The organism is Micromonospora sp. LZ37 (genome assembly GCF_059359015.1).
In genome coordinates, this window is record NZ_JCADBL010000001.1 from 1 (window position 1) to 56638 (window position 56638).

Consider the following 56638-nt stretch of genomic DNA (forward strand, 5'->3'; position numbering starts at 1 on the left):
GTCTCGTCGTCGGCGACCCGGACCAGTTCGGCCTCGGCGACCCGGGCGACCCGGTCGGCCGAGCGGGTGAGCCGGGTAAGCGGCCGGGCCACCGTACGGGCCACCGCGAAGCTGAGCAGCAGCACGGTCAGCAGGATCAGGGCGGCCGCCCCGCCGACCAGCCAGGCCGTGGTGAGCGCCCACCGCTTGTTGGCGCTGGTCTCCGCGATGACGTCCGCGACGACCTTCTTCTCCACGAACTGGCCGAGCGTGATCATCGAGCGGACCGAGGGGAAGAGCACGTCCAGCGGGACGTTCGCGATGGCGGCGACCGGATCCTTGACGCTGTCGATGAGGAACGTCGGGCTGGTCCGGGCGGCCACCGCCGCGTCGTCCAGCAGGGCCAGCTGGTACTGCTCGGGGGTGGCCAGGCTGCGGAACCGGATGTTGTCCACCTGGAGCGCGGCCATGCAGGCGATGTAGGCGGCGGAGGCCCTCGGGTCGCTGGTCGCCTTCACCAGGACGATCAGGGTGGCGCAGGCGCCCAGCCCCTCGTCGGCCCGCATCACCGCGTCCAGCGCCAGCACCTGGCGTCCGGCGGAGGTGCTGGTGTCCACCTCGAACGGCAGCCGCAGCGCGTCGATCAGGGCCATGTCGATCGGGCCGTACAGGTCCATGACCTGGGACGGGGTGGCCGCCCGGGCGAGCACCAGGGTGCGCAGGTCGGTGAGCTTGCCGACCCCGTCGAGGGCGGTCGCGACGCGGGGCGGCAGGTCGGCGCCGAACTCGGCCCGCAGGTCGGCGATCCGGTCGTCCACCGCCGTCGACTTCTGGATCAGCTCGGTGGGCTCGACCCGGCCGAGCAGCAGACCCACCGAGAGGACGCGCTCCTGCTGGAGGTCCTGGACGAGGCTGCCGATCCGGCTGGCGAGCCGGACCGTCTCGGCGGTGTCGCCCGCCCGCTGGGCGGCGGCGACCCGGTCGAGCACCACCGGCACGGCCAGCCCGACCATGCTGAGCAACGGGATGACCACCAGCAGGGCGAGCTTGCCCCGGATCCGGAGCCTACCGAGCAGCATCGAACGGCCCCCAGCGTTCACTGCCGGCGTCCCGACCCGTGCCGACCGGCTGGGGCAGCCGGTGGTCCTCGGGGGACATGCCCCGCTCCGCCGGCCGGGGCGGTTGCCAGCCGCTCGACCCGGGCAGCGCGCCGGAGTCCGGATCGGCGGCGCGTGCGGCCTCGGCGGCGCGCCGCTGGGCCCGCCGGAACGCGGCCACCAGCACGCCGATCAGGATCAGGACGAGCAGCACCGCGGTCGCGGCGGCGCCGGCTGCCAGCCGGCGGTCGCGGTCGTAGGAGTCGATCCGTTCGGTCAGCAGCGAGTCGAGCTGGTCGAGGATGACCGGCTGGAGCAGCTTGGCCGCGGACTGCGCGTTGAGCCGGGCGCCGGCGACCTGCGCGGGGTCGCTGAGCCCGGTCTTCGCCGCGGCGGCCGGCGCCGAGTAGGCGGCGAGCGCCTCGACGGCGCGCTGATAGGTGTCGAGCGGGGTGAGCACGTTCGGGCCGAGTTCGGTGCTCTCCGAGCTGTCCACCGCCGCGCGCAGGTCGGCCACCAGGTCGCCGGCCGAGGCGAGCGCGGCGACCCGCAGCTCGGCCAGTTCGCCCTGGGTGCGGGCCCGCTCGCTGGCCGGGCGGCCGGCGCCGAGCGCGGACAGGTCGGCGAGCCGGCCGGCGGCCACCATGGCGGTCGGCAGGTCCCGGCCGATGCCGTCCTGGAGGAAGAAGGAGTCCTGCTGGGGGTCGCGGACCAGCCCGGAGGCCTCCCGCACCTTGCGGTGCAGGGCCAGCAGCAGGTCGGTGACCTCCCCGTACGCGGTGTAGGCGGCCTCCGGGTCGTTGAGCGTCCGGTTGGGCAGCGCCTCCAGCTTGGCGCGCAGCCCGGCCCACCGTTCGCGGCTGCGCAGCTGGTCGCCGATCCGGGCGTCCACCCGGGCGGCGTCCTGCACCGCCCGGTCGAGCGCCTCGCGCGACGGGGCCCGGCCGATGACGGCGGCGGACTGGGCGTCGACCAGGGCCTCCGTGACCGGGCCGAGGACCCGCAGGTACTCGACGCCGAGCCGCTCGCGCACCGCCAAGTCCCGGTCGTCGCCGGTGAGCCGGTGGGTCTGCGCGAACAGGAACCCCACCGGCGCGAGCAGCGCCACGACGAGCAGCAGCGGCAGCACGCGGCCCGATGCGGAGGGCCGTCGACGGACCCGCTGCGCGGGGACTGCCATGGTCTTTCTCCTCCGGCGACGGCGGGGGAAGTGTCCGGTGTCGGGGGTCGCCTGTGGAGTCCCGTACACCGGACCGGAAAACTAGCTGACCTGCATGGGGGTGGAGCCGCCATTGTCGGGTGAGTTTCGCGTCTTTGCCAGCCATGTCACGCCGCGTTGACCTCGTCGACACACAAAGTGCCGCAGGCTGCGCGTGATGGAGGGATCGGAGGCGATATTGGCCGAAGATCGGAATTCACGTGATGCGAAGTCGTTTCGTCGCCGATGGCCTGGACGAACTGCGGTCGACGGCCACGGCGCACCGATCGGACCGACCGGACGGACGTACGGAGGATCCCAGGCAACACACAGGATCCACGCCGTACCGTGACCCGCATGAGATCGCCGTCGTCGGCCGCCGTCCGGCGCCTCCTGGCCGGCCCGCGCCGGATCGTGACCGCGTCGCTGGTCGCCGTCCTGCTGGTCGCCGCCGTCATCTGGGCGGCCCGGCCCGACCAGCCGGGCTTCCGGACCGAGTCCGCGATGGTCACCGTCCGATCCGGACCGACCGGCGACCAACCGGTCGACCTGGACACCACGCTCTGGCTGCCCGAGGACGCCTCGGCCGACCGGAAGGTGCCGGCGGTGCTGCTGGCGCACGGCTTCGGCGGCACCAAGGACTCGGTCCGCTCCGACGCAGAGGACCTGGTGAGCCGCGGCTACGCGGTGCTGGCCTGGACGGCCCGCGGCTTCGGCCGCAGCGGCGGCCAGATCCACCTCGACGACCCGGACCACGAGGTCCGGGACGCGCAACGCCTGCTGGACCGGCTCGCCGCCCGGCCGGAGATCCGCACCGACGCCGCCGGTGACCCCCGGGTCGGCGTGGTCGGCGGCTCCTACGGCGGTGGCCTGGCCCTGCTGCTGGCCGCGCAGGACCAGCGGGTCGACGCGATCGTCCCGATGATCACCTGGAACGACCTGGCCCGCTCCTTCCTGCCGGAGAGCACCGGACGACCGGCCACCGAGGGCGTGTTCAAGAAGGGCTGGGCCGGCATCTTCTTCGGCGGGGGCGGCAACGCCGGCTCCGGCCCGGCCGGCATCTCCGGCGTCCCGTCCGCCCAGCCGCAGGGGGCGCCCGCGTCGGCCGGCCCGGCCAGCCCGGCGCCGGGTGCCGGGCCGGGCACCGGCCCCGGGTACGCGCCCGCCGGGGCCGCGGACCCGTCCTGCGGCCGGTTCGCCGCCGACGTCTGCGCCGCGTACCTGCGGATCGCCAGCACCGGCCGGGCCGACCAGGCCGCCGTGGACCGGCTGCGCCGCTCCAGCCCGGCCGGCGTCCTCGACCGGATCAAGGCGCCGACCCTGCTGGTGCAGGGGGAGGCGGACAGCCTCTTCCCGCTCACCGAGGCCGACGCCAACGCGCGGGGCATCGCCGCCGCCGGCACGCCGGTGCGGGTCGCCTGGTTCACCGGAGGCCACGACGGCGGCGCCGGGCCGCAGAGCGACTCGGACCGCGTCGACTTCCTCACCGCGCAGTGGCTCGACCACTACGTCAAGGGCGGGGGCGAGGCGCCGGGCGACGACTTCACCTTCTCCCGGATCGCCGGTTTCGACGCCCTCGACCGGGGCCTGGTCGCCACCGGCTACCGCACCACCGACTACACCGGCGTGGCCGGGGACGCCCGCCGCGAGGTCCGGGTGACCGGCCCGGCCCAGCCGGTAGCCAACCCGCCCGCCGGCAACCCGGCCCCGATCTCGTCGGTGCCGTTCGCCGGCGCGCTCGGGTCGCTGCTCGACAGCGTGGCCGGGGACATCCCCGGCCAGCACGCCCGCTTCGAGTCGGCGCCGCTGGCCGAGGCGGTGGACGTGGTGGGCGCGCCGACCGTACCGATCCGGGCCGCGTCGCCGACCGGTGAGGCGGTGCTCTTCGTCAAGCTCTACGACGTCGACCCGACCGGCGCCGCGACGCTCCCCGACGGCCTGGTCGCCCCGGTCCGGCTCACCGGCCTGCCGGCGACCATCGACGCGGCCCGACCGGTGACCGTCACCCTGCCGGCGATCGTCCGCCGGATCGAGGCCGGGCACCGGCTGCGGGTCGTGGTGGCCACCTCCGACCAGGCGTACGCCACGCCGGCCGAGCCGGCCGTGCACGTCGTCGCCGCCGGCGACGGCCCGGTGAGCCTGCCGACGGTCGACGCCGAGCCGATCCCGACCACCGCCACCGCGTGGCGCTGGATCCTGGTCGGGCTGCTCGCCGCCATCGCGGTCGGGCTCGTCGTGGTCGTCGCCGTCGCCCGCCGCCGCCACCGCCGCCAGGACAGCTCCGTCCACCCGGAGTACGCGGGCATCCCGCTCGCCGTCCGCCGGCTCCGCAAGGAGTACGCCGACGGCTTCGTCGCCGTGTCCCAGGTGGACTTCGAGGTGCATCCCGGTCAGGTGGTCGGCCTGCTCGGCCCGAACGGGGCCGGCAAGACCACCACCCTGCGGGTGCTGATGGGGCTGACCCAACCGACCGCCGGTGAGATCTACGTCTTCGGACACCGGCTGGTGCCCGGTTCCCCGGTGCTGTCCCGGATCGGCGCGCTGGTCGAGGGGCCGGGCTTCCTGCCGCACCTCTCCGGCCTGGAGAACCTGAAGGCGTACTGGCGGGCGACCGGCCGGCCGGAGGCCGACGCGCACTTCGCCGAGGCGCTGGAGATCGCCGGCCTGGGCGACTCGGTGCACCGGCGGATCAGGAACTACAGCCACGGCATGAAGCAGCGGCTCGCGATCGCCCAGGCGATGCTCGGCCTGCCCGAGCTGCTGGTGCTCGACGAGCCGACCGACGGGCTGGACCCGCCGCAGATCGCCGAGATGCGCCGGGTGCTCCAGCGCTACGCCACCGACGGGCGGGCGGTGCTGGTCTCCAGCCACCTGCTCGCCGAGGTGGAGCAGACCTGCACCCACGCGGTGGTGGTCAACAAGGGCCGGATCGTCGCGTCCGGCCCGGTCGAGGAGATCGTCGGCGAGTCGCCGAGCGTGCTCTTCGACGTGACCGACCCGGAGGCGGCGCGCGCCGTGCTCGGCCGGCTCGACGGGGTGCGGGTGCTGCCCGACGACGACGGCCAGCTGGTGGTGGACACCAACGGCACCGCGCGCAGCGAGGTGGTGGCGGAGCTGGTCCGGGCCGGCATCGGGGTGGACCGGGTGGTGCCGCGGCGCCGCCTGGAGGACGCGTTCCTCGCCCTGGTGGGCGAGAACTCTCGGGGAAGCGGGGACCGGTGATGACGGGCTCTTCGGTGGGTTCACCCGGGGGTGGCACGGGCGCCTCGGAAGCGGGCGGGACGTCGACCGCCGCCGGGACCGCGGTCGGCCCGGGTGGGGCGGCGGCGGGCTACCGCCCGTCGGCCACCCTGCCGTTCGCCGCGGAGTTCCGCCGGCAGGCGTCGCGGCGGCGTACCCAGTTGGCGCTCGGCTTCATGGTGCTGCTGCCGCTGATCATCCTGATCGCGTTCCAGTTCGACTCGGGTGACGACGACGACAACGGGCGCAACGAGTTCGGCAGCCTGGTCGAGCTGGCCACCTCGGGCGGGCTCAACTTCGCGCTCTTCTCGATCTTCGTGTCGGCGTCGTTCCTGCTGGTCGTGGTCGTCGCGTTGTTCTGCGGGGACACGGTGGCCAGCGAGGCGAGCTGGGGCAGCCTGCGTTACCTGCTGGCCGTGCCGGTGCCCCGGGCCCGGCTGCTCACGGTGAAGCTGCTGGTCGCGCTCGCGTACTCGGCGCTGGCCCTGCTGCTGCTGGCCGGCACCGCCCTGCTCGCCGGCACCCTCCGGTACGGCTGGGAGCCGCTGCGCAGCCAGGTCGCCGCCGAGCTGGCGCCGACCGACGGGCTGCTGCGGCTGCTGGCGGTGCTCGGCTACCTGGCGGTCGTACTCCTGGTGGTGGCCGGGCTGGCGTTCCTGCTGTCGGTGACGACGGACGCCGCGCTCGGCGCGGTCGGTGGCGCGGTGCTGCTCTGGATCCTCTCCAGCATCCTGGACCAGATCACCGCGCTCGGCGCGCTGCGCGACTTCCTGCCCACCCACTACAGCACGGCCTGGCTGGGGCTGCTCTCCACGCCGGTGCAGACCGACGACGTGGTCCGCGGGGCGATCTCGGCGGTCAGCTACGCCACGCTCTTCTGGGGGCTGGCCTTCTGGCGCTTCACCCGCAAGGACGTCACCAGCTGACCGCAGGACTTCCGGGAATTCGTGCGGATTTCGGCCGGGCGGAGGGCGTTCACAGCGTGGGACAGGCGGGTGGCGGCGCCCGCGTCGGGTCGTAGAATCGGCGGCACAACTGCATACCTCATCCAGAGGGGCTGAGGGATACGGCCCGACGACGCCCCGGCAACCACCCCGCGCGCTCATCGCTGAGCCACCGGCGGGGCAGGTGCCAATTCCGTCCCCGCCGCACCCTGCGATGTGGGGAAAGATGAGAGGACTCCTCGACATGACGTCGACGCTCGCCGCTCCCGGCATCGACACCGTCGCCGGCCCCGCCCGCGCCCTGGTCTGCCGCGCCTGTTCGGCCCGCTACCCGCTCGCCGCCCAGCACGCCTGTCACGAGTGTTTCGGGCCGCTCGAGGTCGACTACGACACCGCCGCGCTGGCCGCCGTCACCCGCGAGCAGATCGAGGCCGGCCCGCAGAACATCTGGCGGTACGCCGCCCTGCTCCCCGCCGGCCAGGACCCGGCCACCCGGGTCACCCTCGATCCCGGGCTGACCCCGCTGGTCGCCGCCCCGCACCTCGCCGCCGAACTGGGCATCACCGCGCCGCTCTGGGTCAAGGACGACAGCGCCAACCCGACCCACTCGTTCAAGGACCGGGTGGTCTCGGTCGCGCTGACCGCCGCCCGGGCGCTCGGCTTCACCCGCTTCGCCTGCGCCTCCACCGGCAACCTGGCCAACTCGGTCGCCGCGCACGCGGCCCGGGCCGGGGTGCCCTCGGTGGTCTTCATCCCCGGTGACCTGGAGCAGGGCAAGGTGGTCACCACCGCCGTCTACGGCGGCGAGCTGGTCGCCATCGACGGCTCGTACGACGACGTGAACCGGCTCTGCGGGGAACTGGTCGAGACCGACGAGTTCGAGGACACCGCGTTCGTCAACGTGAACGTCCGGCCGTACTACGCCGAGGGATCGAAGACCCTGGGCTACGAGGTCGCCGAGCAGCTCGGCTGGCGCATCCCGGCCCAGGTGGTGGTCCCGATGGCCTCCGGCGAGCTGCTCACCAAGATCGACAAGGCGTTCTCCGAGCTGGTCGAGATCGGCCTGGTCGAGGCGCCGGCCGGCGGCTGGAAGGTCTTCGGCGCGCAGTCCGCCGGCTGCAACCCGATCGCCACCGCCCTGCACGCCGAGAGCGACGTCATCACCCCCGTCAAGCCGACCGGCATCGCCAAGTCGCTCAACATCGGCGACCCGGCGGCCGGCCTCTACGCCCTCGAGGCGGTGCGTCGGACCGGCGGCTGGATGGAGTACGTCACCGACGACGAGATCCGCGACGGCATCCGGCTGCTCGCCCGTACCACCGGGGTCTTCGCCGAGACGGCCGGCGGGGTGACCGTGGCGGTGCTGCGCAAGCTGGTCGAGGCGGGGCGACTCGACCCCGCCGCCGAGACCGTCGTGTTCAACACCGGCGAGGGCCTGAAGACCATCGACGCGGTGGCCGGCCAGGTCGGCCCGACCCACCGGATCAAGCCCTCCCTGCGCGCCGCCCGCGACGCCGGTCTCCTGTCCTGACTCCCTGCCCCGCCGCCCTCCGGCAGCCCGTCGGGTCGGCCGTCGGCCCGCTTGATCGACCCCGTTTGCGGCGTGTCGCGGCCACCCGCCGCCCGGACACCCCGACACGCCGCAAACGGCGAGCGGAGGGCGCCGCAGTGCTCGGACGGATCGCCCGGACGGGGGATCGGGGCGATCCGCCGGGTAACTGGCTTTTCGCTGTGAGTGCGGAAAACCCGCCGACAAGGACTTGACGCCAGTAACCGGACGGCGCAAGATGCTCCGTGCGGGAGGGCATTTCGCCGGAGACTCTTGAAGTTCTTGCGACCCAACGCCGGAGGCGTTGTGCGAGTGACCCTCCCGACCACGTCCGATCGGGCCGGCGAACAATTCGCTGGCCCGATCGCCATTTCGGCGGGCATCCTCGGCGGATGAGCATCACCATCGCGTCGTTCGACGGCGCCGACCGGGTTGCGGTCGACGAGGCGTACCGGATCGGCGCGGCGGTCGGCGCCGCCGACGTGCCGGACTATCCGCCCTTCTGCCGGCGGCGCTTCGACGCGCTCTTCCACACGCCGATGCCCGGCACCGTCACCCGCTGGGCGCTGGCCCGGCTGGACGGCGTGCCCGCCGGCTACCTGGCCGTGGACCTGCCGCAGTTGGACAACACCGACAACGCCACGGCCGACCTGGTGGTCCATCCGGAGCTGCGGCGCCGGGGCGTCGGCCGGGCGCTGCACGAGTACGGGGTCCGGCTGCTGCGGGAGCACGGCCGCAAGCGGGTGCTCGCGATGGCGGTCGCCGCGCTGCCCGGCGGGCCGGCCCGGTCGGCGGCGGGCGGCGCGTTCGCCGCCGCGGTCGGTGCCCAACCGGCGCTGGCGGAGGTGCGCCGCCGGCTCGACGTCGCCGGCGTGGACCACGACGCGCTGGCGGCGGTGCTGGCCGAGGCCCGGAGCCGGGCGGAGGGCTACCGGTCGGTCCGCTGGCAGGGCGCGACCCCGCCGGAGTACGTCGCGGACGTCGCCTACCTGGACGGCCGGCTGATGACCGACGCCCCCCTCGGCGACGTGGAGTGGGAGCCGGAGCGGGTGGACGCCGAACGGGTCCGGGGCACCGAGCGGGCGCTGGACGCCCGCGGCCGGCGCCGCTACCACCTGGGGGTGCGCCACGAGGCGTCCGGCCGGCTGGTCGCCTGGACCCTGCTGGACGTGGGCCCCTCCGCCGACTGGCACGCGTTCCAGCAGATCACCATCGTCGACCCGGCCCACCGGGGCCACCGGCTCGGCCTGCTCGCCAAGATCGAGAACCTGTCCCACCTGATCGCCCACGAGCCGGCGGTCCGCGTGGTGGACACCTTCAACGCGGCGGCCAACAGCCACATGATCGCGATCAACGAGCGGCTCGGCTTCCGCCCGGTGGACGCTTGGACCGACTGGCAGCTCACCCTCTGACCGCGGTCACCCGTCCGGCTCGTCGAACCGGCGGACCAGCTCCCGGACTGCGGCGTGAATGTCCTCGTCCGGGGTGAACCGGTGCCCCTGCACCGGCGGCGGCACGGTGTCGGTGGGCGCGATGAGCAGGCTCTTCGGGTCGCGTACCCAGCGGTCCACCCGGGCCGCCGGGTCGTCGGGGCCGTCGAACTCGTCCGGGAGGAAGATCCGCCCGCCGACCGGGTCGGTGTACCGCCAGAGGTTGATCCACCGCCAGGACAGCCCGTCACCCAGCTGGCGCAGCAGCGCGCCGTCGACGTATCCGGGGAAGACCGCGCGGTACCGGTTGCCCAGCGGTGCGGCGTAGGTGAGCAGCGCGACCCGCCGCCGGCAGCGATCCGGCAGTTGCAGCACCGTCACCGCGAGCAGCACGCTGCCGTGGCTCTGCCCGGAGAGCACCACGGTGTTCCCGTCTGCCGTGAGCTGTCCGATCCGGCGGGTGAGTTCCGGCACCGCCCGCTCCGAGTAGCAGGGTGGGGCGAGGGGGTGCGCGGCGCGCGGCCAGAAGGTGGCCAGTTCCCACAGCACGCCGACCAGCCGCATCACGCCGGACCGGTAGGCGACCAGCCCCGCCCCGGCCAGGCCGAGGACGAACAGGCCGATCAGCAGGGCGCCCAGGTCGGTCACGAAGACCACCGGCCGGGCCAGCGGCAGCCCACCCAACAGGAGGGCGACGGACCCCGGACCCAGGTCGACGATCGACAGCCCGGCCGCGGTCAGGGTGAGCGCCGCCAGCACCGCGTACGCGGCGGGCAGCAGGGGCCCGACCCGGTTGGTCAGCTGGGCCAGGACGATCGCGTCGCGGACGGCCCGGACCCGCTCCGGCGGCACCCGGGACGCCTCCGGGAAGTCCCGGCGGACCAGCTTCTCGGCGGCCCGACGGCGGTGGGCCCGGCGGACCCAGGTGCCGAGCAGCGCGGTCACGATTACCGTGATCACCGCCAGGGTGAAGCCGAGGGTGGCCCAGCGGTAGGCGATCGGCGGCGCCAGCGGTGGCGCGCCGGGCGGCAGCGCCCGCGCCGGCGTCGGGCTGTGGCCCCGGTCCAGGTACTCGGCGAGGCCGTAGGTCAACGCGGACGAGTAGGCCACCGCCAGCCCGATCGCCACCGACGTCAGTACCGGGGCCGCCACTCCGGTCAGCAGGGTGCGCGGGCGCGGCAGGCCGCGGCGCTGCGCCAGGGCCACGAGCCCCAGCACCGCGAGCAGCACCAACTGCCCGACGAAGAGCCCGGACACCAGCTCGCCGTATCCGGGCAGGGCGCCCTCGGCCGACCAGGGCGGCCGGGGCGCCGCCGCGTACCCCAGGGTCAGCACGGTGAGCGCGGCGGCCGTCCACCGCAGTCCCGCGGTGGCGATCCGGCCCCGCCGCTCCTCGCTGTGCCGCTCGATCGCCGGCCGGCAGAGCAGCGCGAGCGCGCCGACGAGCAGGAGCGCGTCCGCGGCGAGCAGCAGCCAGCCGACCGGGGCGGCGTCGCGCCGCGCGAGGACCAGCAGCAGCGCGGCGTCGAGGGTGGCCAACGCCACCGCCACGTGCACCGAGCGCAGCCGGCGCAGCAGCGCCCGGGTGTCCCAGAAGTCCGGTGTGTCGAGCCGGTCCGCGCCCGTCCCGGGCGTGCCGACGCCGTCCTCCGGCAGTTGCAGGCTCCGCGCGCCGAGCCGCCAGATCATCGCGACCGCGATGAGCGGCAGCACGGCCAGCACGGCGAGGCGCTGACCCGGCGGGACGCCGCCCAGCCAGGAGATCTCCCGACGCCCCTCCATGCACCTCGGGTACGCCGCGCACTGCCAGGCGATCAGGTCCAGGCACAGCCCGACCGTGGAGAGGACGTACATCGCGGTCATCGTCGCGGCCAGCAGGCGGCAGAGCGCCCGCGCCGCGGCGCCGCCCCGGCCGGGCACCGGCAACGTCCAGACCGCGATGTTGCTCAGCATGAACGGCAGGAGCAGGACCAGGGAGAAGGTCCGGCGCGCGGTGCCGCCGGTCAGCCCGCTCCACCGGTACGCCTCCAGCGTCGTGCCGTCGGGGCCCGCCGGGTCGCCGAAGCCGGGGCGGGACCGGTAGAAGCCGGCGTCGTCGTCCCCGGCGACCCGCGTCACCACCGGCCGGTCGAGGATCGCCTCCGGCCCCTTCTCGGCGACCCCGTGCACCCGGATCTCGGTGGTTCCCACCCGCCGTCCTCTCCTGGCCGGAGCCCGGCGGTTACCCACCGCTGCGGGGACCAATCCCGGCCGGTCCCCGTCGGGCACCGGACAGCCCGGCGGGGGCCGCCCCGGGTCGCGGCCCTTACCGGCCCGGCCGGTGCTGCGGCATGATGGCGGGCATGACGGAGACCCCGCATCCCCTGTACGACAGGCACGCCGACACCCTCAACCGTGCGCTGACCGCGATCACGGAGCGCGGGTACTGGTCCGCCTATCCCGAGTCACCCAGCCCCCGGGTGTACGGCGAGACCGCCGCCGCCGACGGGAAGGCCGCCTTCGAGGCGTACCTGAACGGCGACTTCCCCCTCGACCAGCCGGGCGCCGACCGGGTCGCCACCGAAACCAGCCCGTTCGGGCTGGAGCTGAACGTGCGCTACCCGCACGCCGGCGCCGACGAGCTGGTGGCCGCCGCCTCCGCCGCCCTGCCCGCCTGGCGCGACGCCGGGCCGCAGGTCCGGGTGGGCGTCTGCCTGGAGATCCTCGACCGGCTGCACAAGCACATCTTCGAGCTGGCCAACGCGGTGCAGTTCACCAGCGGCCAGGCGTTCGTGATGGCCTTCCAGGCCGGTGGCGCGCACGCGCTGGACCGCGCGCTGGAGGCGCTCGCCTACGCGTACGCGGAGATGACCCGGCACCCGCGGACGGCCGGCTGGGAGAAGGCCGCCGGCAAGGGCGACCCGCTGCGGATGACCAAGACGTTCCACGTGGTGCCGCGCGGTGTGGCCCTGGTGATCGGCTGCAACACCTTCCCGACCTGGAACTCGTACCCGGGGCTCTTCGCCTCGCTGGTCACCGGCAACCCGGTGGTGGTCAAGCCGCACCCCCGCGCGGTGCTGCCGCTGGCGATCACCGTGCGGTACGCCCGGGAGGTGCTCGCCGAAGCCGGCTTCGACCCGAACCTGATGCTGCTCGCCCCCGAGGCCCCCGGTGAGAAGCTCGCCTCGACGTTGGCCCTGCACCCGGCCGTCAAGATCGTCGACTTCACCGGCTCCACCGAGTACGGCGACTGGCTGGAGGCGAACGCCCGGCAGGCGGCCGTCTACACCGAGAAGGCCGGCCTGAACACCGTCGTCGTCGACTCCACCGACGACTTCGCCGGGATGTGCCGCAACCTCGGCTTCACGCTGACCCTCTACAGCGGCCAGATGTGCACCACCTCGCAGAACATCCTCATCCCGGCGGGCGGCATCGAGACCGACCAGGGGCACAAGAGCTTCGACGAGGTGGCCGGCGGGATCGCCGCCGCGGTGGGCAAGCTCACCGCCGACCCGGCCCGCGGGGTCGAGCTGACCGGCGCGATCGTCAACGACGGGGTGCTGGAGCGGCTCGACGAGGTGACCAAGGTCGGCGAGCCGGTGCTGGAGTCCCGTACCGTCGAGCACCCGGCGCTGCCCGGCGCGGTGGTGCGGACGCCGACCATCGTCAAGCTGGCCGCCGACGACACCGCGACCTACGGCAGGGAGTGGTTCGGGCCGATCTCGTTCGCCATCGCCACCGACTCCACCGCCCACAGCCTGGAGATCATGCGGACGACGGTGGGGGAGAAGGGTGCGCTGACCGCAGCCGTCTACTCGACCGACGAGGCGGTCCTGGACGCCGCCGAGGCCGCCGCGGTCGACGTCGGGGTGCACCTGTCCTGCAACCTGACCGGCGGGGTCTTCGTGAACCAGTCGGCCGCGTTCTCGGACTTCCACGGCAGCGGCGCCAACCCGGCCGCGAACGCCGCCCTCACCGACGGCGCGTACGTGGCGAACCGGTTCCGCGTCGTCCAGAGCCGCCGCCACGTCTGAGGACGGCGGAGGGCCGGCGTCGAAAGGCGGATCTCTGACGAAGCGTGACACCTCAGGGGCATCGACGTGCCGCTGAGGTGTCACGCTCGCTCAGGCGGGCCGGCGCATCTGGAGTTCGCGGAGCGCCGGGACGGTGGGGTGCGGGACGCGTACCCCGGTGTCGGTGAAACCGAGCCGCTGGTACGCCCGGTAGGCCCGGTCGTTGCCGACCACCACCTCCAGCATCAGCTCGGGCCGGCCGCACTCCCGCGACCAGGCCGCCACCCCGTCGATCAGGGCGCGGAGCAGGCCGCTGCCGCGCCAGGCCGGCGTCACGTAGACGGCGTAGACCACGGTCAGGCCGGGCTCGTCCGGGGCGGCGATCCCACCCGCGGACCCGGCCAGCCGGCCGCCCGGGTCCGCGATGAACTGGGCGTTCCGGCAGCCGGTCGAGACCTGGGCGACCCGGGCCGCGTAGTCGGCGTGCGGCAGCGCGGCCGCCTGCGCCACCGTCTCCAGGAAGGCCAGCGGGGCGTCCGCCAGCATCTCCAGCCGGAGGGCCCGCATCCGGGCCGCGTCCTGGCGGCGGACCCGACGGACGGTGGCCGTTCGGGCGTCCGGTGGGGCCGGGGCAGAGTTCATGACCGCATGCATACCGCAGTGACGCCGGGCGATGGGTGCAGCTCCGCCGGAGCGTCGGAATATGCCCGATTTGTGGTCGTGCGCCGTCGTCACGCCTCGTGTAGCGTGCGATTTCGGTCACTGATTCAGCGGTCGGCACCGATCGCCGGACGGTGGTCCTCCGGGTGCCGGCCTGCGGCCGGCTCCGGGGTCGTGGAACGCCGCGCAGAGTGAGGAAGTGCACCGTGGCACAGGGCACCGTGAAGTGGTTCAACTCCGAAAAGGGCTACGGCTTCATCGCCGTCGACGGCGGCCAGGACGTCTTCGTCCACTTCTCCGCCATCGAGATGGACGGCTACAAGGCGCTCGACGACGGGCAGCGGGTGGAGTTCGAGATCGCCCAGGGCCAGAAGGGTCCGCAGGCCGAGCGGGTCCGCGTCATCGCCTGACCCGCCCCCGCCCGGGTGGGGCTGCGGGGCGACTGGACAACAGGGAAGATCATGGGCCGTCCCAGGCGTCACTGAGGAGGGTTCATGTCCGACCGGTCCCCATCGGAGCCGTTCGACCCCGCATCGTCGGGTCCGCCCGCGTCGAGCGGCTCGCCGGAGCCCGCCGCGCCGGCCGATCCGCCCGTCCCGGGTCAGGCCGTGCCGGGCGCGCCCGGTTGGCCGGGCCAGCCCACGCCGCCCGGCGCCTGGGACCCGGCCGGCGGGCAACCACAGGGCTGGGCCCAGCCGCCGACGACCAGCTTCCCGCCCACCGCCGGCTTCCCGCCCGGTTCGGACCCGTCGGCGGGTTTCCCGCCCGGCTACCCGCCGTACGGGGGCTACCCGCCGCCCTCCGGGGCGCAGCTGCCGTACGGCTGGCAGGCCGGCGGTGACTCCGACGATCCGCTGGTCAATCCGCCGTACGCCGGTGTCGAGGGCTGGTTCCGGCGCTGCACCGGTGCGCTGCGCCGGGGCTGGCGGGTCCTGCTGCCGCTGATGCTGCTCACCCAGACCGTGCCCGCCGCGGTGCTGTCGTTGCTCGGCCTCGGGCTCGGCCCGGCGCAGGAGGAGCTGCCCGCCGACGGTTCGCTGCCCGACGGCTTCCTGGGTGACCTGGTGACCTTCGGGGTCGCCGTGCTGGTCGCCGGTCTGTTCATCGGCCTCGCGCAGAGCGTGGGCTGGGCCGGCGGCACCTGGGTGGTGGCCCGGCAGGCGGCCGGCGAGCCGGCCGACCTGGGCGGCGCCCTTAAGTACGGCCTGCGCCGGGCCCTCGGGCTGTGGGGCTGGACCCTGCTGATCACCCTGATCGTGACCGTCGGCGTCTGCTTCTGCGTGCTGCCCGGCATCTACCTCGCCTTCGCGCTCGCCCTCGCCGGGCCGGTCTACCTCTTCGAGCGGCAGAACCCGATCGGCCGCTCGTTCCGCTTCTTCCACGACCGGCTCGGCATGGTGCTCGGCCGGGTGGCGCTGGTCGCGGTGGCGGTCGTGGTCGGCAGCCTCGTCGGAGGAGTGGTGGAGACCGTCGGCACCCTGCCGTTCGGCGTCGACCCGTACTCCTCGCCGGGCACGGCGGTGGGCGCGTCCCTGGTGGTGGTGCTGAGCGCGGTCCTGGTCGTCCCCGTTCACCTGGTGCAGCTCGTCGGGCTGGTGGTGTCGTACGCCGAGCAGCGGGCGCACGAAGGGCCGGTGAACGCGGCCCGGCTGGCGGCGGAACTCGGCTGACCGGGCCGACCGTGCTTGCACTCGGCAGGGGAGAGTGCTAAACAAGTCATTGGCACTCGCATACCGTGAGTGCCAATGGTCGGGACGGTGGGGCCAAGGTTCCAGCGGCGTTGGAGACGCCGGTGGGACACATGGCCGGTCGTCGCGGGCTATCCGGCCCGGCCGAAGGACGTCGTCGTCGCCAGGTGGCGACGTCCCAAGGTGCGTACACCAGGCGGCCCATCCGGGACACACACTCGGGTGGCCCGTGAGTGTCCAGGAGGACAACGCCGTATGGCCAAGATGATCGCGTTCGACGAAGAGGCGCGCCGCGGCCTCGAGCGGGGCATGAACCAGCTCGCCGACGCCGTGAAGGTGACCCTCGGCCCCAAGGGCCGCAACGTCGTGCTCGAGAAGAAGTGGGGTGCCCCCACCATCACCAACGATGGTGTGAGCATCGCCAAGGAGATCGAGCTCGAGGACCCCTACGAGAAGATCGGCGCCGAGCTGGTCAAGGAGGTCGCCAAGAAGACCGACGACGTCGCCGGTGACGGCACGACGACGGCGACCGTGCTGGCCCAGGCCCTGGTCCGTGAGGGCCTGCGCAACGTGGCCGCCGGCGCCAACCCGATGGCCCTGAAGCGGGGCATCGAGGCCGCCGTGGCCAGCGTCTCGGAGGAGCTGTCCAAGCTCGCCAAGGACGTCGAGACCAAGGAGCAGATCGCCTCCACCGCCTCCATCTCCGCCGGTGACAACACCGTCGGCGAGATCATCGCCGAGGCGATGGACAAGGTCGGCAAGGAAGGCGTCATCACCGTCGAGGAGAGCAACACCTTCGGGCTGGAGCTGGAGCTCACCGAGGGTATGCGCTTCGACAAGGGCTACATCTCGGCGTACTTCATGACCGACCCGGAGCGTATGGAGGCCGTCTTCGACGACCCGTACATCCTGATCGTCAACAGCAAGATCTCGTCGGTGAAGGACCTGCTCCCGATCCTGGAGAAGGTCATGCAGGGCGGCAAGCCGCTGCTGATCATCGCCGAGGACCTCGAGGGCGAGGCCCTGGCCACCCTGGTGGTCAACAAGGTCCGGGGCACCTTCAAGTCGGTCGCCGTCAAGGCGCCGGGCTTCGGTGACCGCCGCAAGGCCATGCTGACCGACATCGCCATCCTCACCGGTGGCCAGGTCATCAGCGAGGAGGTCGGCCTCAAGCTCGACGCCGTCGGCGTCGACATGCTGGGCCGCGCCCGCAAGGTCGTGGTCACCAAGGACGAGACCACCATCGTCGACGGTGCCGGCGACGCCGACCAGATCCAGGGCCGGGTCAACCAGATCCGGGCCGAGATCGAGAAGAGCGACTCCGACTACGACCGGGAGAAGCTGCAGGAGCGGCTGGCCAAGCTGGCCGGCGGCGTTGCGGTGATCAAGGTCGGCGCGGCCACCGAGGTCGAGCTCAAGGAGCGCAAGCACCGCATCGAGGACGCCGTCCGCAACGCGAAGGCCGCCGTCGAGGAGGGCATCGTCCCGGGTGGTGGCGTCGCGCTGGTGCAGGCCGGCAAGACCGCCTTCGACAAGCTGGACCTGGTCGGCGACGAGGCGACCGGCGCGCAGATCGTCAAGATCGCGCTGGACGCCCCGCTGCGGCAGATCGCCGTCAACGCCGGCCTGGAGGGTGGCGTCGTCGTCGAGCGGGTTCGCAACCTCGACGCCGGTCACGGCCTGAACGCCGCCACCGGTGAGTACGTGGACCTGCTGGCCGCGGGCATCATCGACCCGGCCAAGGTGACCCGGTCGGCGCTGCAGAACGCCTCGTCGATCGCGGCGCTCTTCCTCACCACCGAGGCCGTCGTGGCGGACAAGCCGGAGAAGACCCCGGCCGCCCCGGCTGGTCCGGGTGGCGGGGACATGGACTTCTGAGTCCAGCTCCAACACCGGACGGGGCGGGCCGCGCGAGCGGTCCGCCCCGTTCCGTCTATCGGGGCAGGGGGCGCTGGTTGCGCCTCTTCTGCGCGCGGTCGTACGGGGGCAGGACCGCCACCGGCTCGTCCACCACCACCCGCGGTTCGTCGGCGTCCGGGTCGTCGAGCCCGGCCATCTCGGCCAACTGCTCGGCGTCGCCGTAGTCCCGCCGGTCGAACGGCAGCGGGGTGGGCGGATCGCCGACCGGCGTCCACCTGGCCGGTGGCACGTCGTCGGTCTGTTCGTCGTCCGTGGTCATGGCCCCTCCTCTACCGAAACGGTAGGGGGCGTCGATCATCCACGGGGGCGAAAGACGTTATCGGGGTCTATATCCTATTCGCCCTGTTGTCGATCGCTCACAGCGTCCGACGGTAGAGGAAGAACACCCGCTCGATGCGCGCACCCGCACTCCCGGAGTAGAACGGCACCGGCCCCACCCAGCCGATCTGCGCGGCGTCCACGCCGGCCGCCCGCTGGTCGCGCAGGCAGCGACGCAGCAGCACCCCACCGATCCCGCTACCCTCCGCCGCCGGGGCGGTGCCCATCGGCCCGAACCAGCTCGGCCGGGACGACCCCCAGGCGGCGAACCCGAGGATCTCCCCGTCCCGCTCCGCGAGGTGGCAGCCGGCGCCGTCGCGGCCGACCGAGCCGGCCAGCTCGCCGTCCCAGGCGCCGCCGAAGGTGGACCGGGCGAACGCCGCCAGCGCGGGCAGATCCGCCGGCTCCGCCGCGCGCACCACCACCCCCTGGCCGGCCAGCCGCCGCTCCGCCGGCTCCGTCGTGCGCAGCGCCGGCGATCCGTCGTACGACAGGTCGGCGGTCATGTTCCACGCCGTCCGGTCCTGCCGGTAGCCGAGCGCCAGCGCGAGACAGACCGCCGGGGTGTAGCGCACGTCGATGCCGGGCCAGGCGTACCAGGGCGGGTTGCCGGCGAGCAGCACCTCGGCCGCGCCGAGCCCGGCCAGCCGCCGCTCGGCCTCGGCCACCAGGGCCCGCCCGGCGCCGCGGCGGCGTCGGTTCGGCTCGACCGCCAACAGGTCCACGTGCCCGAGGCGCGGGTCCTGGGCCGAGATCGACCCGATCAGCACCCCGACCAGTTCGTCGCCGACGTACGACCCCAGCGCCACCACGGTCCGGCCCGCGCCGGCCCGGATCCAGAGGGCGTCCACCAGGGCGTCCGCCTCGGCGGCGTCCTCGGGAAGGTCCAGCGCGCGCCGGCACAGTGCGACGGCGTCCGGCGCCCGGTCCAGGGTGAGCTCGGTGATCTTCGCGTCCATGGTCGCGACCCTAGGGCATCGGTCCCGCTCCCGGCACCCACCGGCCCCGGCGTACCCCGGGCCCCCTCCGCCGGAGGTGTCAGGACGGGGTCGCTGCTCGCGCCGCCCGCACGGCCGCGTACGCGTCGACCAGGCCGGCGCCGGTGATCGCCGGGTCCCCGCCGCAGGTGTCGGCCGGGTCGTCCGAGCGGTGGCTCGGCTGCACCGGCCGCGCCGTCTCCCGCAGGATGCGCCGGGTCCGCTCCAGGTCGCCCACCAGTGCCGGGTTCGCCGACCACATCAGCGCCACCACGCCCGCCACCTGCGGCGTCGCCATCGACGTGCCGTCCAGCGTGGCGTAGCCGCCGCCCGGCATCGCCGAGAGCACCCCGGCGCCCGGGGCGACCACGTCCGGTTTGGCCGCGCCGCCGGCCGCCGGGCCCCGGCTGGAGAAGAGCGCCACCCGCCGGTTCCGGTCCACCGCGCCGACGGTCAGCACGTCGGGGTACGGCGCCGGCGGGTCGGCGATCGAACCGCAGTGCGGGCCGGTGTTGCCGGCGGCGGCGACCACCAGGATGCCGGCGGCGTCCAGCGCGGCGGTCGCCGGGCGCAGCGCCCCGGGGTCGCACCCCTCGACGGCCGGGCAGCCCCAGGAGTTGGTCAGGACGTCCGGCGCGCGGGCGGGCCGGCCGTCGGTGAACGGGTCGCCGCCGGCCGGGAACGGCGCCAGCATGAACTGGAGGCAGTCCAGGTAGTGCGCCGGGTTGCCCAGGTTCCGGTCCAGGTTGACGCAGCCCACCCAGCGGGCGCCGGGGGCCACGCCGATGCCGTCGCGCCCCACCGCGCTGCCCACCGTGTGGGTGCCGTGCCCGCCGGTGTCGTTCGGTGCGCGGGTCCGGTCCCACGGGTCGTACCAGGAGTCGTCGCCGCCCCGGAAGCCGCCGGTGAGGGCCGGGTGGCCCCCGTCCACCCCGGAGTCGGAGCTGCCCACCACCACGCCCTCGCCGGTGACCCCCAGTTCGGACCAGACCCGGTCCGCGCCGAGCAGCCGGATGTTCCAGGCCGGGCCGGCGGGCCCCGCCACGTCGCCGGTGCTGCGCGGCGCCGGGGCGGGCAGCGGGCGGGCCCGCTGGCTGACCAGGACCCGGGACACCTCGGGGCGGGCGGAGAGCCAGGCGCGCACCGCCGGGCCGCCGTCGGTCTCGATCGCGTTGACCAGGTAGTAGGGGGTCGGTTCCAGGCCCAGCCGGCCCAGGTCCCGGCGCAGGTCGCGCTGGGTCCGCTCGGCGGTGGCGACCAGCCGCCGGTACACCTCGGCGGCCCGGGCGTCCCGGCCGGCCCGGCCCGGTGCCCCGGTGGCGATGCCGGAGAGGTCGGCCTGCTCGTTGAGCACCACCAGCAGCCGCTCCCCGTGCAGCCCGGGCTGTCCCGGGCCGACGGCGACCACCCCGACCGTGACCAGCAGCGCGGCGGCGACCGGGGCGGCGACCCGCCGGCTGGGCGGGCCACCGCGCGGGCGGGCGAGCAGGACGCCGTACGCGACGGCGAGCAGGACCGCGACCGCGAGCCCGGCGCCGGCGGCGACCGCCACCCAGAACGGCACGTCGCGGGTGTTCGCCAGCAGGACCGAGATCTCCTCCGGGTCGGCGAAGGCCAGCGGCCCGAGCACGCCGAGCCCGACCAGCCAACGGGTACCCGCCTGCCCGGTCGACGCGCCGGACCGGAGGAGGACCGGGTCGCCGACGTCCGCGGGGCGGTCCGGGGCGGTCGCCCGGGCCGGCCGCGCGGCTGCCGCGTGCAGGGCCGCGAGCGCGAAGCCCGTGGGAGGCAGGGTCAGCAGCAGGGGCAGCTGCGCGCCGGACTGCCCGACGCCGGCGCCGAGCAGCAGCAGCGCGACCCCGGCCACCAGCCCGCCGACCAGCACCAGGCGGGCCGGCCGGAGCCGTCCGCCGACGGTGAAGGCCGACCAGAACGCCCCGTCGAGCAGCGCCCCGGCCAGCCCGCCGAGCGCGGCGGCCGCCAGCGCCGCGAGGAGCGTCTCCAGCAGCCCGCCGAGCGCCCCGAGCCAGGCCCAGGGCAGCAGCAGGGCCAGCCCGGCGGCCACACCGAGCAGGGTGACCGGGCCGGGCCGACGGGCCGCCCACCGACCGCCGGCCCGGTCGGGCGCGGCCGGGACCGGGCCGGCGGCGGGGTCGGGCCCGGCGGGGACCGGGCCGGCGGCGGGGTCGGGTTCGGCCGGGACCGGGCCGGCGGCGGAGGCGGTGGCCACCGTGCGGCGGTGGCCGAAACGGGTCACCAGGAGCGCGGCGAGCGCGGCGGTGATGGCGAGCGCACAGAGGTACGCCTCGTGGTGCACCAGCGGGATCGCCCGGAGCAGCCCCAGCGCGCCGAGCAGCAGCGCTCCCGTCAGCCAGGCCCGGCCGGTGGCCCGGACCGCCGTCGAGCGGGGCAGCAGGGCCAGCGCCAGGGCGGGCGCCCCGACCAGCAGGACGGCCGACAGGCCGACCACCGGCCAGAGCCGGACCTCCCGATCCAGCCCGGACGCGAGCAGGACCTGGTCGGCCACCCAGCCACCGAGCTGGCCCACCACGACGACCCCGATGGTCCACAGCCCGGCCAGCACGGCCGCCACCACGGGCCAGGGCCCGGACGGGTGCTGGACGGGTGGCTCGGGACCGATGTTCTGATCCGGGCGCTCGGCCTGCATCCCAGCACTCTCCCATGCCGGTGCGGGACGCGGCCGACGACGGATCCGGCCGGTTCGCGACGAAGGGTGCGGCCACGGCTTTTCCGCCCGCTTTCGGCCGCCCCGGGCGCCGATTGCCCGGTCGTCGTCGACTGCCCGTTGTCGCGGAGTTGACCGAGAGTGGTCGGCCGGGTGCCGGCGGCGCGGTGGCGGGAGCGGGCCTGCTGCCGGAGGCCGGGGGCGGTTACGGTGGACGGGTGCGTGATCCCAACCTGACCCGATCCGCCGCCGGTCAGCTCTCCCCGCAGCGGCGCGCCGCGGACCTGCGCCGCCTCCGGACCGAGCAGTTCGACGTGCTGGTCATCGGTGGTGGCGTGACCGGGGCGGGTGCCGCGCTGGACGCCGCCTCCCGGGGGCTCAAGGTCGCCCTGGTCGAGGCCCGTGACTACGCCGCCGGCACGTCCAGCCGGTCCAGCAAGCTGATCCACGGCGGTCTGCGCTACCTGGAGCAGTTGGAGTTCCACCTGGTCCACGAGGCGCTGACCGAGCGGGGCCTGCTCGCCACCCGGCTCGCCCCGCACCTGGTCCGGCCGGTGCCGTTCCTGGTCCCGCTCCCCGCCGGCAAGGGGCTGCGCGACCTGCCGGCCCGGCTCTTCCGCCGCTCCTACTACGGCGCCGGGGTGGCCGCGTACGACGCCTTCGCCGGTCTCTTCGGCGGCGGTCGCGGCATGCCGCTGCACCGGCACCTGACCCGGGAGGGCGCCCGCCGGGTCTTCCCCAGCCTGCGCGCCGAGGGGCTGGCCGGCGCCATCCGCTACTACGACGGCCAGGTCGACGACGCCCGGCTCGTGGTGACGCTGGCCCGCACCGCGGCCAGCCTCGGTGCGACCGTGGTGAGCAGCGCCCGCGCCGTCGGGCTGATCCGGCAGGCCCGCGAGGTCACCGGGGTGCGGGTCCGCGACCTGGAGGCGCCGACCGACTCACCGGACGCCGAGTTCGAGGTACGCGCGCGCACCGTGATCGGCGCCACCGGGGTGTGGAGCGACGACATGTCGCGGATGCTCAACGACGTCGGGCTGCGCCCCGGCATCCGGGTGCGGGCCTCGAAGGGCGTGCACCTCGTCGTCCCCCGCTCGGCGATCACCGGCGAGACCGGGCTGATCCTGCGGACCGCGACCAGTGTGCTCTTCGTCATCCCCTGGGGCGGGCACTGGATCATCGGCACCACGGACACCGACTGGCGGCTGGACCGCTCCCACCCCTCCGCCTCCGCCCGCGACATCCAGTACCTGCTCGACCAGGTCAACACGGTGCTCGACCGGCCGCTGTCCACCGCGGACATCGAGGGCGTCTACGCCGGGCTGCGTCCGCTGCTGGCCGGTGAGGCTGACTCCACCTCCAAGCTCTCCCGCGAGCACGCGGTCTTCGAGCCGATGCTCGGGCTGCTCCTGGTCGCCGGCGGCAAGTACACGACCTACCGGGTGATGGCCGCCGACGTGGTGGACCGGGCCGCCTACCGGCTGGGTGGCGCCCGCCCCTCGCGCACCGCCGACCTGCCGCTGCTCGGCGCCGACGGTTACGCGGCCATGTGGCGGGACCGGGCCGACCTGGCCCGCCGGCACCGGGTGCCGGTCGGGGTGGTCGAGCACCTGCTGGAGCGCTACGGCACGCTCACCCTCGAGCTGCTGGCGTTGATCGACGCCGACCCGTTGCTCGCCTCGCCGCTGGCCGGTGCCCCCGAGTACCTGGCCGCCGAGGTGACGTACGCGGCCCGGGCCGAGGGGGCGCTGCACCTGGAGGACGTGCTGACTCGGCGTACCCGGATCTCCTTCGAGACGATCCACCGGGGCCTGGAGTCGGCCGGGCACACGGCGGAGCTGATGGGCGCGGTCCTGGGCTGGGACGCGGCGACCCGGGAGCGTGAGGTCGCCCACTACCGGGCGCGGGTGGAAGCGGAGCGGGAGTCGCAGCTGATGCCGGACGACGCGACCGCCGACGCGGCCCGGCTCGGGGCGCCCGACGTGCGGGGCTTCGCCGCGGACCGCGGAGTCGACGGCGACAGTGTCGAACTTCCCACCTCGTCCCGCTGACCGATCCCTCGCACAGTTCGATCCATCGATGGCCGTCCGGTTGGCGGGTTACGGGCGCTACCTACGGTGGGGTAGGTTCCGGCGCGTGGTTCCCCCTCAATGGTCGCGCGTGCTGACGATTACCGCCGCTGCCGTCCTGACGATCGGCCTCGGTGGCTGCTCGATGTTCGACTCGGACCGGAGCGGGTCCACACCGGACCCGAAGGGCGCGGGCGTGACCGCCCCGGCGGGCGGTGCGGCCGGTGCCGGCGCGGGCCGGGTCAGCCTGGTCCAGAAGCTCGGCCAGGACGGTCCGCTCCGGTCGCTGAACGTGGCGCCGGACGGCCGGTGGGAGTGCGCCGACTGCGCGGGTGACGGGGTGACCTCGACCGGCGCCCTGGGTCCCGAGCAGGTGCAGCGGTTGCAGGCGCTGCTGGCCGACCCCCGGCTGGCGCAGGAGACCGACCAGGCCCGCCAGTACCGGGTCAGCTGCATCGACGCGTTGACGTCGAGCCTGGTCACCGCCGCCGGTCTGATCACCTCGCAGGACTGCCCGGGCGAGGAGCGGCCGCCGGTGGCGCACGAGATCCTGCTGCTGCTCACCCAGGCCACCCCGGCCGAGCCGACCGCCTGACCGGCCGCACCCGCCGGCCGGTCAGAGCACCTTGCCGGGGTTGAGCAACCCGTCCGGGTCCAGCGCCGCCTTGATCGCCTGGTGCACCCGGACACCCACCGGCCCGATCTCCCGCGCCAGCCAGTCCCGCTTGAGCAGCCCCACCCCGTGCTCGCCGGTGCAGGTCCCGCCGAGCTCCAGACCCAGTCGCATGATCGCGTCGAAGGCTCGCCGCCCCCGTTCCAGGCTGGCCGGGTCGGCCCGGTCCACCACGATGTTGGGGTGCATGTTGCCGTCCCCGGCGTGCCCGACCACGCCGATCGGCACGTCGCACTCCTCGGCGATCCGGGCCACCCCGTCGAGCAGCGCGGCGAGCGAGCCGCGCGGCACCGCCACGTCGTCGATCACCAACCCGCCGTTGCCGTCCGGGAAGGCGTCCGCGGCGAACTTCTCCATCGCCGGGTGCGCCAGCCGGCGGGCCTGGAGCAGCGCCGCCGCCTCGACCGCGTCGGTGGCCGCGTACACCTCCTCGGCGCCGGCGGCCTCGCAGACCTCGGCCAGCCGGGCCAGGTCGTCGGCCGCCCGGGCGCCGGTGTCCGCGGCGGCCAGCAGCAGGGCCTGCGCGTCGGTGCGCAGCCCCATCGGCCGGTACGCCTCGATGGCCCGCAGGTGGGTCCGGTCGAGCAGCTCCAGCAGGCTGGGGCTGAGCCCCTTCGCCGCGATGTCGGCCACCGCCGTGCCCGCCTCGGTGGTCGACCCGAAGACCGCCACCATGGTCAGCGACTCCTCCGGCGCCGGGCGCAGCGACACGGTGACCTCGGTGATCACCCCGAGGGTGCCCTCCGAGCCGACGAAGAGCCGGGTCAGGTCGTAGCCGGCGACGCCCTTTGCGGTGCGCCGGCCGGTGCGCAGCACCTCGCCGGAGGCGAGCACCACCTCCAGGCCGAGCACGTACTCCGTGGTCACGCCGTACTTCACGCAGCACATGCCGCCGGCGTTGGTGGAGACGTTGCCGCCGATGGTGGAGGACTCCCAGGAGCCCGGGTCCGGCGGGTAGTACAGGCCCTGCTTCGCCACCGCCGCGGCCAGCGTCGCGTTGACCACGCCGGGCTGCACCACGGCGATCCGGCTCACCGGGTCGATCTCCCGGATCGCGTCCATGGCCACCGTGCTGAGCACCACCGCGCCGTCGACCGCGTTCGCGGCGCCGGCCAGCCCGGTCCGCGCGCCCTGCGGCACCACCGGTACGCCGTGCCGGGCGGCCGCCCGGATCACCGCGACCACCTCGTCGGTGCTGCGCGGGCGGGTCACCACCAGCGGGGTGCCGGCCGCGCAGAGATCCGCCTCGTCGCGGCGGTGCATCTGGAGCAGATCCGGGTCGGTGAGGACGGCGCCGTCGCCGAGCGCCGCGCGTAGGTCGTCGAGGAGGGGGGATCCGGCCATGCGGGAGAGGCTATCCGGCGGCTAGATTGGCCGCCATGCTGTACCTGGACCGTCCCGCCTGGCCGTGGCGAGGGCGGCTCTGGTCCCATCTGATCAGTGACGTCTCCCACGCCGAGCTGCACGCCTTCGCCGAGGCGCTCGGCGCGCCCCGCCGCGGCTTCGACCGGGATCACTACGACATCCCGGCCGAGCGGTTCGCCATGGCGGTCTGGCTCGGCGCCCGGGTGGTGCCCAGCCGCGAGCTGGTCCGCCTGCTCCGCGACGCCGGCCTCCGCCGCCCCAAACACCTCGTCCCTACCGCCGGGGCGCGCTGACCCGCCCCGCCGGGTGGTCAGCGGCGCAGGGTGGCCAGCTCGCGGGTGAGGTTGGCGCGGGCCGGCGCCGTCCAGCGCCCGGCCAGCGGGGGCAGGCGGTACAGGGCGGGCAGGGCGAGCAGGCTCTCCAGCACCCGGGCCCGGCCGACCCGGAAGTCCGGTTCGCTCACGTGGGCGTACTCCCGGCGGATCGCGGCGGCGTACGTGTCGTACTCCGCCGGCGGCGCGGCGAGGACCGCGAGGTCCGCGTCGCAGAGCAGGGCGCCGTTGCGGTCGTCGGCCGCCACCGCGTGCCCGGCGGTGAGCAGCACCAGCCGGCGCACCTCGGCCACCGCGGCGGCCGGCAGCCCCAGCCCGGCGAGGAGCGTGCCGGCCAGCGCGGCGCTCTCCCGCTCGTTGGTGTCCCCGCCGGCCCTCGGGTCGTAGACCGCGTCGTGGCACCAGGCGGCGAGCCGGACCAGGTCCGGCCGCTCCGCCAGCGGCGCGTACGCGTTGACCACGTCCAGCACCGCGCGGAGGTGGGCGGGGGCGTGGTGGTGCCGGTGCGGTTCCCGCCAGCGGGTGAGCAGCCCCTCGCCGGCCTCGGTCAGCGCCGGGGTGTCGGTGGCTCCCGCCCGCCGGGCCGCCGTCCGCCACCGCTCGATCAGCTCCGTCACCCCGCCGAGTCTGCCGCAGACGACGAGGATTCACCCTGCCCGGGACGGGTAGTCCCCGCCATGGCCGTGGCCCGGGACCGACGACCGTCGCTGGCGCAGCGTGCCGGTCTTCGCGACGGCGCGGTGGACGTCGACGCGCCCCGGATCGCCCAGGCGATGCGGGAGCTGCGCCATCGGAGCCGGGCCACCCTGCACGACCGGCTGCACCGGGTCCGGATGGCCGTGGGCCTGGCCCTCCAGGCGGGGCTCGCCGCCACGCTGGCCTGGGTGGTGTCGCACGAGCTGCTGAACAATCCGCAGCCGGTCTTCGCGCCGATCTCCGCGGTCGGCACCCTGGCGGCCTCGGTCGGGCAGCGGCTGCGCCGCACGGTCGAGCTGATCGTCGGGGTGGCGATCGGGGTGCTCCTCGGCGACATCCTGATCTACTTCCTCGGCGCCGGGGGATGGCAGCTCGGGCTGGTGGTGACCTCGGCCATCCTGCTGACCATCTTCTCCGGCGCGAGCGTGGCCATCGTGATCCAGGCGGCGGCCACCGCGGTGCTGATCGTCACGCTCAGCCCGTCCACCCAGAACCTGGAGATACCCCGCTTCGTCGACGCCTTCATCGGCGGTGGGATCGCGCTGCTGGTGACCGCGATCCTGCTGCCGCTCAACCCGCTGCGGGTGATCAACCGGGCCGCCCGCCCGGCGCTCAACCTGCTCTCCGACCAGCTCGACATCTGCGCCGAGGCGCTGCGCAACCGGGACCGGGGCAGCGCCCAGCGGGCCCTGGAACGGCTGCGGGAGAACAAGGAGGAACTGGCCGTCTTCCAGGAGGCGATCGAGGGCGCGAAGGAGACCAGCACGCTCTCGCCGGCCCGCTGGCACCGGCGCAGTGAACTCACCCACTACGCGGAGGCGGCCGACCCGATCGACCGCGCTATGCGTAACAGCGGCACCCTCATCCGGCGGTCGGTGACCCTGATCGAGGACGAGGAGCCGATCCCGGAGCCGATGCCCGACGCGGTGTCCCACCTCGCCGAGTCGGTCCGTCTGCTCCGGCACGAGTTCGCCATGGGGGAGGAGCCGGAGCAGGCCCGCGAGCGGTCGCTGCGCGCGGTCAGCGAGGCCGGTCGGGCGTACGCCCAGGGGGTCGGCTTCTCCGGCAGCGTGGTGATCGCCCAGGTGCGCACCACCGCCAGTGACCTCCTGGTCGCCTCCGGCATCGAACAGGAGGACGCGAACCGGCTGATCCGTCAGTCCTTCGGCGAGCTGGAGAGGCCGAAGGGGGAGCCGGCCCAGCAGGGAGCCACCGCGAGGCCTCCCACCGCCCCACCCCTGGGTTGAGCAGCCGGGGCGGGGCGCTGTCCCCCGCCCGTGGGCGCCCGGTTCAGCACAGGGCGGCGAGGGCGGCCAGCAGCCGGTCGACGTCGGCCACCGTGCTGCCCAGGCCGATGCTGGCCCGCAGCGCGGTCGGCGGGAGGTCGTCCCGTCCGCTGCGCGCGGCGGCCTCGGCGAGCAGCCGCCGGGCCAGCGGGTGGGCGCAGAAGAGCCCGTCGCGCACCCCGATGTCGTGCTCCCGGGCCAGGTATCCGGCCACCTCGCCGGAGTCCCGCCCGGCCAGCACGAACGAGACGATGCCGACCCGGGGCGCGTCGGGAGCGAAGGAGCGCAGCTCGACCGCGTCCGGCAGGGCGGCCAGCCCGTCCCGGAGCCGGGCGAGCAGCCGCTGCTCGTGGGCGTGCAGCGCGGCCCGGTCCGCCCCGGCCAGCGCCGCGCAGACGGCGGCCAGCGCGACCGCGCCGAGCAGGTTCGGGGTGCCGCCCTCGTGCCGGGCCGGGCCGGTGGCCCAGCGGACGTCGTGGGTGGCCGCCCCGACGTGGCTGGTGGCGCCCCCGCCGGGCAGGTACGGCGGGGCGGCGTCCAGCCAGTCGGCCCGCCCGAGCAGCACCCCGGCACCGAACGGGGCGTACAGCTTGTGCCCGGAGACGGCCAGGTAGTCCACGTCCAGCGCGGCGACGTCCACCGGCGCGTGCGGGGCGAGCTGGGCGGCGTCGACGACGGTCCGGGCGGCGTGCCGGCGGGCCACCCCGGCCAGCTCGGCGACCGGCCAGCGCTCCCCGGTCACGTTGCTGGCCCCGGTCACCGCGACCAGCACCGGTGGGCCCGCGTTCCCGCCGCGGCGCAGCTCGGTCAGCGCGGCGTCGAGGGCCCGCACGGCCCCGGCGGGGCTCTCCGGCACCGGCAGCCGGACCGAGCCGCGTGGCCAGGGCAGCAGGTTGGCGTGGTGCTCCCCGGCGAAGGTGACCACCGTGGTGCCGGCCGGCAGCGCCCGGGCCAGCAGGTTCAGCGCGTCGGTGGTGTTCCGGGTGAAGACCACGTGGTCTCCGGCGCGGGCGCCGAAGGCGTCGCCGACCGTCTGCCGGGCCCGCTCGTAGGCGAGGGTGCAGCGCCGCGACAGCGCCCCGGCGCCGCGGTGCACGCTGGCGTACCAGGGGAGCAGCTCGGCCACCGCGTCGGCGGCGGCCCGCGCGCACGGCGCGCTGGCGGCGTGGTCCAGGTTGACCTGCCCGGGTACGCCGAGCACGGCGAGCGGGTCCGGCCCGCCCGACACCGTGGGGGCGGGCGGGGCGAGGGCGACGGTCATGGCGGAGCCTCCGGGGTCCGGGGACCCCGGGGTGTGGGCACACCGGGACGGGGTCCGCGCTTGCCCAGCACACGGATCGGGCCGGGCCCGGTCATCACCCGGGGCACCCCACCGCGAACGTACGAGGGTTGCCGGCCAGCAAGCCGGGGCTTGATGCTGGCGCTCGTGACCTGTCGCCGAGCATAACCAGCGTGGGAGCAGCCGACCCAGGGGGCCGGAGGTGGCTACGCTGACCGCATGGCCGACACCCCGCCCGGCGGTCCCCCGCCGCCGCCGACCGTGCCCGCCGTCCACTCGCCGGGCGCCGGGGCGCCTCCCATGCCGCGGCGCCGACCCGGTTGGCGACGGATCCTGGTGCTGGTGGGGTTGGGGCTGCTGATCGCGGCCTGCGCGTTCTACATGCTCATCCGGCTCGGTTCGAGCCTCGGCCCGGAGGCGCTGCTGATCGGCATGGCCGCCGCGGTCCTGCCGGTGCCGGTCCTGGTCGCCTGCTTCCTCTGGCTCGACCGGTACGAGCCCGAGCCGCTGAAGTACCTGGTCTTCTGCTTCGCCTGGGGCGCGTTCGTCTCCACCGCGGCCTCGCTGACGGTCAACGAGAACGCCGCCAAGCTCTTCGAGGGCTGGGGGTTGCCGTCGGCGCTGACCGCGGTGCTCGTGGCCCCGTTCATCGAGGAGCTGACGAAGGCGCTCGGCCCGATCCTGCTGCTGGTCTTCCGCCGCCGGGAGTGGTCCGGCATCACCGACGGCCTGGTCTACTGCGGGCTCTCCGCGGTCGGCTTCGCGATGGTGGAGAACATCCTCTACCTGGGCGGGTACGGCTACGCCTCGGGCGCCGACCAGTGGGGCCCGGCGACGGGCTTCCGGCAGGTCATCGCCATCTTCATCACCCGCATCCTGCTCTTCGGCTTCGCCCACCCGCTCTTCACCGCGATGACCGGGGTGGGGCTCGGCATCGCCGCCCGTAGCGCCGACCGGCGGGTGCGGGTGCTCGCCCCGGTCGCCGGCCTGCTGCTGGCGATGATGCTGCACGGCACCTGGAACCTGATCCCGACGCTGGTGCAGGCCACCGGCGAGTTGGTGATCTTCCTGTACGGCATGGTGGGCCTGATGGTGCCGATCTTCTTCGGCATGGTCGGCTTCGCGGTCTGGCTGCGGGCCTGGGAGGGGCGGCTCACCGAGCGCACCCTGCCGGACTACGTACGGGCCGGTTGGCTCACCCCGCCCGAGGTGGCGGCGCTGGGCAGCCTGGGCCGCCGGCACGCGGCCCGCAGCTGGGCCCGCCGGGTGGGCGGTGACCCGGGGCTGCGGGCGATGCGCGGCTACCAGTTCGCGGCGACCCGCCTGGCGTTGCTGCGCGACGGCATGCGCCGGGGGCTGGACCGCAAGCCGGCCGACCGGGAGCGGACCGCCCGGGACGAGAAGGCGCTGCTGGAGGCGATCGCGGCGTACCGGGCGTACTTCGTCGGGCGGGACCCGCAGGCGCCGGTCGGGGTCTGGGACGGGCAGCGTTACCACCTGCGCTTCCCGGACGGGTCGCAGCGCGTGGTGGAGGCGCCGGACTCGCCGGTGGTCCCCATCCCGGTGGTGCTCGGCCCACCGCCACCGCCGGTCTCCCCGGCCGGCTACGGCCCGCCGGGTTGGTACGGTCCGCGCCCGGCCGCCCCGTGGCCGCCGCCCGGCCAGGGCTGAGCCGGCGCCCGTCAGGGCGCGGTCAGGGCCGCGCCAAGGGCCGTGCGGCGGTGCGGTCAGGTCATCAGGCTGGTGAGGAAGTCCCCGAGGCCCTGGGCCAGCGCCATCAGGCCCGCCCCGATCGCCTTGAACATCTCGGCGGCGCCGTCGGGCCGGAACGCCATGAAGTAGATCAGGAAGAAGGCGCCGAGCCAGAGCAGGAGCTTCTTCACGAGTACCGGCATCGTCCCTCCCCAGGGCGCTGGACGTCGCTGGCTTCCCGGAGGAGAGCGACACAAACGACGGCGCCGCCGGGGCGGGGCGGGGGACTACAGGTAGAGGCCGGTGTTCCCGGTGGGCTCGCGCTCCACCCGCTCGGCGGCGACGGCGTGCACATCGCGCTCCCGCAGCAGGACGTAGCCCCGGCCGTGCAGCTCGACCTCGGAGCGGTCGTCCGGGTCGAAGAGCACCCGGTCGCCGGAGACGATCGCCCGGACGTTCGGGCCGACGCCCACGGCGGTGGCCCAGGCCAGCCGCTTGCCCATGGTGGCGGTGGCGGGAATGACGATGCCGGCGGTGGAGCGGCGCTCACCCTCGCCGCCCTCCAGGCGCACCAGCACGCGGTCGTGCAGCAGGCGGATGGGCAGGCCGGAGTCGATGTTCTGGTCGGCGGTCACGGAGAGAGACGCTACCGGGTGGCCGGTGGGTGACCTGCCGGTGGTTGGCCGGTGACGGGCCGGGGCAATGTGTGGCGGAACTGCCCTACCGTGGCGCTGTCGGACGTACCCTGTCCGGACGTCGTCGTGGACGGCCCGGTCTGTTCCTGAGGAGGTGCGCTTGAGCCGTTTCGAGCGGGTACGCGGAAGGCTCCGCCGCGCGTACGAGTCCGGCCGCCAGTCGGTGCGCGCCGAGGGCGGCGACCGGGAGGACGTACGCGAGGAGGCCGGGCTGGCGTCCCCCGCCTCGCCCGGGCCGGTGGCGCCCCCGTCGGCGGCGGTGGTGGGCGCGGGCCCGCCGACCGCGACGCACCAGTCCACCTCCAGCCGGGACGACGAGGACGTGCCGCACGCCCTGCGGATCGCCGCCGCCTGGTCGTGGCGGTTGATCGTGATCGGCGTGGTCACCTGGGCGCTGCTGAAGATCGTCGGGACGATCAGCATCGTGATCATCCCGCTGGCCATCGCGCTGCTGCTCTCCGCGCTGCTGGCGCCGGCCGTGGGCTGGCTGCTCCGGGCCCGGCTGCCGAGGTCGCTGGCGACGGCGGTGGTGCTGGTCGGCGGCCTGGCCGGGGTGATCGGCACGCTGACCCTGGTGGTCAACGAGTTCATCCAGGGCGTGCCGGAGCTGAGCGAGAAGTCCTCGCAGGGCGTACGGCAGATCCAGAACTGGCTGAAGACCGGCCCGCTGCACCTCTCCGACAAGCAGCTCGACCGCTACATCGAAGAGGCGCAGGGCTGGATCAACGGCAACACCGAGCGGTTCACCAGCGGGGCGCTCTCCACCGCCTCCACCCTGGCCGAGGTGCTGACCGGCACCGTCCTGGTGCTCTTCGCGACCTTCTTCTTCCTGCGCGACGGCAACCGGATCTGGCGGTTCCTGGTCCGGCTGCTGCCGGTGGCGGCCCGGTGGAAGGTCGACGACGCCGGCCGGGCCTCCTGGTCGACGCTCGGCGCGTACGTCCGGGCCACCGTGCTGGTGGCCTTCATCGACGCGGTGGGCATCGGCATCTTCCTGGTGATCTTCGACGTGCCGTTCGCGTTCCCGCTGGCCGCGCTGGTCTTCCTGGGCGCGTTCATCCCGATCGTCGGCGCCGCGCTCTCCGGCGGCGTGGCGGTGCTGGTGGCGCTGGTCGACAGTGGCCCGGTGACCGCGCTGATCATCCTCGGCGTGGTGATCGGCGTGCAGCAGTTCGAGGGGCACGTGCTCCAGCCGCTGATCATGGGTCGCGCGGTGGCCATCCACCCGCTCGCCGTGATCATCAGCATCGCCGCCGGGGTGGTCCTGGCCGGCATCACCGGCGCGCTGGTCGCGGTGCCGTTGATCGCGGTCGTCAACACCGCGGTCCGCCGGCTCGCCGCCCGCTCGGTGCCGGACACCCCGCCGGACGCCGTGGTCGTCGCCTCGCACGCCCCCTGACCCACGCTCGGCAAGGTCCGCGCGCCGTCGGCGGGGACGCCGCCTCCCGAGCCGGGAGGCGGCACCTCGCCGGCTCGCGCGGACCCGGCGCGTTCGGCGGCGGGAGGTCAGGCCTTGCCGAGGCGCTCCAGCGCGCCGCGGGCCACCTCGGGGCGGGTGGTGTACCAGAACGGGGGGAGCGAGCGGCGCAGGAACGGGCCGTAGCCACGGGCCGTCTCCAGCCGTGAGTCGAGGACCGCGACCACACCCCGGTCGCCGGTCGCCCGGATCAGCCGGCCGACCCCCTGGGCCAGCCGTACCGCGGCGATCGGCACGCTGACCGCGGCGAAGCCGGAACCGCCGGTGGCGTCCACCGCGGCGGCCCGGGCCGCGGCGAGCGGCTCGTCGGGGCGGGGGAACGGCAGCCGGTCGATCACCACCAGCTGGCAGGAGTCGCCCGGCACGTCCACCCCCTGCCACAGCGACATCACCCCGAACAGGCAGCTCGACCGCTCCTCGCGGAACCGGCGGACCAGCAGCGGCAGCGCCTCCTCGCCCTGGAGCAGCACCGGCAGGTCGGTCCGCGCGCGGAGCAGCTCCGCGGCCTGCTGCGCGGCCCGCCGCGAGGAGAAGAGCCCGAGGGTACGACCACCCAGCGCGCCGACCAGCCCGAGCAGCTCCTCCCCGGCCGCCTCGGGCAGCCCGGAGACGCTGGGGCGGGGCAGGTGCGCGGCGACGTAGAGGATGCCCTGCCGCGCGTAGTCGAAGGGCGAGCCGACGTCGAGGGAGGACCAGCCGGGGCCCGAGGTGGCCGGGACGGTGCCGGTGGCGGGGCGGCTGCCGGGCGTCGTCGCCACCCCACCGGCGGGCGCCGGGAGCGCCGCGTCCCCGGCCGACCGGCCGGCGGAGGCGGCGGCCAGCGCGGCGGCGGCCGGCGACGGCGGGGCGGGCGGCGGCGCGTCCAGCCCGAGCGCCCGGGCCACCGTGTCGAACCGGCCGCCCAGCGCCAGCGTGGCCGAGGTGGCCACGACGGTGCGTTCGTCGTAGAGGTGGGCGCTGAGGGTGCCGGCCACCGAGAGCGGCGCGACCACCAGCGCCCGGCGGCTGCCGTTCTCGGGCTTCTCCACCCAGGCCACATCGTGGTCGGCCTCCTCCAGCAGCCGCTGGGCGGTGGTGGAGAGCTCGTCGAGCGCCGCCTTGGCCTGCTGCTTGCGGACCGGGTCCGGGTCGTCGGCCTTGACGTCGCCGATGGCGTCGAGCGCGGCCCGGGTGGCCGCGTCGAGCAGCGTGCACGCCTCGCGCAGCGGGGCCGGCAGCCCGCTCGTGATCCGCCCGGCCGGCGCCTCGGCCAGCCCGACGGCGAGCGCGTCGCCGGCCTCGGTGAGCCGCTCGGCGACGTCCGGCCGGAGCAGTGGCCGGGCCCGCCGGGCGGACCGGTCGATCAGCTCGGGCACCAGCTCGGCCTGCGCCGCCGAGGAGACCCGGTCGGCCAGCTCGTGGGCCTCGTCGACGATCAGCAGCTTGTGCGGCGGCACGATGTGCCGGTCGGCCAGCATGTCCACCGCGAGCAGGCTGTGGTTGGTGACCACGATGTCGGCCTCCCGGGCGCGGGCCCGGGACGCCTCGGCGAAGCACTCCGCGCCGAACGGGCAGCGGGCCGCGCCCACGCACTCCCGGGCCGGCATCGACACCAGCCGCCAGGCCTGGTCGTCCACCCCCGGGTCCAGCTCGTCCCGGTCGCCGGTGGCGGTCTCCTCGGCCCAGTCACGCAGCCGCTGGACCTGCTTGCCGAGCCGGCCCGCCTCGCCGAGCCACTTCGTCGCCCCGCCGGGGCGGGCGGCGGGGGCATCGAAGAGGGTGTCCTCCGGCTCCTCCTCGGTGGAGTTGTCCAGCCGGGCCAGGCAGAGGTAGTGGTGGCGCCCCTTCAGCACGGCGAAGGTGGGCCGCCGGCCGAGCAGCGGCTCGACCGCGTCGGCGAGCCGCGGCAGGTCGTGGTCGACCAGTTGGGACTGGAGGGCCAGGGTGGCGGTGGAGACCACCACCGGGCCGTCCACCGTCAGCGCCGGGGCGAGGTACGCCAGGGACTTGCCGGTGCCGGTGCCGGCCTGGACCAGCAGGTGCTCGCCGGTGGTGACGCTCCGCTCGATCGCCTCGGTCATCTGCTGCTGGCCGGGTCGGGCCGCGCCGCCGGGCACCGCGCCGACCGCCGCGGCGAGCAGTTCGCTCCCGCTCGGCCGGGCACCCCGGCGCCGGCCGGTACGGGCCGACGGGGTGGCGGAACCGGTGGCGGTGCGGGGCGGAGTCACCGTGCGACGGTACCCGCCGACCCCGACACGGGCCGCGCCGCTGCCCCGGCGCGGCGGTCACCGTGCGGATTGCCGTGGACCGTGTCCGGTTACTTCCGCGCAGCGACGGCTGGGCGGAATCGGTTAGGGTGCGACTCATGCCGAGCGACGTGGTCCGCGTGATCTACCGCAAGTACGACGGCAGCGCCCACCGCGACTACCCGGCCCGCCGGCTCGCCGAGGACGACCTCGGCGTCTGGCTCGGCGTGCCGGCCGGCACCGAGTCGGTCTACCACGGCCGCCCCTCGGTCGAGCAGATCCCGTTCGTCCTCCTGGTGCCGCACCAGGCCTGGTGGACCGGGATGTTCAACCCGCCCCCGCGGACCAGCGAGGTCTACTGCGACATCGCCACCCCGGCGCGGTGGGAGGGCGACGACACGGTCCACCTGGTCGACCTCGACCTGGACGTGGTGCGCCGGCGCACCACCGGCCTGGTCGAGCTGCGCGACGAGGACGAGTTCGCCGAGCACCGGGAGCGCTTCGGCTACCCCGACGACGTGGTGACGGAGGCCGAGGCGGCCGCCCGCTGGCTCTTCGCCGCGCTGGGTGACGGCACCGAGCCGTTCGCCACGTCGTACCGGAAGTGGCTCGCCCTGGTGCTCTGAGCCGGCCTGATCAGCGCGGTGGGCCGTCCCCGATCTCCGCCAGTCGGGTCAGCTTCTCCGGGTTGAGCTGGTTGAAGATGCCGGTGATCCGGCCGCCGTCCACGGCGAACGCGCTGACCAGTCGCAGGATCCGCCCGTCGTGCAGGACGATCTCGAACCACAGCCCGAGCGCGCCGTCCACCAGCACCCACCGGTACCGCGCCCGGTCGTCGTAGCGGCCGGCCCGCCCGAAGAGGCCGAGGGTGAACCGGGCCACCTTGTCGGCGCCGGTGACCGGCCGGCGGGCCGTCGGGAAGTGGCCGCCGCTGTCGCCGATCAGCACCACGTCCGGCGCCAGCACCCGAATCAGCGCCGCCAGGTCGCCCGACTCGGTGGCGGCCACGAACGCGGTCACCACCCGCCGCTGCTCGGCGGGGTCGGCGGTGTGCCGGGGGGCGTCCGGGGCCCGCACCGCCCGGCGGGCCCGGGAGGCGAGCTGGCGGGCCGCCTCCGGGGTGGTCTCCAGCGCCTCGGCGATCCGGGCGAACGGCACCGCGAAGACGTCGTGCAGGACGAAGGCGACCCGTTGTTCCGGGGTGAGCCGTTCCAGCACCACCAGCAGCGCGGTGCCGACCTGGTCCCGGCGGACCGCCCGCTCGGCCGGGTCGGGGGCGAAACCGTCGGTGGCCGGGCCGCCGCCGGGCACCGTCACCAGCGGCTCCGGCAACCACTGCCCGGGGTACGTCTCGCGGCGCACCCGGGCGGAGCGGAGCACGTCCAGGCAGATCCGGGCGCAGGTGGTGGTGAGCCAGCCGGTCAGGTGCCGTACCTCCGCGCGGGCGGCCGGTTCGCCGAGCGTCGCCGCGTAGCGCAGCCAGGTCTCCTGGACGGCGTCCTCGGCCTCGCTCCGGCTGCCCAGCATCCGGTACGCCACCGCCATCAGCCGGCCCCGCTCGGTCTCGAACTCCGCCACCGTCTCCACCGTCACCCCGCGCCTCCCGCCGCCGCCCACATTCTCCCCACCCACCGGACGTGTCGTCGCCCCGGAACGTGACGCCCCGTTCCGGGCTTGGAGTGGCGGACACCACTGTCGGCGCAGCGGACAGGTTCTGCGGCGCGGGCGCACGAGCGGGCGCGGGGCGCAGACCGCTCGGGAGGCGCCCGGCGGCGGGGTGGGTGAGGATCGGGGGATGGGCGCAGTCGATGAATCGGAGATCGTGGCACCCGAGGGTGGCGCGATGCGGGAGTTGTTGCGGGCCGTCCCGGACGGCGACGCGGTCGACCTGGGGGCGATCGATCCCCGCTCCACCCCGGGGGTGCCGGGCGTGGCCGGCTCGGGCCGGGCGCGCAAGGAGTGGACGCGGGCGCAGGTCGAGCTGATCGGCGCCGGGCTGGGCCGGCGGCAGGAGATGCTCTTCGCCACCGCCAAGGCGGCCGGCGAGCCGGAGGAGGCCGCGTCGGCCCCCACCCGCGGCGGGCCGGAGCTGGGCGCCGGTCGCCCGGGGCGGGTGCTGCTGGTGCTCCAGGCGATGGACTGCGGCGGCAAGGACGGCACGGTCAAGCGGGTGGCGGGCGCGATGAACCCGCTCGGCCTGCACATCCGCTCGTTCGGGCCGCCGACGGAGGAGGAGCTGCGGCACGACTTCCTCTGGCGGATCCGGCGGGCCCTGCCGCCGCCCGGGTACGTCGGCGTCTTCAACCGCTCGCACTACGAGGACGTGCTGGTGGCCCGGGTCGACGAGTTGGTCGCGGAGGCCACCTGGCGGGCCCGGTACGACGAGATCAACGCCTTCGAGCGGGAGCTGGCCGAGGGCGGGGTGACCCTGGTCAAGGTGATGCTGCACATCTCCCGCGAGGAGCAGGCGGAGCGGCTGTCGGAGCGGCTGACCGACCCGACGAAGTACTGGAAGTACAACCCGGGCGACCTGGACACCCGGGCGCGCTGGGACGATTACCAGGCCGCGTACGTCGAGGCGCTGGCCCGTTGCGACGCGGACGCCGCGCCCTGGTTCGTGGTCCCCGCGGACCGTAAGTGGTACCGCGACTGGGCGGTGGCCCACCTGCTGCGGGAGACGTTCGACGGGCTCGATCTGGGGTATCCGCCTGCCGGTTTCGACGTCGAGCGGGAGCGCGAGCGGTTGCGGAGCGGGACGACCGGGCAAAGGTGAACGGCAGGTGAACGACCGGTGAATCGGGCCTGACCAGGGGTGGGCCGGGCGATGCCCCATTCGGCGGTGTACCTAGCATGCCCTTCAGTGGACGCCCCGAAGGCGTCGGCCACCCTTCCACCGACACGACGAGGTCCGTGCTGTGAAGTTTTCCTTCCGCCCGAACGAGGGCGCTTTCTACGAGCTCTTCACCAGGGCCGCGCAGAACCTGGTGAAGGGCACCGAGCTGCTGAACGAGCTGGCCCTGCCCGACGTCGAGGTGCAGTCGGTGAGCGAGCGGCTGACCGAGGTGGAGCACGACAGCGACAAGATCACCCATGAGCTCTACAAGAAGATCAACTCGACCTTCATCACCCCCTTCGACCGGGAGGACATCTACCGTCTGGGCTCGCTGCTCGACGACGTGATGGACCACCTGGAGGCGGTCGGCAACCTGCTCTACCTGTACGGCCTGACCAAGCTCCCCTCGCTGCCCCGCGAGATGCACGAGATGGTCAACGTCCTCGACCAGCAGGCCAAGCTGACCGCCGACGCGATGCCCCGGCTGAAGTCGATGAAGGATCTCGAGGACTACTGGATCGAGTGCAACCGCCTGGAGAACGACGGCGACCAGGCCTACCGGATGCTGCTGGTCCGCCTCTTCTCCGGCGAGTACGACGCGTTGACCGTGCTGAAGATGAAGGAGGTGGCCGACGAGCTGGAGGCCGCCTGCGACGCCTTCGAGCACGTGGCCAACACCGTCGAGACCATCGCGGTCAAGGAGTCCTGATCCTGTGAGTCCCGAACTCATCGCCGTGCTGGCGGTGATCGCGGTGGCCCTGGTGTTCGACTACACCAACGGCTTCCACGACGCCGCCAACGCGATCGCGACCAGCATCTCCACCCGGGCGCTGACACCCCGGGTGGCCCTGGCCATGGCGGCGGTCGGCAACTTCATCGGCGCGCACTTCGGCGCCGAGGTGGCCAAGACCGTCGGCAGCGGGCTGGTGAGCCTGCCGACCGGCCGGGCCAGCCTGGGCATCGTCTTCGCCGGCGTGATCGGCGCGATCGTCTGGAACCTGATCACCTGGTACTTCGGCCTGCCGTCGTCCTCCTCGCACGCGCTCATCGGCGGCCTGGTCGGCTCGACCATCGCCGCCTCCGGCACCGTGCTCTGGAAGGGCATCGGGCAGAGCGTCATCATCCCGATGGTGCTCTCGCCGATGGTCGGCTTCCTGCTCGGTTACATCGTGATGATCGCCGTGCAGTGGATCTTCCGGAAGGGGCACCCGGGCAAGCTGAACCGGGGCTTCCGCTGGGCGCAGACCGTCTCCGCCGCCGCCATGTCGATCGGCCACGGCCTCCAGGACGCCGCCAAGACCATCGGCATCGTGGTGCTCGCGCTCTACGTCGGCGGTTACCAGGACGACCCGACCTTCATCCCGGAGTGGGCGTTCTGGACCTCCGCCGCGGTGCTCGCCGCCGGCACGTACGCCGGTGGTTGGCGGATCATCCGGACCCTGGGTCGGAAGATCATCGACCTGCGGCCGCCGGAGGGCTTCGCCGCCGAGACCGTGGCCAGTTCGGTGCTGTACTTCAACGCCCTGGTCCTCGGCGCCCCGATCTCGACCACCCACACGATCACCTCGGCGATCATGGGTGTCGGCGCCACCAAGCGGCTCTCCGCCGTCCGGTGGGGCGTGGCCGGCAACATCGTCGGCGCGTGGGTGCTGACCTTCCCGGCCGCCGGCTCGATCGGTGCCCTGATGTACTTCCTGGCCCGTCCGCTCTTCAGCTGACCGGCCACCGCGAAGGCCCCCGCCGTCGGCGGGGGCCTTCCGCGTTCAGGCGTAGTCGACCCCGATCCGCTCCCGGATGCCGTCGAGCAGCCCCATCACCTCCAGCGTGGTGGAGTGCGGCACCAGTGGGCTCTCGGTCAGCCCCGCCGCGAGGCAGCGCTGCACCTCGGCGGCCTCGTGCTGGTAGCCGCCGCCGACCAGCTCGGCGGTGAGGGTCTCCGGCTCGGCGCCCGCCCGGTGCAGGACCGCCGCCCCCGGCCGGTAGAACGGCTCGGGCAGGTCGATGCGGCCGGTCGTGCCGGTGATCGAGGCGGTGATCGCGGTCGCCCCGATCATCCCGCAGCTCAGCGTGGCCACCGCGCCGGAGTCGTAACCGAGGACGATGCCGGTGTTCTCGTCCACCCCCTCAGGGCCCAGCTTGGCCCAGGCGCGCACGTGCTGGGGCACGCCGAGCAGCAGATGGGCCAGGCTCACCGGGTAGACGCCCAGGTCCAGCAGCGCGCCGCCGCCGAGGGTGCGGGCCCGCATCCGGTGCTCGGGCGGGAACGGCCCGGCGGCGCCGAAGTCCGCCCGTACGCTCGTCAGCTCGCCGATCGCCCCGTCGGCGACCAGCTCGACCACCCGCAGGATCAGCGGGTTGGTCCGCATCCACATGGCCTCCATCAGGAAGATCCCCCGGGCGCGGGCCGCCTCGACCAGCTCGGTGGTGCTGGCCAGGTCGAGGGTGAACGGCTTCTCCACCAGCACCGCCCGGCCGGCGTCCAGGCACACCCGGGTCGCCTCGTGGTGGGCGGCGTGCGGAGTCGCCACGTAGATCACGTCCAGCCCGTCGTCGGCGGCCAGCTCCGCCCAGGAGCCGTACGCCCGCTCGGCGCCGTGCCGGGCGGCGAACCGCTCGGCGGCCTCCGGGGTGCGGGAACCGACCGCGGCCAGCTCGGCCCCCGGCACCAGCCGGAGGTCCTCGGCGAAACGGCCGGCGATGTGTCCGGTGGCGAGAATGCCCCAACGCGTCATGGCGGCCACGCTAGCGAAGATCCGCCGACGGGCGGACGGGCGACCCGGCCCGCGGGAACTAGGCTCGCGGAATGACGATCGACAGTGACGGCTTCGCCGCGCCGGCCGCCCTGGTCGAGCACGCCCGCCGGTTCCGCGCCGAGGGCGGCACCCCGGCGGTGCCGCGGGTCGCCGCCACGGTGCTCCTGCTCCGGCCGTCCGGCGCCGACTTCGAGGTGTACGTCATCCGCCGGGTCGCCGCGATGACCTTCGGCGGGATGTACGCCTTCCCCGGCGGCGGGGTGGACCGCTCCGACTCGCAGGCCCACCTCGACTGGGCGGGCCCGGAGCCGGCCGAGTGGGGCACCCGGCTGGGCCTGGCCCCCGACGCCGCCCAGTCGGTGGTCTGCGCCGCCGCCCGGGAGGTCTTCGAGGAGGCCGGGGTGCTGCTGGCCGGTCCCGACGCGGCGACCGTGGTGGGGGACGTGAGCGGTGACGACTGGGAGGCCGCCCGCCAGGACCTGGAGGGGCGCCGGGTCGGCTTCGCCGACCTGCTCGCCGGTCGCCGGCTGACGCTCCGGTCGGACCTGCTGCTGCCATGGAGCCGGTGGATCACCCCGGAGTTCGAGCCGCGCCGCTTCGACACGTACTTCTTTCTGGCCCTGCTGCCGGCGGGGCAGCGGACCCGGGACGTCTCCGGCGAGGCCGACCACACCATGTGGATCCGCCCGGCGGACGCCCTGGCCCGGGCCCGGGCCGGCGAGCTGACCATGCTCCCGCCCACCCTGGTCACCCTCGCCCAGGTCGCCGCCGCCGGTGACCTGGCCGGCGTGGTCCGGGCGGCGGCCGACCGGGACGCCGCCACCCCGGTCACCCCCCGCCTCGACCTCACCGGCAACGGCGAGGCCCGCTTCGTCCTGTCCTGACCTCACCCTCCACCCGCCGCCGCCCCGCCCCCCCACCCGCCGCCGGGCCCCTCCGCCGCCGCCCCGGTGGCCCGCCTTCGCCCCGCCGGCCTCCGGCGTGCTCGCCCCGGTTTGCGGCGTGTCGGGGTGTCCGGCCGGCGGGATACCCCGACACGCCGCAAACGGTGGGCGGGCCACCGCCTGCCGCTGACGGCGTCCGCTGGCGGTGTGTTGCTGACGGTCGATCTCCCCGCTGCCGCTGCCGCTGCCGCTGCCGCTGCCGCTGCCGCTGCCGCTGCCGCTGCCGCTGCCGCTGCCGCTGCCGCGGCCTCTGCCCCCGGTTTGCGGCGTGTCGGGGTGTCCGGCGGCGGGGACACCCCGACACGCCGCAAACCGGGCGTGGGGGCTCGGCGCTCGCCGGCGCGGGGACGGTGTCCGGCGGTGGGGCGGTGGGGCGGCGGCCGGAAAGACGCCGAGGGGCGTCGGTCGATTCGACCGACGCCCCTCGCGGACCGGGAACCAGCGGCTCAGCCGAAGCGGCCGGTGATGTAATCCTCGGTCTTCTTCACGCTCGGGTTGCTGAAGATCTTCTGGGTGTTGTCGTACTCGATCAGCCGGCCCGGGTCGCCGGTCTTCTCGATGGAGAAGAAGGCGGTCCGGTCCGACACCCGCGCGGCCTGCTGCATGTTGTGGGTGACGATGATGATGGTGAACTTGTCCTTGAGCTGGAACATCAGGTCCTCGATGGCCAGCGTCGAGATCGGGTCCAGCGCCGAGCAGGGCTCGTCCATCAGCACCACCTGCGGCTCGACCGCGATGGTGCGGGCGATGCAGAGCCGCTGCTGCTGGCCGCCGGAGAGACCGGCGCCCGGCTTGCCCAGCCGGTCCTTGACCTCGTCCCAGAGGTTCGCCGAGCGCAGCGCCCTCTCGGCGGCCTCGTCCAGGATCGACTTCTTCCGTACGCCGTTGAGCCGCAGCCCGGCCACCACGTTCTCGAAGATGCTCATGGTGGGGAACGGGTTGGGCCGCTGGAAGACCATGCCGATCATCCGGCGGACCGCGGTCACGTCCACGTCCCGGTCGTAGATGTCCTGACCGTCCATGGTCAGGCTGCCCTCGACCCGGGCGCCGGGGAGCACCTCGTGCATCCGGTTGATGGACCGCAGGAAGGTCGACTTGCCGCAACCGGACGGTCCGATCAGGGCGGTGACGGTCTTCGGCTCGACGGTCAGGTTGATGTTCTCGATCGCCTTGAACCCGCCGTAGTAGGCGGTCACGTTGGTGGCTTCGATGCGCTTGGCCATGGTGGTGGTACCTCCGGGGTTCATCGGCCGAGCCGGTTGCGACGGGCCAGCAACTTCGCCGCGATGGTCAGGACGAGTACGAGGGCGACCAGGGTCAGCGCCGCGGTCCACGCCCGAGCCGGCGCGTATCTCGACGCGTCACCGGCCTGCTGGTAGACGAAGAGGGCCAGCGACGACTGGTTGTTCTCGAACGGGTTGAAGTTGATCGCCGCGCCGCCGCCGGCGACGAGCAGCACCGGGGCCGTCTCGCCGGCGGCCCGCGCGATGGCGAGCATGACGCCGGTGACGATGCCCGGCAGCGCGGTCGGCAGCACGACCCGCAGGATGGTCTTCCACTTCGGTACGCCGAGGGCGTACGCGCCCTCGCGCAGCGGCGCCGGGACGAGACGCAGCATCTCCTCGGTGGAGCGGACCACGGTCGGCAGCATCAGCACGCTCAGCGCCAGCGCGGCGGCGAAGCCGGAGAATCCCGGGCGTCCGTCGTTGAACCACGGCGACACGACCAGCACCCAGAACGCCAGGATGAACAGACCGGAGACGATCGACGGGATGCCGGTCATCACGTCGACGAAGAACCGGATCGCGAAGGCGAACTTCCCGCGCCCGTACTCGACGATGTAGATGGCGCAGAGGATGCCGAGCGGGACGGTGATCAGCGTGGCGATCCCGACCTGCTCCAGGGTGCCGACGATGGCGTGGTACGCGCCGCCGTTCGGGTCCCGCGCCCCGATGTTGTTCATCGAGGTGAGGAAGAAGTCGGAGTCCAGTCGCTCGGCGCCCTTGCTGACCAGCGTCCAGACCACCGAGGCCAGCGGCAGTACGGCCAGCACGAAGGCGGAGTGGATCAGCGCGCTCCAGGTGCGGTTGCGCGCCGATCGCCGTCCCTCCACCGCGTTCGCGGCGGCGAAGAGGCCGGCCAGGTGGAGCAGCGCGCCGACGACCACGACGAGCACCGGACCCCCGATGCCCGCGCCGTAGACGATCGCGGCGGCGACGAGCAGGGCGGCCAGGGCGATGGCCGGGGCGGCGTACTTCGGCAGCCGGCGGGCCCGCAGCGTCTCGGGTCGAGCCTCCGGGCGGGGACGGTGGGAGGTGAGGGTGGTGGTCATGCGGCCGACTCCGTGAACTCCCGGCGGCGGTAGATGATCGCCCGCGCCGTGATGTTGACGATCAGCGTGATGGTGAAGAGCACCAGACCGGAGGCGATCAGCGCGCCCCGGCCCGTGTCGTTCGCCTCGCCGAACGCGTTGGCGATGTTGGCGGCGATGGTGTTGCCGCCGTTCTCGATCAGGTTGAACGAGATGCCGAACGTGATGCCGAGAGTCAGCGCCAGCGCGATGGTCTCGCCGAGCGCCCGACCCAGGCCGAGCATGACCGCGGCGATGATGCCCGGGCGCCCGTAGGGCAGCACCGCGGTGCGGATCATCTCCCAGCGGGTCGCGCCCAGCGCGAGGGCGGCCTCCTCGTTCGCGGTCGGGGTCTGGAGGAACACCTCGCGGGAGAGCGAGGTGATGATCGGTAGCACCATGATCGCCAGTACCAGCGAGCCCAGCATGATCGATGCTCCGAACGGGCCTTCGCCGCCGAAGAGCGGGATCCAGCCGAAGTACGTGTTCAGCCAGACCGAGAAGTCCCGGACCGGGCCGGAGAAGTAGTCACGGCCCCAGAGCCCGAAGACCACGCTGGGCACGGCGGCCAGCAGGTCGATCAGGAAGCCGAGCGCGGTGCCGAGCCGGCGCGGGGCGTAGTGGGACAGGTAGAGCGCGATGCCCAGCGCGACCGGGACGGCCAGGAGCAGGGCGATGACCGAGCTGAGCACGGTGCCGAAGGCGAGCGTGCCGATGCCGAACTTCGGCTGGGCCTCGTTGGGCGACCAGCCCTCGTAGGTCCAGAAGTTCTCGGTGTTCGCGCGCAGCGCCGGGACCGCCTTGGCGATCAGGAAGATCGCGATCGCCGCGATGACGACCAGGACGGCGGTGCCGGCGGCCAGGGTGAGCCCACGGAAGGCCCGTTCCGCGCCGAAGGCCCGGGCCCGCGGCAGCGCGCCGCCGCCGCCCATTCCGTTCCCACCCGGGTCACGGGTGCTGACAGAGGTCTCGGACACAAGCGCCGAGGCACCGGCGGGCCACTCGCGACCTGAGGTCACGGGGTGCCCGCCGGTGCCGGCGTGCGCCGAGCGGGGAGGGGTTTCACCCATCTGCTCGCTCGCTTCGAATTGAGGGAGTGGTGGTGTCGGTGACGCCGGTCAGGAGAGGTTCTTGACGGCGGCCTCGACCTTGGTGCGGACCGAGTCGGGCAGCGGGGCATAGCCCAGCTCGGTCAGCTCGGCCTGGCCCTCGCTGCTGGCGGCGTGGCCCAGCAGGCCCTTGACCAGCGGCAGCTTGTCGGCCGGGATGCCCTTGCCGCAGGCGATCTCGTAGGTCACCAGGACGATCGGGTAGGCCCCGGCCGCCTTGGTGTTGTAGTCGACCTTCATCTTCAGGTCGTCGCCCTGGCCCTCGATGGCGGCCCCGGCGATGGTCTTGCCCGCGTTCTCGGCGGTCAGCTCGGCGAACTCGCCGGCGCCGTTCTTGATCTTCGTGATCTTCAGGCCGGCGTTCTCGGCGAAGGACCACTCCATGTAGCCGATGGCGCCGTCCGCGCCCTTGACCCGGCTGGCCACGCCGTCCGAGCCCTTGGCGCCGGTGCCGCCCGGTGCCTTCCACGCCTTGGCCTTACCGAAGGTCCAGTCGGCCTCGGCGGTCTTGGAGAGGTAGTTGGTGAAGTTGTCGGTGGTGCCGGACTCGTCCGAGCGGTGCACGGTCTGGATCGTGGTCGCCGGCAGCTTGGCGTCCGGGTTCTCGGCCTTGATCGCCGCGTCGTCCCACTTGGTCACCTTGCCGCCGAAGATCTTCGCCAGGGTGGCCGGGCTGAGCTGGAGGTTGTCCACGCCGCTGACGTTGTAGGCGACGGCGACCGGGCCGATCACCATCGGCAGGTGGATCGCCTTGCCGCCGGGGCCGCACTTGGCGTCGGCCTGCGGCTGCTCCTCCTCCTTCAGCGCCGAGTCGGAGCCGGCGAAGTCGGCGGTGCCGGCGATGAAGGCCTGGATGCCGGCGCCCGAGCCGGAGGGCTCGTAGTTGATCGTCGAACCGGCGCACTTCTGCTGGTACGACTTGATCCATTCGGCCATGGCGTTCTTCTGGGCGGACGAGCCCTGTGCGTTCAGCGTCCCCGTGGCGCAGTCGGCCGCGCTGGCCGAACCCGAGGCCGAGGTGCTCGCCGGCTCGTTGTTGTCCGAGCCGCAAGCGCTGAGACCGAGCATCGCGGAAAGAGCGAGGCAGGCGATGGCGCCGTGCCGCTGGAGCTTCACCTGAGGGGTTTCCCTTCACGTCCGGGGAGTCGACCGGTTGGTCGTTCCTGCGCCGGCGCTGACCGGCTGACACGAAAGCTAGGAGTGCCAGGTAGCCGGTTCGCCGGTCGGAAGTGAACGGGAAATGAACATGCGCGGCCGGAGGGGTGGCCGCGGCCTGAGGGTCGGTTGTCCGTTAGGTGAACTGCCGTCCCGGTGTCGCTACTTATCCGATTTATCGGGACGGCCGTTATCGTCCCGAGTCCGGGTCGTTACCGTCCGGTGATCCCCCTCGCCGACCCTCGCCGACCCTCGGCGGGCGGCGGGCGACCCTCGCCGGGCGGCGGCCGGAGCCCGCCCTGTCAGCCGAGCGAGTAGTTGACGTGCCCGCACCAGCGGGCGAAGCCGAGCCGCTCGTAGAGCGCGACCGCGCTGGTGTTGGACTCGTCCACGTACAGCATCACCCGGTCCAGCCCGCGGACGTCGCGCAGGTGGGCCAGGCCGGCGGTGGTCAACGCCTTGCCGAGGCCGCCGCCGTGCGCGGACGGGTCCACGCCGAGCACGTAGACCTCGCCGATCCGCGCCGAGCCGGGACGCTCGTGCACCTTGGTCCAGTGGAAGCCGAGCAGCCGGCCGGTGGCCGCCTCGACGGCGAGCAGGAAACCGCTCGGGTCGAACCACGGCTCGGTCTGGCGTGCCCGCAGGTCGTCGGCGGTCCAGCGGCCCTGCTCGGGGTGCTCGGCGAAGGCCCGGGCGTTGAGCATCAGCCACGCGGCGTCGTCCTCGCCGGGTTGGAACGCGCGCAGCGTGACGCCCTCCGGGAGCCGGGGCGTGGGGAGCGCGGCGGTCAACGGCCGGCGCAGTTGCCAGAGCACCCGGGCCCGGACGAAGCCGAGGTCGACCGCGAGCGCGGCGGCGGACGGGTGGTCGCCGTGCGCCCAGGCCCGCAGCGGCCCGGACGCCGCCGCCAGTACGGCCTTGGCCAGCGCCCGGCCGGTGCCCTGCCGCCGGTGCCCGGGGTGGACGACCAGTTCGATCCCGATGCCGGCGGCCGGGTCCGTGGTGTCCAGGTGGACGTACCCGGTGAGCGTGCCGTCGGCGGCCCGCGCGGTCAGGTGCACGGCGGGCTTCGCCGGCTCACGCAGCCGCAGCAGCGTGTGCTCGTCGAACGGGTCGGCGCCGTCCGCGTCACCGGCGAGGCGGGCCAGCGCCAGGACCTCGGCCACCTCGTCCGGGGCGAGTCGGTCGGCCCGGGTCACCCGGTCGGTCGTCGGCTCCGCGCTGCTCACCCCGTCACCGTAGCGGTATCGCGGGGCCGGGAGTTCACGTGGCGCCGTCGACCGGCAGCGCCTCCAGCCGGAACCGGCTGGTCAGGTCCGGCAGCATCGTGCGCAGCGCGTCGATGGTGCCCTGCCGGTCCCCGCCGGCGTCGTGCAGCAGCACGACCGCCCCGGCCGTCGTCTCAGCGGTGACGGTCGCGGCGATCCGCGTGGCGCCGGGCGCCGCCCAGTCGCTCGGGTCGACGGTCCAGTGCAGCGGGCTCATCCCCAGCTCCTCGGCGACCGAGACCACCGGGTACGTCCACGCCCCGCCGGGCTGCCGGTAGTAGGCGATGGGCGCGTCGGGCACCGCGGCCCGGATCGCCTCGTTGGTCTGCAGCAGGTCGGCGCGGATCGTCCCGGGGGGACGCTGGCCGAGCATGACGTCGTGGTTCCAGGAGTGGTTGCACAGGGTGTGCCCGTCGGCCACGATCGCCCGGACCAGGTCGGGGTGGTTCCGTGCGTTCTCGCCGACCACGCAGAACGTCGCCCGGACCTGGAACTCGCGGAGCACGTCGAGCACCTGAGGGGTGTACTGCGGGTGCGGACCGTCGTCGAAGGTGAGGGCCACCTCGGGCGAGCCGGTGGTCACCTGGGTGCCGAGCGGCCCTTCACCGGCCGCGGGCGGTTGGTGGGCGTCCGCCTCCGGGGCCCCGCTGGCGCCCTGCCGGTCGGTCGCGGGCGGCCCGCCGGAGCCGGACTCGGGGGGTTGTTCGCCGTACTGGGCGCCGTCGACGCTCGTCGCGACGCCGGACTGCTGCCCCGGCCGGTCCGGCATCAGGTTGCGACCCAGCAGGTACGCGGACCCGAGCAGGGCGGCCAGCACCAGCGTGACGACGCCGGCGGCGCGGCCGGTGGAGCCGGCCGCCATCAGGTCCACCGCCGGTCCGGATCGTGGTGGGGGCCGGTCTTCGCCCCCGTGGTCAGTGCGCGCACCGTCGCCCCCTTCGCCCTGCGAATCCGGCAGTCAGAATAGAACCGGCAACAGGTGCAAAAAGGGCGTATCGGGAATGATCCCTCGGGCGGGTGCGCCCGGGACGGGCGGATCAGACCGGCAGCGGCGCGTGCTCCGCGTCGGGCAGCGAGCGCGACGGCGGGACCACGAACTTGTAACCCACCTGGCGGACCGTGCCGATCATCGACTCGTACTCCGAGCCGAGCTTGGCCCGCAGCCGCCGGACGTGCACGTCCACCGTCCGGGTGCCGCCGAAGTAGTCGTAGCCCCAGACCTCGCGCAGCAGCTGGTCCCGGGTGAAGACCCGGCCCGGGTGCTGGGCGAGGAACTTCAGCAGCTCGAACTCCTTGTAGGTGAGGTCGAGCGGCCGGCCCTTCAGCTTCGCCGCGTAGGTGTCCGGGTCGATGGTCAGCTCGCCGGCCCGGATCGAGCCGCCCGCCCCGGCGGTGGCGTTGCTCAGCCGGCCGACCGCGAGCCGCAGCCGGGCCTCCACCTCGGCCGGACCGGCGCTGGCCAGGATGACGTCGTCCACGCCCCAGTCGGCGTTCAGCGCGATCAGTCCCGCCTCGGTCACCACCGCGACCAGCGGCACTCCGAGCCCGGTGGCGTGCAGCATGCGGCAGGTCGCGCGGGCCTCGCTCAGCTCGGAGCGGGCGTCGACCAGGACCGCGTCCGGGCTCGGCCCGGCGACCAGGGTGCGGACGTCGCGGGGGGCGGTACGGACCGAGTGCGGCAGCAGGTCCAGCGCCGGCAGCACCGCCGACGGCTCCCCAGCGCGCGCGGTCACCAGCAGCAGGATCTCCACACGATCACCTCCGTCCCGGCGGCTCTCGGCCGCACGCGACCAGCGGCACCCCGGGCAGGGGTGTGGCGCTGCGAACTTGCGTGGGTCCCGGCGTCGCTGACGGGCGGGTAACGGGTCGAGCGTAACCGATCGCCCTTCTGTGGCCTCGTCGTCCTTTACCCTTTGCCCGATCTGCCCATGATCGCGCCACAGGTTTTAACGTTGCTGAAACCGTGACCTCCGCCGGGGCCGGTCGGTCTGGCACGATCGGGTCGTGCATCCCTCGACCTCGCCCGAGACCGGCCGCGACCAGTGGGTCGACGACCCGCGTCCGGGGCCGGCCGGCCCCGCCCGCGGCTATCCGCCGGGTCCGCGTACCGGCCCGGCCGACGACGGGGAGCAACGTCGGGAGCGCGGCCCGCGGCGGTTCCGCAAGGGCGGCGCCCCCCGCCGGGCGGACGACGAGCCGGAGGAGCTGGAGGAGGAGCCGGTCGAGCCGGTCGAGGTGCGCAAGCCGCTCTCGCTGACCGTGGCCGGGTTCGCCGCGCTGCTCGGCGTCGGCCTGGTGCTCGGCGCCCAGACCTCCGGCCCCGGCCACCGGCTGCCCTTCGCGTTCATCGTCTTCGGCGTGCAGCTGCTCTTCGTCCTGGCCTGGACGATGGCCATGCGTCCGCCCGCCCTGCTGCTGGTCGCGGGGATCAGCGCCGCGGTCGCCGCGGTCGCCGACGCCGCCGCCGTGCAGAGCGACATCGCCGGCCTGGCGCCGCTGGGCTACGTCGCGGCCGGTGGCTTCGTCCTCGGCGTGCTCGGCCAGCTCGTCCGCCGGGTCGACCGGGTACGGGTCACCGACTCGCTCGGCACCACGCTGCTGATCGTGGTCGGGGTGGTCGCCTTCGCCACGCTCATCACGCTCAGCCGGATCCCGGCCGGCACCCAGGCGATCACCGTCTGTCTCGCGGCCACCGGCGTCGCGCTCACCGTCGCCCGGCTGACCGACGCGGTGCTGCCCTGGCCCCGGCTCGCCCCGCAGGTGCCCCGGGGCGCGGCCGGCGTGGTCGGCGGCGCGATGACCGGCACCCTGACCAGCGCCCTGCTGGGCAGTTACCTGGTCGGCTTCACACCGACCAGCGCGGCGCTGATCGGGTTGGTCACCGCGGCCACCGCCGTGCTCGCCGACCTCGCGGTCGGGTACGCCGAGGCGGGCCGGTTGATGGCCGGTGAACCGCCCACCATGTGGATCGCCCGGCACATGCAGGGGCCGCTGGGCGGGTTCGCCCTGGCGGCGCCGGCCGCGTACGCCATGTGCGTGCTGTTCCTCTGAGGCGACGGTTGAGCGTTTCGGCGCTCGGGTAGTAGCGGTGCGCCGTAAGACGACCCGGTCCGAGCGGGTGGCGACGGCGGTGACGACAGACGGGAGACGGGCGTGGCAGAGGCGTACCCGGCGTACGAGGAGGAGCGTCCCCGGCGGCGCGGTCGCAAGGCGCTCGTGGTCCTGGTGGTGCTGTTGCTGATTCTGGCCGGGTTGCTGGTGGTGGCCGACCGGGTGGCGGCCGGGGTGGCCGAGCGGGCCATCGCCGACCAGGTGAAGCAGGAGGTGGCCAAGCAGAACGCGCAGTCCGCCCCGCCCGCCGTCGAGGTGGGTGGCTTCCCGTTCCTCACCCAGGTGCTCGACGGGAAGTACGAGCGGATCTCCATCACGCTGACCGACGTGCAGGGCTCCGTGCAGGGCGGCGCGGTGAGCCTGCCCCGGCTCGACGTGGACGCCCGCAACGTGCGGGCCTCATTGGACACCATCCGCTCGGGGCAGGGCGAGGTGGTCGCCGAGACCGTCGACGGAACCGGCACGGTGACCTACGACAGCCTGGCGAAGCTGCTGAACCGGCCGGGCCTGAAGCTCGGCGAGCAGAACGGCAAGCTCGCCGTGACCGCGCCGGTGGACATCCTCGGGCAGAAGCTCACCGTCACCGGGACCGCCGACGTGACGGTCGCCGACAACGGCAAGGTGGCGCTGCGTTTCAACGACCTGAACGCCGAGGGTCTCCCCGCGGTGCCCCTGGCTCGCACGCTGTTGAGCAACTACGCCCGGGGCATCTCCGTCGACGTGCCCCTGCCGAAGTTGCCGTTCCAGCTCGACGTGCGCAAGGTGGAGCCGAAGCCCGAGGGGTTGACGGTGACCGCCGCCGCGAAGAACGTGCCCATCAGCTCGGCCGGCTGAGTCACAACTCAGCCCCGACGCGGCCCGGCGCCCGGTGTTCCCGGAATCGCCGGGCCGCGTCCCGCATGCTGGTTGACCCCTGGCACTCTGCGGGACCACTGGTAGGCTCCGTTCTCATGGGGACGCACCTCACCAAACGGCGCGCGGTCGACCTGTGCCGCGTGGCCACCTGCCTGTGTCGCTCCGTCATCTGACGGCGGGGCTGTCTCTGGCCGCCTGGCGGCCATCCGGCACTCAGGGTCCGCGTACCCTCCGGTGCTCTCCCACCGAACGCCCGGCAGCGGCGCCGTCGCACGAACCCGTGATCCGATTCGCTATGGGTCCCGCGCGTGGTGCGACAATCACCGATTTCGATCCCCGCGCTGGCTCACCATCCATCCTCACCAGGGAGTGATCTGATGAGTCGCGACACCGCACTCGTCTCGGCCGAGTGGGCCGAGAAGAACATCGACGCCCCGGGCGTCGTCTTCGTCGAGGTCGACGAGGACACCTCGGCCTACGACACCGGCCACATCGCCGGCGCGATCAAGCTGGACTGGAAGACCGACCTGCAGGACCCGATCCGCCGGGACTTCGTCAACAAGTCCCAGTTCGAGGCGCTGCTCTCCGAGCGGGGCATCGGCAACGACGACACGGTGATCCTCTACGGCGGCAACAACAACTGGTTCGCCGCGTACGCGTACTGGTACTTCAAGCTCTACGGCCACCGCGACGTCAAGTTGCTCGACGGCGGTCGCAAGAAGTGGGAGCTGGACGCCCGCCCGCTGGTCACCGACGCGGTTACCCGCCCCGCCACCACGTACGTCGCGCAGGAGCCGGACACCTCGATCCGTGCCTTCCGCGACGAGGTGGTCGACGCGATCGGCAGCAAGAACCTGGTCGACGTGCGCTCCCCCGACGAGTTCGCCGGTCGGCTGCTCGCCCCCGCCCACCTGCCGCAGGAGCAGGCGCAGCGGGCCGGGCACATCCCCACCGCGATCAGCGTGCCGTGGTCGAAGGCGGCCAACGAGGACGGCACCTTCAAGTCCGACGACGAGCTGCGCAGGATCTACGCCGACGCCGGCCTGGACGACGGCAGGGAGACCATCGCCTACTGCCGCATCGGCGAGCGCTCCTCGCACACCTGGTTCGTGCTGCAGGAGCTGCTCGGCCACCGGAACGTGAAGAACTACGACGGTTCCTGGACCGAGTACGGCTCGCTGGTCGGTGTGCCGGTGGCGCTCGGCGACGAGCCCGGGGAGGCCTGATCACCATGACTGCTCCCACCGCTGCCGGTTGCGCCGCTCCCGACCAGGCCGCCCCGCTGCCGGCGAGCCTGGACCTGGAGAAGGAGACCGTCATCACCGGTCTGGTCCAGGCCGAGTCGGGCGAGGCCGTGCCGGGCGCGTACGTCCGGCTGCTCGACTCGACCGGTGAGTTCACCGCCGAGGTGGTCACCTCCCCGGCCGGCCAGTTCCGTTTCTTCGCCGCGCCCGGCAGTTGGACGCTGCGGGCCCTCTCCCGGCACGGCAACGGCGACACCGCCGTGACCGCCGCGCGGGGGATCAACGAGGTCTCCGTCACGGTCGCCTGACCCGCGCTCTGATCGGCCCCGGGGCCGGTCACCCCACCCGGGGTGGCCGGCCCCGGGCCTCTTCCCCGAGCACGTCGGCGACCGGGCCGTCCGCCGGCCGCCGACGTGCCAGCGGGCCGGTGTACCCCGCGTGACACGATTGGCCGGTGAGCGGTGCTGTCCAGGCGGGGTGGGCCCCGCCGAGTGGTCCTTCCGAGCCGACCCCGGGGTGGCCGCGCTGGCTGCTGGCCGCGACCGTGGCCTGGGCCGTGCTGCTGGTGGGTCTCACCTGGTGGTCGGTGCGCAACGATCCGCCGACGGTGCGGGAGCAGCGCAGCCTCGGCCAGGCCGACCCCGTGGTGGACCGGGCCGTCGGCCGGCTGGTCGTGGCGGTGGGTGACGGCGCGTGGGCGCTGACCCCGACGACGATCGAGCGGGACTGCCGGGTCACCCCGATGGAGGACGGCGCCGCCCTGAGCCGGGGCCTGGACGTGGTCGTGGCCGAGGGCGGGGAGCGGGCGCTGCTGGAACGGGTCGCCGACCGGTTGCCGGAGAGCTGGCGCGCCGGGGTGCGGGTCAGCTCCGAGGGTCCGGTGCTGCGCGCCGACGCGGGTGAGTTCATCGCCGTCGAGGGGCGGGTGGCCACCGCCGGCCGGGTGCGGTTCACCGCCGACACCGGGTGCCGGCCCGTCGACACCGAACTCGGCACGCTCCTGCCCGGCGCGGGCGGCGAGACCGCCCTCGCCGCGGCCGACGCGCTGCGCGCGCTCGGCCGGCCCGAGCCGCCGGCCGGGCAGCCGCTGAGCGCGGCCTGCCCCGGCGGCGGCCGGGCCGAGACCGCCCTGTTCAGCGCGGGCGCCGAGCCGGTGTCGCTGGCCCCGCTGCGCTCGCTGGGCGCCGGCTCCGCCGTGGTCGACACCCCCGAGGTGTACGCCTACCGGCGCGGCCCGGTCGTCGTGCTGGTCGACGCGACCGGAGACGAGCTGCGGGTCTCCGCCTCCACCGGCTGCGCCGGCTGACCGCCGAAGCCTGCACCGCACGCCCTGCGCGTCGGCGCGGCGGTGACGCCGCCGGCCGGCGGGGTGTTCAGCGGCGGTGGCTGCCGTCGTGCGGGGTGCGGCTGCGGCCGAGCGCGTCGACCTGACCCCACCGGCCCGGGATGTCCAGCAGCTCCACCCGGCCCATGCCCTCCGGCACCGCCGGGTCGATGATCAGGTGCTCGCCCTGCGGTTCCAGGCCCAGCATGACCCGCAGCAGCAGCAGCGGGGTGCCGGCGGACCAGGCCTGCGGGCTGCACGCGGTCGGGTACTGGACGGGATAGTCGGTGAGGACGCGTTCGTACCCGGCGAAGGCCTCCGGCAGCCGGCCGTTGAAGTACCGGGAGGCTTCCAGGATGGCCTGGCAGATCCGCCCGGCCTCCTCCCGGAAGCCGTAGCGGCTCAGCCCCCAGGCGATGAACGCGTTGTCGAACGGCCACACCGTCCCCACGTGGTACCCGATCGGGTTGTAGCGCCCCTGGCCGGTGGCGAGGGTACGTACCCCCCAGCCGGAGAAGAGGCCCGGGCTGAGCAGGTGCTCGGCGATCAGGGCGGCGCGGGACTCCTCGACGATCCCGCTCCAGAGCAGGTGCCCGATGTTCGAGGTGAGGGCGTCCACGTGCCGGCCTTGCGGGTCCAGGGCGGTGGCGTAGTACCCCTTGTCCACGATCCAGAAGTCCCGGTTGAAACGCTCCTTGAGCGCCGCCGCCTCCCGTTCCAGCCGGTCGGCGTAGGCCGGGTCGTTCCAGAACAGCCGGGCCATCCGCGCGCCGCGCAGCTTCGCGTCGTACGCGTAGCCCTGGATCTCGCAGGTGGCCCGGGGAAACCCGGGGAGCCGGCCGTCGGCGTAGGAGATGGAGTCCCAGGAGTCCTTCCAGCACTGGTTCTCCAGGCCGGTCTCCGGATTGCGGGTGCGGTACCAGACGTAGCCGGTGCCGAGCAGGTCCCCGTAGGTGTCGATCCAGCTGAGCGCCGCCCGGGCGGAGAACTCCAGCTGGCGGATCAGGGCGGCGTCACCGGTCCACCGCTCGTACTCGTCGAGCAGGATCACGAAGAGCGGGGTCGCGTCGGCGGAGCCGTAGTAGGGGGAGTGTGGCTGCTCCTCGAAGCCGGCGGTCTCGCCGTAGCGCAGCTCGTGCAGGATCTTGCCGGGCTCCTCGTCGCGGAAGTCGTCGAGGCGGTGGCCCTGGAGGCCGGCCAGCATCTGGATGGTCGGCGGGACCAGTTCGGGCAGGAAGGGCAGCACCTGCAACGAGGTGAGGATGCTGTCCCGGCCGAAGAGGGTCATGAACCAGGGCAGGCCGGCGGCGAGCAGCCGGACGCCGAGCGTGATCGACTCGTACCGGAGCGAGGCCAGGTCGTTGAGGCTCTGCCGGTACGCCCCGGCCAGCGGCTGGTGGTCGCAGCCGAGTTTCGGCGCCCGGTCGATCAGCTCCTGCTGGTCGGTCCGGATCGCGTCCGGGCTGCGGCCCGTCCCCAGCGGGGTGGTCGCCCGGAAGTCCTCGCCCCGGGCACCGTAGATGTACGTCGCGACGTGCAGTCGGGTGCTCCACTCGGCGTGCGGGGCCACGGTGATCGACCAGGTCATCCCGCCCTGGTCGACGTGCGCCGGCGCGGTGCTGGTGACCACCGCCTCCCGGTGGAACGCCTCCCGCTGGTAGGTGAGCCGCAGCTCGTTTTCCCCGACGGTGGCGGTGACGGCGCCCTTCTTGCGCCGCTTGTGCCTGATCTCGAACAGGTCGGCGAAGTCGGAGCCGATCTCCAGCCGCACGTTGAACCGCATCTCCCGACCCGAGTGGTTCAGCACGGTGAGGTCCTCGCCGAGGCTGCCGCCGATCGCTCGCCGGCGGATCACCGACACCTTGGCGTCGAGGTAGTGCGTCGGCTCCCCGGGAGCGAGGAAGTACCGGGTGCGGTACGACCGCGCGTCGTCGACGGAGAGGGCGTGCAGCCGGTCGCCGTCGAGGGTGAGCAGCCAGGTGGAGAGGAACCGGGTGTCGAAGGAGAAGAGCCCGGTGGGGAAGTCGTACGACGGCTCGATGTCGCCACGGCGGTCGCTGACCACGAAGGTGTTGCCGTCGAGGATGCTGACCAGTTGCTTCATCTCTGTCGACCGACGTGCTCGCGGGCCGTCTCGCGGGGGTCCCGGGTGCCGGGCGGAGCGGGGAAGAACCGACGGAAGGCGAGGAAGAGCAGGACGTTGCCGCTGTAGGTGGTCTCGTTGC

General features: G+C 74.1%; 49 protein-coding genes and 2 riboswitches (1 of these 51 cut by a window edge). Of the genes, 25 read left to right on the forward strand and 24 right to left on the reverse strand.

All coding sequences use genetic code 11. The annotated features are described in order from the left end of the window. Positions 1-1058, reverse strand: a 1058-nt coding sequence (locus AC5L3Z_RS00005; protein ID WP_494838556.1) for a nitrate- and nitrite sensing domain-containing protein, incomplete at its 3' end; no start/stop codon positions are given. Further along, positions 1045-2256 carry a hypothetical protein gene (locus tag AC5L3Z_RS00010; RefSeq protein WP_494838557.1) on the reverse strand — a complete coding sequence of 404 codons (1212 nt, stop codon included), beginning with the start codon at positions 2254-2256 and terminating at the stop codon, positions 1045-1047. The genes AC5L3Z_RS00010 and AC5L3Z_RS00005, both read right to left, overlap by 14 nt. 375 nt (positions 2257-2631) lie before the next feature. Between AC5L3Z_RS00010 and AC5L3Z_RS00015 the strand changes: the two genes are divergently transcribed. From AC5L3Z_RS00015 to AC5L3Z_RS00030, 4 genes are all read left to right on the forward strand, one after another. Then, positions 2632-5496, forward strand: coding sequence for an alpha/beta fold hydrolase (locus AC5L3Z_RS00015; RefSeq protein WP_494838559.1), 2865 nt, complete (start codon positions 2632-2634; stop codon positions 5494-5496). Continuing rightward, positions 5496-6440 (forward strand): ABC transporter permease, encoded by a 945-nt coding sequence (locus AC5L3Z_RS00020; protein ID WP_494838561.1) that lies wholly within the window; start codon positions 5496-5498, stop codon positions 6438-6440. Before AC5L3Z_RS00015 ends, AC5L3Z_RS00020 begins: the two co-directional genes overlap by 1 nt. Positions 6441-6555: 115 nt before the next feature. After that, positions 6556-6691: riboswitch (SAM riboswitch) on the forward strand. Between the two features lie 11 nt (positions 6692-6702). Continuing rightward, positions 6703-7989 carry a threonine synthase gene (gene thrC, locus AC5L3Z_RS00025; RefSeq protein WP_494839554.1) on the forward strand — a complete coding sequence of 429 codons (1287 nt, stop codon included), beginning with the start codon at positions 6703-6705 and terminating at the stop codon, positions 7987-7989. A 410-nt stretch (positions 7990-8399) separates the two neighbouring features. After that, on the forward strand, positions 8400-9419 hold the full coding sequence (locus AC5L3Z_RS00030) for a GNAT family N-acetyltransferase (protein ID WP_494838562.1): 1020 nt from the start codon (positions 8400-8402) through the stop codon (positions 9417-9419). A 6-nt stretch (positions 9420-9425) separates the two neighbouring features. Here AC5L3Z_RS00030 and AC5L3Z_RS00035 read toward each other — a convergent pair whose 3' ends face one another. Further along, the gene (locus AC5L3Z_RS00035; protein ID WP_494838564.1) at positions 9426-11627 is read right to left on the reverse strand and encodes a hypothetical protein; all 2202 of its coding nucleotides are present in this window, start codon (positions 11625-11627) and stop codon (positions 9426-9428) included. Between the two features lie 152 nt (positions 11628-11779). Between AC5L3Z_RS00035 and paaN the strand changes: the two genes are divergently transcribed. Then, on the forward strand, positions 11780-13450 hold the full coding sequence (gene paaN / locus AC5L3Z_RS00040) for a phenylacetic acid degradation protein PaaN (RefSeq protein WP_494838566.1): 1671 nt from the start codon (positions 11780-11782) through the stop codon (positions 13448-13450). Between the two features lie 90 nt (positions 13451-13540). Here the strand turns inward: paaN and AC5L3Z_RS00045 are convergent, their stop codons facing one another. Continuing rightward, on the reverse strand, positions 13541-14071 hold the full coding sequence (locus AC5L3Z_RS00045; protein ID WP_494838568.1) for a GNAT family N-acetyltransferase: 531 nt from the start codon (positions 14069-14071) through the stop codon (positions 13541-13543). A 224-nt stretch (positions 14072-14295) separates the two neighbouring features. Between AC5L3Z_RS00045 and AC5L3Z_RS00050 the strand changes: the two genes are divergently transcribed. The 3 genes from AC5L3Z_RS00050 to groL all read left to right on the forward strand — a co-directional run bounded on the left by AC5L3Z_RS00050 (position 14296) and on the right by groL (position 17655). Next, entirely contained in the window at positions 14296-14499 is a 204-nt protein-coding gene (locus AC5L3Z_RS00050; RefSeq protein WP_067305333.1) for a cold-shock protein, read from the forward strand. 84 nt (positions 14500-14583) lie between these two features. Then, positions 14584-15759, forward strand: coding sequence for a hypothetical protein (locus tag AC5L3Z_RS00055; RefSeq protein WP_494838569.1), 1176 nt, complete (start codon positions 14584-14586; stop codon positions 15757-15759). A gap of 273 nt (positions 15760-16032) precedes the next feature. Next, the gene (groL, locus tag AC5L3Z_RS00060) at positions 16033-17655 is read left to right on the forward strand and encodes a chaperonin GroEL (RefSeq protein WP_334520926.1); all 1623 of its coding nucleotides are present in this window, start codon (positions 16033-16035) and stop codon (positions 17653-17655) included. 55 nt (positions 17656-17710) lie between these two features. Here the strand turns inward: groL and AC5L3Z_RS00065 are convergent, their stop codons facing one another. From AC5L3Z_RS00065 to AC5L3Z_RS00075, 3 genes are all read right to left on the reverse strand, one after another. Continuing rightward, entirely contained in the window at positions 17711-17956 is a 246-nt protein-coding gene (locus AC5L3Z_RS00065) for a hypothetical protein (RefSeq protein ID WP_334520923.1), read from the reverse strand. 97 nt (positions 17957-18053) lie between these two features. Continuing rightward, entirely contained in the window at positions 18054-18974 is a 921-nt protein-coding gene (locus AC5L3Z_RS00070; protein ID WP_494838571.1) for a GNAT family N-acetyltransferase, read from the reverse strand. 79 nt (positions 18975-19053) lie between these two features. Then, positions 19054-21660: a S8 family serine peptidase gene (locus AC5L3Z_RS00075; RefSeq protein ID WP_494838573.1), complete on the reverse strand. Its 2607-nt coding sequence runs from the start codon at positions 21658-21660 to the stop codon at positions 19054-19056. A gap of 236 nt (positions 21661-21896) precedes the next feature. Between AC5L3Z_RS00075 and AC5L3Z_RS00080 the strand changes: the two genes are divergently transcribed. Together AC5L3Z_RS00080 and AC5L3Z_RS00085 are read left to right on the forward strand one after the other, a co-directional pair. Then, complete coding sequence (locus AC5L3Z_RS00080; protein ID WP_494838574.1) at positions 21897-23729, forward strand: glycerol-3-phosphate dehydrogenase/oxidase; 1833 nt, start codon at positions 21897-21899, stop codon at positions 23727-23729. A 109-nt stretch (positions 23730-23838) separates the two neighbouring features. Beyond that, a complete protein-coding gene (locus tag AC5L3Z_RS00085) occupies positions 23839-24342 on the forward strand; it encodes a hypothetical protein (protein WP_494838576.1) in 504 nt (167 codons plus the stop codon). A gap of 21 nt (positions 24343-24363) precedes the next feature. Here the strand turns inward: AC5L3Z_RS00085 and AC5L3Z_RS00090 are convergent, their stop codons facing one another. Continuing rightward, positions 24364-25764: an FAD-binding oxidoreductase gene (locus AC5L3Z_RS00090; protein ID WP_494838578.1), complete on the reverse strand. Its 1401-nt coding sequence runs from the start codon at positions 25762-25764 to the stop codon at positions 24364-24366. Positions 25765-25799: 35 nt separating this feature from the next. On the opposite strand from AC5L3Z_RS00090, the gene AC5L3Z_RS00095 reads away from it, so the two are divergent. After that, positions 25800-26078 carry a DUF4031 domain-containing protein gene (locus AC5L3Z_RS00095; RefSeq protein ID WP_494838580.1) on the forward strand — a complete coding sequence of 93 codons (279 nt, stop codon included), beginning with the start codon at positions 25800-25802 and terminating at the stop codon, positions 26076-26078. A gap of 17 nt (positions 26079-26095) precedes the next feature. On the opposite strand, the gene AC5L3Z_RS00100 is transcribed toward AC5L3Z_RS00095, so the two are convergent. Continuing rightward, positions 26096-26734 (reverse strand): HD domain-containing protein, encoded by a 639-nt coding sequence (locus AC5L3Z_RS00100; RefSeq protein WP_494838581.1) that lies wholly within the window; start codon positions 26732-26734, stop codon positions 26096-26098. A 66-nt stretch (positions 26735-26800) separates the two neighbouring features. On the opposite strand from AC5L3Z_RS00100, the gene AC5L3Z_RS00105 reads away from it, so the two are divergent. After that, positions 26801-28060: an FUSC family protein gene (locus tag AC5L3Z_RS00105; RefSeq protein ID WP_494839556.1), complete on the forward strand. Its 1260-nt coding sequence runs from the start codon at positions 26801-26803 to the stop codon at positions 28058-28060. A gap of 43 nt (positions 28061-28103) precedes the next feature. Here the strand turns inward: AC5L3Z_RS00105 and AC5L3Z_RS00110 are convergent, their stop codons facing one another. Continuing rightward, a complete protein-coding gene (locus AC5L3Z_RS00110; RefSeq protein ID WP_494838583.1) occupies positions 28104-29360 on the reverse strand; it encodes an aminotransferase class V-fold PLP-dependent enzyme in 1257 nt (418 codons plus the stop codon). Between the two features lie 51 nt (positions 29361-29411). Continuing rightward, positions 29412-29531: riboswitch (SAM riboswitch) on the reverse strand. A gap of 66 nt (positions 29532-29597) precedes the next feature. Between AC5L3Z_RS00110 and AC5L3Z_RS00115 the strand changes: the two genes are divergently transcribed. After that, positions 29598-31049, forward strand: coding sequence for a PrsW family intramembrane metalloprotease (locus AC5L3Z_RS00115; protein WP_494838585.1), 1452 nt, complete (start codon positions 29598-29600; stop codon positions 31047-31049). A 56-nt stretch (positions 31050-31105) separates the two neighbouring features. Here the strand turns inward: AC5L3Z_RS00115 and AC5L3Z_RS00120 are convergent, their stop codons facing one another. Both AC5L3Z_RS00120 and AC5L3Z_RS00125 read right to left on the reverse strand, forming a co-directional pair. Next, positions 31106-31273 carry a hypothetical protein gene (locus tag AC5L3Z_RS00120; RefSeq protein ID WP_334534403.1) on the reverse strand — a complete coding sequence of 56 codons (168 nt, stop codon included), beginning with the start codon at positions 31271-31273 and terminating at the stop codon, positions 31106-31108. A gap of 84 nt (positions 31274-31357) precedes the next feature. Then, on the reverse strand, positions 31358-31705 hold the full coding sequence (locus AC5L3Z_RS00125) for a GroES family chaperonin (protein ID WP_494838588.1): 348 nt from the start codon (positions 31703-31705) through the stop codon (positions 31358-31360). A 160-nt stretch (positions 31706-31865) separates the two neighbouring features. Between AC5L3Z_RS00125 and AC5L3Z_RS00130 the strand changes: the two genes are divergently transcribed. Then, positions 31866-33164, forward strand: coding sequence for an AI-2E family transporter (locus tag AC5L3Z_RS00130; protein ID WP_494838589.1), 1299 nt, complete (start codon positions 31866-31868; stop codon positions 33162-33164). A 107-nt stretch (positions 33165-33271) separates the two neighbouring features. On the opposite strand, the gene AC5L3Z_RS00135 is transcribed toward AC5L3Z_RS00130, so the two are convergent. Continuing rightward, positions 33272-35449, reverse strand: a complete 2178-nt coding sequence (locus AC5L3Z_RS00135; RefSeq protein ID WP_494838591.1) for an ATP-dependent DNA helicase — start codon at positions 35447-35449, stop codon at positions 33272-33274. Positions 35450-35586: 137 nt separating this feature from the next. Between AC5L3Z_RS00135 and AC5L3Z_RS00140 the strand changes: the two genes are divergently transcribed. Then, complete coding sequence (locus tag AC5L3Z_RS00140) at positions 35587-36093, forward strand: DUF402 domain-containing protein (RefSeq protein ID WP_494838593.1); 507 nt, start codon at positions 35587-35589, stop codon at positions 36091-36093. 10 nt (positions 36094-36103) lie between these two features. On the opposite strand, the gene sigJ is transcribed toward AC5L3Z_RS00140, so the two are convergent. Continuing rightward, positions 36104-37060: an RNA polymerase sigma factor SigJ gene (sigJ, locus tag AC5L3Z_RS00145; protein ID WP_494838595.1), complete on the reverse strand. Its 957-nt coding sequence runs from the start codon at positions 37058-37060 to the stop codon at positions 36104-36106. Between the two features lie 202 nt (positions 37061-37262). On the opposite strand from sigJ, the gene AC5L3Z_RS00150 reads away from it, so the two are divergent. The 3 genes from AC5L3Z_RS00150 (at position 37263) to AC5L3Z_RS00160 (ending at position 40018) form a co-directional block, all read left to right on the forward strand. Continuing rightward, on the forward strand, positions 37263-38240 hold the full coding sequence (locus tag AC5L3Z_RS00150; RefSeq protein WP_494838596.1) for a PPK2 family polyphosphate kinase: 978 nt from the start codon (positions 37263-37265) through the stop codon (positions 38238-38240). Between the two features lie 142 nt (positions 38241-38382). Further along, entirely contained in the window at positions 38383-39009 is a 627-nt protein-coding gene (locus tag AC5L3Z_RS00155; protein WP_494838598.1) for a DUF47 domain-containing protein, read from the forward strand. 4 nt (positions 39010-39013) lie between these two features. Continuing rightward, entirely contained in the window at positions 39014-40018 is a 1005-nt protein-coding gene (locus AC5L3Z_RS00160; RefSeq protein ID WP_494838599.1) for an inorganic phosphate transporter, read from the forward strand. 45 nt (positions 40019-40063) lie between these two features. Here the strand turns inward: AC5L3Z_RS00160 and AC5L3Z_RS00165 are convergent, their stop codons facing one another. Continuing rightward, a complete protein-coding gene (locus tag AC5L3Z_RS00165) occupies positions 40064-41032 on the reverse strand; it encodes a Gfo/Idh/MocA family protein (RefSeq protein ID WP_494838601.1) in 969 nt (322 codons plus the stop codon). 71 nt (positions 41033-41103) lie between these two features. Here AC5L3Z_RS00165 and AC5L3Z_RS00170 point away from each other — a divergent pair, with 71 nt between their 5' ends. Then, a complete protein-coding gene (locus AC5L3Z_RS00170; protein ID WP_494838603.1) occupies positions 41104-41937 on the forward strand; it encodes an NUDIX hydrolase in 834 nt (277 codons plus the stop codon). A gap of 506 nt (positions 41938-42443) precedes the next feature. Here AC5L3Z_RS00170 and pstB read toward each other — a convergent pair. The 7 genes from pstB to AC5L3Z_RS00205 form a co-directional block, all read right to left on the reverse strand. Then, positions 42444-43220: a phosphate ABC transporter ATP-binding protein PstB gene (gene pstB, locus AC5L3Z_RS00175; RefSeq protein ID WP_334525472.1), complete on the reverse strand. Its 777-nt coding sequence runs from the start codon at positions 43218-43220 to the stop codon at positions 42444-42446. 20 nt (positions 43221-43240) lie between these two features. Further along, the gene (gene pstA, locus AC5L3Z_RS00180) at positions 43241-44329 is read right to left on the reverse strand and encodes a phosphate ABC transporter permease PstA (protein WP_494838605.1); all 1089 of its coding nucleotides are present in this window, start codon (positions 44327-44329) and stop codon (positions 43241-43243) included. After that, a complete protein-coding gene (gene pstC, locus AC5L3Z_RS00185) occupies positions 44326-45417 on the reverse strand; it encodes a phosphate ABC transporter permease subunit PstC (RefSeq protein WP_494838607.1) in 1092 nt (363 codons plus the stop codon). Before pstC ends, pstA begins: the two co-directional genes overlap by 4 nt. 48 nt (positions 45418-45465) lie before the next feature. Then, positions 45466-46572: a phosphate ABC transporter substrate-binding protein PstS gene (gene pstS / locus AC5L3Z_RS00190; protein ID WP_494838609.1), complete on the reverse strand. Its 1107-nt coding sequence runs from the start codon at positions 46570-46572 to the stop codon at positions 45466-45468. A 341-nt stretch (positions 46573-46913) separates the two neighbouring features. After that, positions 46914-47840, reverse strand: coding sequence for a mycothiol synthase (gene mshD / locus AC5L3Z_RS00195; RefSeq protein WP_494838610.1), 927 nt, complete (start codon positions 47838-47840; stop codon positions 46914-46916). Positions 47841-47874: 34 nt separating this feature from the next. Beyond that, a complete protein-coding gene (locus AC5L3Z_RS00200) occupies positions 47875-48741 on the reverse strand; it encodes a polysaccharide deacetylase family protein (protein WP_494838612.1) in 867 nt (288 codons plus the stop codon). 175 nt (positions 48742-48916) lie between these two features. Then, a complete protein-coding gene (locus AC5L3Z_RS00205; protein ID WP_334525461.1) occupies positions 48917-49630 on the reverse strand; it encodes a winged helix-turn-helix transcriptional regulator in 714 nt (237 codons plus the stop codon). Positions 49631-49883: 253 nt separating this feature from the next. Between AC5L3Z_RS00205 and AC5L3Z_RS00210 the strand changes: the two genes are divergently transcribed. The 6 genes from AC5L3Z_RS00210 to AC5L3Z_RS00235 all read left to right on the forward strand — a co-directional run bounded on the left by AC5L3Z_RS00210 (position 49884) and on the right by AC5L3Z_RS00235 (position 54395). Further along, positions 49884-50930, forward strand: coding sequence for a hypothetical protein (locus AC5L3Z_RS00210; protein WP_334525458.1), 1047 nt, complete (start codon positions 49884-49886; stop codon positions 50928-50930). 102 nt (positions 50931-51032) lie between these two features. After that, positions 51033-51824: an LmeA family phospholipid-binding protein gene (locus AC5L3Z_RS00215; RefSeq protein ID WP_494838613.1), complete on the forward strand. Its 792-nt coding sequence runs from the start codon at positions 51033-51035 to the stop codon at positions 51822-51824. Positions 51825-51940: 116 nt separating this feature from the next. Then, a complete protein-coding gene (locus tag AC5L3Z_RS00220; RefSeq protein WP_323135737.1) occupies positions 51941-52018 on the forward strand; it encodes an Ms5788A family Cys-rich leader peptide in 78 nt (25 codons plus the stop codon). A 204-nt stretch (positions 52019-52222) separates the two neighbouring features. Beyond that, complete coding sequence (locus AC5L3Z_RS00225; protein WP_494838614.1) at positions 52223-53071, forward strand: sulfurtransferase; 849 nt, start codon at positions 52223-52225, stop codon at positions 53069-53071. A gap of 5 nt (positions 53072-53076) precedes the next feature. Continuing rightward, positions 53077-53397 carry a DUF1416 domain-containing protein gene (locus tag AC5L3Z_RS00230; protein WP_334525449.1) on the forward strand — a complete coding sequence of 107 codons (321 nt, stop codon included), beginning with the start codon at positions 53077-53079 and terminating at the stop codon, positions 53395-53397. A 146-nt stretch (positions 53398-53543) separates the two neighbouring features. Continuing rightward, entirely contained in the window at positions 53544-54395 is an 852-nt protein-coding gene (locus AC5L3Z_RS00235; protein WP_494838617.1) for a hypothetical protein, read from the forward strand. Positions 54396-54462: 67 nt separating this feature from the next. On the opposite strand, the gene AC5L3Z_RS00240 is transcribed toward AC5L3Z_RS00235, so the two are convergent. Next, entirely contained in the window at positions 54463-56517 is a 2055-nt protein-coding gene (locus AC5L3Z_RS00240; protein ID WP_494838619.1) for an amylo-alpha-1,6-glucosidase, read from the reverse strand. Next, positions 56514-56638, reverse strand: partial view of an SCP2 sterol-binding domain-containing protein gene (locus AC5L3Z_RS00245; protein ID WP_494838621.1) — the 3' end only. It continues 256 nt past the right edge of the window; the window shows 125 of its 381 coding nt (coding positions 257-381); its start codon lies off the right edge, out of view; the stop codon is at positions 56514-56516. The genes AC5L3Z_RS00240 and AC5L3Z_RS00245 overlap by 4 nt, the downstream gene beginning before the upstream one ends.

Coding starts and splice junctions, on each gene's coding strand:
- AC5L3Z_RS00010 (WP_494838557.1), bottom strand. CDS start 2,256: ATGGCAGTCCCCGCGCAGCGGGTCCGTCGACGGCCCTCCGCATCGGGC.
- AC5L3Z_RS00015 (WP_494838559.1), top strand. CDS start 2,632: ATGAGATCGCCGTCGTCGGCCGCCGTCCGGCGCCTCCTGGCCGGCCCG.
- AC5L3Z_RS00020 (WP_494838561.1), top strand. CDS start 5,496: ATGACGGGCTCTTCGGTGGGTTCACCCGGGGGTGGCACGGGCGCCTCG.
- thrC (WP_494839554.1), top strand. CDS start 6,703: ATGACGTCGACGCTCGCCGCTCCCGGCATCGACACCGTCGCCGGCCCC.
- AC5L3Z_RS00030 (WP_494838562.1), top strand. CDS start 8,400: ATGAGCATCACCATCGCGTCGTTCGACGGCGCCGACCGGGTTGCGGTC.
- paaN (WP_494838566.1), top strand. CDS start 11,780: ATGACGGAGACCCCGCATCCCCTGTACGACAGGCACGCCGACACCCTC.
- AC5L3Z_RS00045 (WP_494838568.1), bottom strand. CDS start 14,071: ATGAACTCTGCCCCGGCCCCACCGGACGCCCGAACGGCCACCGTCCGT.
- AC5L3Z_RS00055 (WP_494838569.1), top strand. CDS start 14,584: ATGTCCGACCGGTCCCCATCGGAGCCGTTCGACCCCGCATCGTCGGGT.
- groL (WP_334520926.1), top strand. CDS start 16,033: ATGGCCAAGATGATCGCGTTCGACGAAGAGGCGCGCCGCGGCCTCGAG.
- AC5L3Z_RS00065 (WP_334520923.1), bottom strand. CDS start 17,956: ATGACCACGGACGACGAACAGACCGACGACGTGCCACCGGCCAGGTGG.
- AC5L3Z_RS00070 (WP_494838571.1), bottom strand. CDS start 18,974: ATGGACGCGAAGATCACCGAGCTCACCCTGGACCGGGCGCCGGACGCC.
- AC5L3Z_RS00075 (WP_494838573.1), bottom strand. CDS start 21,660: ATGCAGGCCGAGCGCCCGGATCAGAACATCGGTCCCGAGCCACCCGTC.
- AC5L3Z_RS00090 (WP_494838578.1), bottom strand. CDS start 25,764: ATGGCCGGATCCCCCCTCCTCGACGACCTACGCGCGGCGCTCGGCGAC.
- AC5L3Z_RS00095 (WP_494838580.1), top strand. CDS start 25,800: ATGCTGTACCTGGACCGTCCCGCCTGGCCGTGGCGAGGGCGGCTCTGG.
- AC5L3Z_RS00110 (WP_494838583.1), bottom strand. CDS start 29,360: ATGACCGTCGCCCTCGCCCCGCCCGCCCCCACGGTGTCGGGCGGGCCG.
- AC5L3Z_RS00115 (WP_494838585.1), top strand. CDS start 29,598: ATGGCCGACACCCCGCCCGGCGGTCCCCCGCCGCCGCCGACCGTGCCC.
- AC5L3Z_RS00120 (WP_334534403.1), bottom strand. CDS start 31,273: ATGCCGGTACTCGTGAAGAAGCTCCTGCTCTGGCTCGGCGCCTTCTTC.
- AC5L3Z_RS00140 (WP_494838593.1), top strand. CDS start 35,587: ATGCCGAGCGACGTGGTCCGCGTGATCTACCGCAAGTACGACGGCAGC.
- AC5L3Z_RS00150 (WP_494838596.1), top strand. CDS start 37,263: ATGGGCGCAGTCGATGAATCGGAGATCGTGGCACCCGAGGGTGGCGCG.
- AC5L3Z_RS00165 (WP_494838601.1), bottom strand. CDS start 41,032: ATGACGCGTTGGGGCATTCTCGCCACCGGACACATCGCCGGCCGTTTC.
- AC5L3Z_RS00170 (WP_494838603.1), top strand. CDS start 41,104: ATGACGATCGACAGTGACGGCTTCGCCGCGCCGGCCGCCCTGGTCGAG.
- pstB (WP_334525472.1), bottom strand. CDS start 43,220: ATGGCCAAGCGCATCGAAGCCACCAACGTGACCGCCTACTACGGCGGG.
- pstA (WP_494838605.1), bottom strand. CDS start 44,329: ATGACCACCACCCTCACCTCCCACCGTCCCCGCCCGGAGGCTCGACCC.
- pstC (WP_494838607.1), bottom strand. CDS start 45,417: ATGGGTGAAACCCCTCCCCGCTCGGCGCACGCCGGCACCGGCGGGCAC.
- AC5L3Z_RS00200 (WP_494838612.1), bottom strand. CDS start 48,741: ATGGCGGCCGGCTCCACCGGCCGCGCCGCCGGCGTCGTCACGCTGGTG.
- AC5L3Z_RS00220 (WP_323135737.1), top strand. CDS start 51,941: ATGGGGACGCACCTCACCAAACGGCGCGCGGTCGACCTGTGCCGCGTG.
- AC5L3Z_RS00225 (WP_494838614.1), top strand. CDS start 52,223: ATGAGTCGCGACACCGCACTCGTCTCGGCCGAGTGGGCCGAGAAGAAC.
- AC5L3Z_RS00230 (WP_334525449.1), top strand. CDS start 53,077: ATGACTGCTCCCACCGCTGCCGGTTGCGCCGCTCCCGACCAGGCCGCC.
- AC5L3Z_RS00240 (WP_494838619.1), bottom strand. CDS start 56,517: ATGAAGCAACTGGTCAGCATCCTCGACGGCAACACCTTCGTGGTCAGC.